Raw genomic sequence first — 57,671 nt, 5'->3', positions numbered from 1 at the left:
GCGCCCAATCCGGTGTTGACTCCGCAGAGGCTGTCGACAGTCTGCTGTCCTGTACTGATCGTGACCGGAAGCGCTGATGAACTGGCCTACCCCGTTGATGCTCTGGCGAAAGCCTTGCCCTTTTGCCAAGTCAACATCCTGGACGGTGTCGATCATATCGGCCTGCCAGCGGCCCCCGAGTTTCTTCGCGCGGCATTGGCATTCCTGGGCCGCCATGAAATGGGTGCCAGCCAGGAGCAAAACAGCGCTAACGTCCTATCGATGAGGAGATGAAAATGGTCAAAACATCGCGTTACAACCTCAGGCAGCGCCTGTTGGCCGAGGACGCCCCCTTGTTTGGCACCTTTATCAAAAGCACTGCCGTGCACTCAGTCGAAATAATGGGTGGACTGGGTTACGACTTCGTCATCATTGATGCCGAGCATGCGCCACTCGACCGAGGGGTGACTGAGTTGCTGATACTTGCCGCGCGCGCTAGTGCGACCCCGGCGCTGGTCAGAGTCAGTGAGATTCAGGGACATTCCATTCTGTCTGCACTGGATGATGGCGCCGCTGGAGTGCTTGGGCCACATATCGATTGTGCTGACCGGGCACAAAAGTTGGTGGCTGCCAGTCGCTACGGCGGTAAACGGGGGTTCTCCAACTCACCGCGTGCGGGGGGGTACGGTGAGCGATCACTGTGGGATCACGTCGATCGAGCCGATGACGAAGTGGCGGTTGTTGCCATGATTGAAGATCCAGAGGCCATCGAACATCTCGACGAGATACTGGCAGTGGAGGGGGTGGACGCAATCTTCATTGGCAGGGGCGACCTCACGGTTGCCATGAATGACCGAGCGCCTGGGGCGCCCAGGGTCACAGAGGCCACCGAAAATATCCTGGACGCTGCTAACCGTGAAGGCATCCCGGTTTTGCTACTTGTCACGGACGCCGCGGAAGCCAGCTATTACCGCAGCCGCAATGTCCGCGGCTTCGTGATTGCGTCGGACTACGGATTCATGAGAACGGCCGCCAAACAAGCGCTCAACACTTTTGCCAGCGCTTGTAGCAGTGACGTGTAACGACACTTCAGGACAATGAGATAGTAACCATGAGCACTTCCGATCCTCGTGCCTCTTTGGCGGCGTATGCCGCAAGTCCCTCAGCTCAGACTTTCGACGCCGCCGAATATGCACGATTCTACGAACAGCCACCGACCGTGCAGGCATCTGCATTGGATATCTGGTATGCGCGTGGCCAGAACTTTGTAGTGGGTTATGCCGATGCGCAGTCAGGAGCGTGCTTTTCGCGGCTGGCGCAACCGGATGAATACGTCGTGCTGCTTCCTGACGCAACAATGACTGTCTCGATCAAGTGCAATGGTGACTCTCGAACTGTGGAGGGAGAGTCAATTGTTTTCGTTCCTGCCGGTGACAGTGAGCTCCGAGTATCCGGCGTCGGGCGGCTGATCCTGATGTTCACTGCGCGAAGCGAGGATCTGTGCGCGCTTTGCTCTAACAACGCATCCTACAGACTACCCCATGGGAACATCCCACCTTTTGCCCCTTGGCCTGAGCCCGTGGGAGGGCCGGCTATACGCGCCTACAGTCTTGATGTACCTGACGAGGAAGGGCGGTTCGGCAGAATCTGGCGGTGTTCGACCTTCATGGTGAATGTGTTGCCCGCTCAGCAAGGGCCACGGGACGTGACAAAGCTGTCCCCCCATCACCATGACTCATTCGAGCAGGGCTCCTTCGCCCTGGATGGGGCATTTACTCACCATATCCGGTGGCCGTGGACGGCCAATCTCAATGCGTGGCGCAAAGATGATCACGAATACTGCGGATCGCCATCGCTGGCGGTGATCCCGCCCCCGGCAATTCATACCTCGCGCGCGATGGCGTCTGGCTTGAACCAACTGATCGATATTTTCTCGCCGCCGCGAAAGGACTTTTCCGAGAAGCAGGGGTGGGTACTCAATGCCGGGGATTATCCTGTGCCGGCATAGAAGAGAGTGTCTTGCGCAATGATTGGGTGGAGCAGGTTCAAGCCTGCTCTGCCTTTCCCGTATGTTGAGCGCGATAGCGGCTAGGTGTACTGCCATAGGCCACTTTGAACAACCGGGCAAAGTGACTTTGGTCGACAAACCCGCACAGCCAGGCCACTTCTCCAATGGGCAAGTGCGATTGGCCTGAGCTGGCAAGAATCTGGGCGGCGCGTCTTAACCGGCTGGAGGTCAGCAACGTACTGAAGCTTGTTCCTGCGTTCGACAGAACACGGTGCAGATGCCTGGAGCTGATCTCCAGGTCCCGGGCAATTGTGCGTGGTGTTAGGGAGTGAGCTTGTTGCTGCTCGCAGATACTCTCCTTGATGCGTCGGACCAGTTCCGAATCATGCTTGTCTTCCAATCGCTGATTGAACACCAAGGCACTCAGTGCTCCGAATTGGTCGGCCAATACTGCGCGTGGCAGCGCAACGGTATCGAGGCCGGAATCAGCGACTGCAGTGAGGAGTCCGGTCAGCGGGCGGGTCCAGGCGTGATCGGTGCTCAGCTGTTTACCCAGGTGTTGATGTGGGTCACTGACCCAGGTGCTGAGCCAATCTTCAGGTATGTGCGCTGTCAGGCAGTCGCTGCCATCCGGATGTTCGATCTGATAAGGGTATTGATCCGACAACAAGATGAACGAGCCAGGCTTGACCAGCGTTCGTTCGCCATGATGGCTAACGAGGATACGCCCGGCGCGGGCGTGCAGAAATTCAAAGTAGGGTCTCGGGTCTCTCACGATCATTTCGATGGATCGAGAGGTTTTCTGCGCCGTGCATCGTAGAAAGTTCAGATCGATCGGTCCCAAGCCATAACGAACCCAGGACGCTTGAAACTCGATGTCAGGTTGGCTTCTGACAGACATCTCAGCGATTTCGGTGGACACCATCGCTTTATAAGCGTCCACAGGGGACGTAGAAGATGCTTCTCGTGTCGACCATTTTCGATCTCGCCGCGGGCTGAGCGTGATGAGCATGAAAAATCTCCGGTCGACGGGTGTGGCTGACAGCGCCTGCCAGGTGTCGACATTTCTTATTTTTATTGAGCATGCACTCTCGATTTCGAGTTCGGCATGTCGTCCAACATAAATGAGCCCGCAACAACTCACAATGCTATGCCGGCCTCCCTTCCGTTTGTGTCCCTCTGCTCCTAATCGCTGGCGCTATCAGACGCGCCAGGCGTCCGTCCGGGTGTCAGCCTAAAGCTGGTAGTGAATCTGACCGCTTCATGCCTGGCCTGTGAGTCTTTGGCTTTTGCCTGGCTTGCGCCTCCGTTCGATCGCCCGGAGGCCGTAGACCCAAGCCGATGAATCAACAATAAAAACAAGAGAGATTGCCTTGAAAAAACTAGTGACGATGGCAGGCACAGCCCTGCTGTTAGCGTCTGCAGCGGATTTGTGTTTTGGTGCCAATGGATCTCAGCTCACAGCCTATGGGGCCAAAGCTGCCGGCATGGGAGGGGCTAGCGTGGCATTTCCGCAGGATGCAATTGCGGCCGCGAGTAACCCCGCAGGGATGGCTGAGGTCGGATCGCGTCTCGACGGCGACCTGCAGTTTCTTTACGTCAAGAGTCGTACGCAATTCATGAGCGAGGACAATGAGCATCACGGCCAGCGCTACGCTCCGGTTGTCGAGTTCGGTATCAACTATCAGGTCGACGAAAAACTGTCCCTGGGCTTTTCAACAGCCGCTTCAGGCGTTCTGTTTCGCTACAACGATGCTTTGCTTCCCAACCCGAACCTGGACCGGGCAAAGGGAGCATTACTCCAGGTTGTTGGTCTCCCTACTTTGGCTTACAAGGTTTCCGACCGGTTATCGCTAGGGATATCACTGGCCCTTGCCGCCCAGCGCTTCGAAGCACAGGGCATCCCGATACCCGGGACGGACGAAGGATTTCCCGCGCACGGAGCCAAGTATTCCTTCGGTACAGGATGGCGGGCCGGCGCCCTATGGAAGGCCAATGACTGGGTATCGTTCGGCGCGATGTACGCGCCAAAGATCAAGATGAGCAAACTTGATGAGTACAAGCAAGATCTTCTGTCCACTGTCGCAGGCTCTATCGATATGCCCGAGCAGTACGCGTTCGGTGTGGCAGTGAGGCCAACCGATCGTTTGACACTTGCATTGGACTGGCAACATATCTCCTGGCAGAACGTCGATGCCTACCATGAGCTATTTGGATGGCGCTCCCAGGACGTCTTCCGCCTCGGCGGCGCCTACGCATTGACACCGCAATGGACCGTCCGAACCGGCTACAGCACTACACGGCGCCAATACGGGTCCGACTTTGCCACTCAGAACGCCCTGCTGGTGGGGATCAATCCCAACGCGGTGACGTTAGGGGCTACACGATCATTTCAAAACGGCAGCGAGCTGACCTTCGGCTATGAGTACGACCTCGATGCAGATGTCAAAGGTACAGGACCGAGCACCGGCACGAAAATCAGCACAAACATGGGTTTCGTCACCGTCGGCTTTGGCTGGAAATTCTAGCGGTTCGGGTAATGCAAAACCCAATGCTTGATAGGTACTCACATCCCTGACTGGTGAGTAAACCTCTCAGGTGTTTTCTGGATCATCCATGCCACTAAGGGGGAGGAGATCCGCACCGCGGCGTAATAAGTTTTTTCCTGCCGGATAAGTACCTGTTTTCATGGCTCGGTGTTCAGCTTTTCAAGCGCGAAACCATAAAAAGCCCCGACCATTGTGTCGGGCTTTTTGTGGGCGAACCCCCATCTCTGAAACGGCTGCCGATTATTACCGTTTTTCCAATAATGCATTTCAGTCTTTGGTCTTTATCAAAAACACCACCGGAATAAAATGGGCCCAGCTTCCAAACAAAGCCACGAAGCGCAAGCTCATAGGGGTCCAAGCAAACCACCCTGCCGCGCATCGTAGAGCCTTCGGCCTTATTTATTCCGACTGAAGACGTGAATCGTTTGCATCGTTGGGACACTTGAAATGAAATTGTTTAAGACATTGATTGCTGCTTCTTTTGTAATGCTGGGTAGCCAAATGGCTTTTGCCGATCAGTCTGCGGTAGAGCAATACACCTACGGCTCTCACCTCGACATCGCCAAAGTGATTCACATGGACGCCGTTCCCGATGACGTCTGCGCCGTGGTCCCTCTGCAGATGACTTACCTGGACCACCAGGGTCAGCAACACGTCATGCAATACAGCGCAATGGGTAACGGTTGCTCAGGCAACTAACCGAGTCCCGACAAAGCCTGCCCGTGGCAGGTTTGTTCAAACGCCCCAATGGGGCAGGCCGGGGGAAGATCCCGGCATCGTTGAAACGCCTGTGTCCATGATGCAGACCGACCCCGCCCAGTGCGGGGTTTTTCATGTCTGGAAGATGGCGTCCGGTGGCGGGCTATCCGGTGTGAACCCGGCGCTACTGGAAACGGTCAGGGTTCGACGCCCTGAAGACAACCGGTTACTACCACGCCTGCGATGCCCCACGCATCGGCGGTGACAACGCAGTAGCCGGTAGATACGTCATTCCCCTCCCTCACGGACATCAAATCCTCAACGCCCCCCACTGTGCAATTTTCGTGCGCTGACGGGATAGCGCGGTGTTTCAGTGGACTGTTGGTTTTTTAGCGCGGACTTATGCTCAGGGTCCAATCAATCACGAACATTCCAGTGATTCCCGTGGATCAGTTGGTCGTGACAGTGAGAGTGAAATGAGCGCCTATCTACATTGCCTATCGCATACACCATTGATGGGGCATGTGGACCCTGCTGCAGCCGTTCTGGATGAGGTCGCCAGCGTCGTCGAGGCGGCCCGGCAGCGCATCGCGGCCTTCAACCCTGAACTGGTCATTTTGTTCAGTGCGGACCACTACAATGGTTTTTTCTACGACGTGATGCCGTCGTTCTGCATTGGCATGGCCGCCCATGCCATCGGTGATTTCGACACGCTGGCCGGACCGCTTTCCGTTCCCCAGGCGTTGGCGGAGCGTTGTGCTGAATCCGTTCTGTGTGACGGAGTCGACGTCGCTGTGTCGTATCGGATGCGGCTCGATCATGGTTTTGCTCAGCCGCTGGAGATGTTGTTCGGTGGCTTGCAGGAAGTGCCGGTGATCCCGGTCTTCATCAACTCGGTGGCAACCCCGTTGCCGAGTTTTCAGCGTGCTCGGCTGTTGGGCGAAGCCTTGGGGCGGTGGGCGCGATCACTCGATAAACGCGTGCTGTTCCTGGGCTCGGGCGGGCTGTCTCATCAGCCCCCGGTTCCGGAGTTGGCGAAGGTTGAGGGGTTAATGGCCGATCGGCTCAAAGGCAGTGGCCGTTATCTGCCGGCCGATGAGCGCGCTGCCCGTACGCAGCGAGTGATCGTTGCGGCGCAGCGTTTCGTAGAGGATCCGGCTTCGCTGTACCCACTCAATCCCGAGTGGGATCAGGGCTTCCTTACGCTGCTTGAGCAAGGTCGGCTGAGTGAGTTGGACGCCATGGCCAACTCCCAACTGTCGGCCTTGGCCGGCAAGTCCTCCCATGAAATCAAAACCTGGGTTGCCGCCTTTGCGGCCCTGGCGTGCTTCGGCCCGTATCAGGCGAGCGACCGTTATTATCGTCCTGTTCCAGAGTGGATCGCCGGGTTTGGCTCGTTGAGTGCCAAGCCCGTTATCCACGTCTGAGTACCATTCAGAGAATGCCCAATGAGTCAGTACAGCGAAGGTGCAACCAGTCGTTTTGCCGTGATCGACGACGAAGGTCTGAACTTGAATATTCATTATCACAACTGTGGCGACGGGCAGCAGGTGGTCGTCATGCTGCATGGTTCCGGGCCTGGAGCCAGCGGCTGGTCGAATTTCAGTCGTAACGTCGAGCCTCTGGTGCAGGCTGGCTACCGTGTATTGCTGATGGACTGCCCCGGCTGGAGCAAGAGTGACAGTGTTGTCTGCACCGGGTCGCGTTCGGCGCTCAATGCGCGGGTGCTCAGAGGGCTGCTGGATAAGTTGGGCGTGTCGCGTGCTCATTTGATCGGCAACTCCATGGGTGGGCACAGCGTGGTGGCTTTCACACTGGCCTATCCCGAGCGGGTCGGCCGTCTGGTGCTGATGGGCGGTGGCACGGGAGGGGTCAGCCCATTCGTGCCGATGCCCACCGAGGGCATCAAGTTGTTGCAGAAGGTCTACCGTGAACCAACCGTGGCCAACTTGCGGCAGATGATGGACGTCTTTGTCCATGACACTGGCGATCTGACGTCCGAACTGGTGGCGGGTCGCCTGGAAAATATCCTGCGGCACCGCCACCACCTGGAGAACTTTACCAAGAGTCTGGACCTGAACCCGCGTCAGTTCCCCGATGTGTCCATGCATCTGGGTGAGATCTGCGCGCCAACCCTGGTTATCTGGGGACGTAACGATCGCTTCGTGCCGATGGACACTGGACTGCGCCTGGTCGCCGGTATCCCCAACAGCGAATTGCACCTGTTCAACAATTGCGGTCACTGGGTGCAGTGGGAGCACGCCGGGCGTTTCAATCGTCTGGTGCTGGACTTCCTCTCCAGCTGAGACCGCGCCACGTCTGCCAAGGTGAAAAAGTTCCTGTTGCGTGAGCAGGCGCGGCAACTGGCCGTCGATCAAAAATTTCAGCGCTGATGGGATAGCCGCGTAACTCACGGGATCGCTGACCCGCTGGCGTATTCCTAACATCACCCGACAACTAAGCGCGAGGTGAATATGAGCGTGACCCAACAAACCCTTGAGCAACTGGCTGGTGCCTTGCGTGATGCCGAACGCACGGGGGAGGCGATTGCCCCGTTGCGTGAGCGGATCGGTGAAGACTCTGGTGAGGCGGCCTACGCCATTCAGCGCCTGAACGTCGCCCATGCAGTGGCCGCAGGTCGGCGCGTGGTGGGGCGCAAGATAGGCCTGACCAACCCCAAGGTACAGGTTCAGCTTGGGGTCAATCAGCCGGACTTCGGCACCTTGTTCGCCGACATGTGCCATGGCGACAACGAAACCGTATCGATTGGCGCTGTACTGCAGCCGAAGATCGAGGCGGAAATCGCTTTGATTCTGGACAAGGCTCTGCCACGTATCGATACCACTTTTGCCGATGTGCTCGATGCCGCCGCCTGGGTTCTGCCCGCGTTGGAGATCGTAGGTTCACGAGTGCAGGACTGGAACATTCGCTTCGTCGACACCGTTGCCGACAACGCCTCCAGCGGTTGCTTCGTATTAGGCGGTCCGGCCGTGCGCCTGGCAGGAGTCGATCTGCGCAAATCCGTCATGAGCATGACCCGCAACGGTGAGCCGGTCTCCAGTGGCAGCGGTGCCGAATGCCTGGGGCATCCGCTCAATGCCGCCGTGTGGCTGGCCCGCACCATGGCGAGTCTGGGCGAGCCATTGCAAGCCGGCGACATCATCCTCACTGGCGCTCTCGGGCCGATGGTGGGGGTCAGCGCGGGCGATCGTTTCGAGGCCGTGATCGAAGGCATAGGCCAGGTCGCAGTCAATTTTTCGGCCGAGTGATCGGCAGGCTCAACGTTAAGAGCACATCACCATGAAGAAACTCAAGGTTGCCATTATCGGCTCGGGAAACATTGGTACCGACTTGATGATCAAGATCATGCGCCACGGCAAGCGCCTGGAAATGGCTGCGATGGTCGGCATCGATCCCAACTCCGACGGTCTGGCGCGTGCTGCGCGCCTGGGGATCGCGACCACCCACCAAGGGGTGGTCGGGTTGACCCAAATGGACGAGTTCCAGGACATCGACTTTGTCTTCGATGCCACCTCCGCCTCGGCCCATGTGAAGAACGACGCATTCTTGCGCTCGATCAAGCCGGGTATTCGCCTGATCGACCTGACGCCGGCGGCCATTGGTCCGTATTGCGTGCCAGTGGTCAACGGCGCGGAGCATGTCGACAAGCTCAACGTGAACATGGTCACCTGTGGTGGCCAAGCGACCATTCCGATGGTGGCGGCCGTCTCCCGCGTGGCCAAGGTGCATTACGCCGAGATTATCGCCTCCATTTCCTCGAAATCCGCTGGCCCGGGAACCCGTGCCAATATCGACGAGTTCACCGAAACCACCAGCAAGGCTATCGAAGTGATCGGCGGTGCCGCCAAGGGTAAGGCGATCATCATCATGAATCCGGCCGAGCCGCCGCTGATCATGCGCGACACGGTGTTCGTGCTGTCCGAGGCCGCTGATCAGGCGGCCGTGCAAGCCTCCATCCTGGCGATGGAACAGGCAGTCAACGCTTACGTACCGGGCTACCGTCTCAAGCAGCAGGTGCAGTTCGACGTGATCCCCGAAGACGCGCCGCTGAACATTCCGGGTCTGGGGCGGTTCTCGGGTCTGAAGACTTCCATCTTCCTGGAAGTCGAAGGGGCTGCCCACTATCTGCCGGCGTATGCGGGCAACCTCGACATCATGACCTCCGCCGGCATGGCGACAGCCGAGCGCATGGCTGAAGGAATGCTGAGCGGTGAGGCCTGAGGACATGAGCATGACTGACAAGAAACTTTATATTTCCGATGTGACCCTGCGCGATGGCAGTCACGCCATTCGTCATCAGTACTCGATCCAGAACGTGCAGGACATTGCCCGCGCACTGGATCAAGCCAATGTCGATGCCATTGAAGTCACTCATGGCGACGGGTTGCAGGGTTCGAGCTTCAACTACGGCTTCGGCGCCCACAGCGACCTGGAATGGATCGAAGCGGCGGCGGACGTGATCGAAAACGCCAGGATCACCGTGCTGTTGATTCCCGGCATCGGCACCGTGCACGACCTCAAGGAAGCCTACAAGGCCGGCGCTCGCTCGGTACGTGTAGCCACGCATTGCACCGAGGCGGATGTCTCCAGGCAACACATCGAATTTGCCCGGGAACTGGGCATGGATACGGTGGGCTTTCTGATGATGAGCCACATGATCGAGCCTGAGCAGTTGGCCGCTCAAGGCAAGCTGATGGAGTCCTACGGCGCGCAATGCATCTATATGGCTGACTCCGGTGGCGCGATGAACATGCAGGATATTCGTGCCCGCATGCGTGCCTTCAAGGCGGTGTTAAACCCCGAGACTCAAACCGGCATGCACGCCCACCACAACCTCAGCCTCGGTGTAGCCAACTCCCTCACGGCGGTGGAGGAGGGTTGCGACCGCATTGACGCAAGCCTGGCGGGCATGGGCGCTGGTGCTGGCAATGCACCGCTGGAAGTGTTCATCGCCGCTGCCGAGCGTCTGGGCTGGAATCACGGCACCGATCTGTACCGCCTGATGGATGCCGCTGATGATTTGGTACGTCCGCTACAGGACCGCCCTGTGCGGGTTGATCGTGAAACCCTGGCACTGGGTTATGCCGGTGTGTATTCCAGCTTCCTGCGCCATGCCGAAGTGGTCGCCGCGAAATATGGCCTGAAAACCCTCGACATCCTTGTCGAGTTGGGACAACGACGCATGGTCGGCGGTCAGGAAGACATGATCGTTGATGTTGCTCTGGATCTTCTCAAGCGGCGTGCTTGATCTTCCGCTCCTTTTTGCCGTGCTTGTCACGGCTTTTTTTTTTGAAAAAATTTTAAAGACACTCGCAGTGGTTCCGTCCCGGCCGAGAGGAGGTGTCCTGATGCTGTCCAACTTGACGATGACGAAAAAGCTTTTACTAACGGTCCTGCCCATCACGCTGGTGATCTACGTGGCCACCGTGTTTCTGGTCTATCAGTCGAGCAAAGGTTCCACCGAAATGCTTGCCGAAGTTGCTGTGGACGCGATTGCCAAGCGCCAGGCGACGGAGATCAGCGACTACTTCAACGCGTCGCTGTACTCGGTGCGTAACACTGCCCAACTGTTGGGTGCCGAGTTGATCGACGGCCACCTGCAAGATCGGCGCATCGCTGATCAAATGATCGAATCCTTGCTGCGCAGCACGCCTCAGGCCACTGCCATTTGGTGGGTGCCGAGTGGTTCGCCGCAAGATCAGGCGGTGCTCTGGCTGAGAGACGGCCAAACGCTCAGCCCTGCCTTGGATGATCAGCGCCAGACCCTGCTCAATGCTCTCGGGCAGAACGCCGGCGAACGGGAAAGTGTGATCCCGCTGCTGCACCTGGGCAGCGCCGGTCATGACAAAGTGGTGACTGCGGTGCTGGTTCCGGTACGTGACAATGGCCGGGTGGTTGGCAGCTTTGGTATTGGCCTGGATGCGGCGCAGTTGCAGAAGCGGGTTTCCGAACTGCACCCACTTGAGGTCGGACTGGCGGTGTTGATTGCCAATGATACGACCCTGGTTGCCCACCCGGACCCGAGCAGGGTAGGGCGCACGCAAGCTGAAAGCGAGGGAGATTTCCTGGGCGATCATCTTAAAGTCGTCAACGACGCGGTACGTGGCGGCATCGCAGTGACACTGCGTTTTATCTCGCCGGCGATGGCTGAAGAGGTTTTCATGCTGGTGACGCCGGTGACGGTCGGGGATACCGGCACGCCTTGGTCGCTGGGACTCGCTTTTCCCAGCTCGGCACTGCTCGGAGGGGTCAAGACCCTGGCCTTGCAGCTTGTTCTGCTCGGCGGATTCGCTGCATTGGTGTTGGGCGCTACCGTGTTTTTTCTCGGGCGTGCCTTGTCGCGGCCGCTGGAAACCGTGGTGCAGGCCATCCAGCAACTGGCATCCGGTGAGGCTGACCTGTGCTTGCGTTTGCCGGCCAGGGGCGATGATGAACTGGCGACGCTGGCACGTGAGTTCAATCACTTTCTCAGTGCAATGGCTGATCTGGTGTTTGAGATCAAGGGCACCAGTCTCGCGCTGCAGAAAACCTCCTCCGAGTTGCAGAGCGAGAGCTGCGCGTCTGGACTGACGGTGGATGCACAGCGCGATGAAGTGGGGCAGTTGGCGACCGCCATGCAGCAAATGGCGGCGACTATCGAGGAAGTTGCCGGCAACGCCGGGCAGGCGGCTCAGGCCAGTGGCGAGGGCGATCAGGCCATTGCGCGCGGGCAGGCCACGGTGTCCAGCCTGGTGGAGGCGATCAACCTGGAAGCGCAAACGCTTGAGCACGTATGCGGCTTGGCCACGCAACTGGATGAAGCCAGCCAGTCGATTGGCACCATCGTTGCGGTGATCAGCAATATTGCCGATCAGACCAACTTGCTGGCGCTCAACGCGGCCATCGAGTCTGCGCGAGCTGGCGAGCAAGGACGCGGATTTGCCGTGGTGGCTGGCGAAGTGCGGGCCCTGGCGCAGCGTACTCACGTCTCAACCGAGCAAGTGAACCGCAGTGTCAATTTGATTCAGGCGCGCACCCGTACGGTGGTCGACATCATCGTTCAGAGCCGCAGCGCCTCCCAGACCAACGTTGTCAGCGCGCGAGAGGCCAGTGAGGCCTTGCAGACGCTGTCGCAGGTGATCGGCCAGATGCGTCATATGAGCCAACAGATCGCCACTGCCACTGACGAGCAAGCGACCACCAGTGAGCTCCTGTCGCGCAGTCTGGTGAATATCGCCGACTCCGCGGAAAGTGCTTCGCAGAGCGCTCGCCTGGTTAATCAGCGCAGTGAGGATCTGGATCAAAGCGCCACGCGGCTCAACGCCTTGGTCAGTCGTTTCAAACTCTGAAGCCGCCCGGTGGTGCGACGTTTCGTGCCGCCGTGGCTTCTCTCTGGTTTATCTATAAATCATTGATTTAAAACAAAAAATAAATGAATACGGGCCTCTCTTAATGGCGCTCGTACGCCTGCGTGCGGCGATGAAAATTGACCCGGATCATTAACTTGCACTGGGCGGATAAGCCAAGCAGTAGACGGATAGTTCGTGGGGGCGTGGGCACCTAATGTGACCGCTAGCTTCGCTATCAGCTTCCGGATAGCGATTTACGAATGGATCAGTCTGATGTCGAACCTTTCTACCAGTGAACACATCCTCACGCAGGTTCCCGCACCAAGCAGGGGCGCGCGTCCGTTGAAGCTCATCGTGATGCTGCTTCCCTGGACCATCATCGCCGCGTTGCTGTGGGCCGGGCTCTTCATTCATCCACAGCCGGTGGGCGGTACCGTCGCAGCGTCCGCCCTCGAGCGTCGCGATCAGTTCTATGGGCTGGCAGAGCAGCCTGGGGGAGCCATGCTGGCCAGTGGTTCCTACGGCAAGATCCTGTCGATCAGTCGGGATGGCCAAATCCGCCACTTGAGCACTCCAACCCGCAATACCCTGCAGGACATCGCCGTCTGGGATGCCGAACATGCCGTGGCGGTCGGCAATGATGGGGTGATCCTGTTCAGTCTTGACGGTGGGCTGCACTGGAATCAGGCGACCGATGTGCCGCGCTCGGGAACGGCTAACAAGCTCAACCGTGTTCGCATCGGTGCCCAGGGGCTGGCCATTGCCACCGGCGAGATGGGGGCGGTGTTGATCAGCCGCGATTTTGGCCGCCACTGGCAGCGTCTGCGCGACGAGGAAGATGTGGCGTGGAACGACGTGGCCATTCTCGATAACGGTCAACTGGTGTTGGTGGGCGAGTTTGGACGCGTGTTGCTCGGCAACCTGGAGACCGGGCAATGGCGAGAGGTTGAGTCGCCCCTGTCCAGCTCGCTGATGGCGTTGACGTTCCGCGATGCGCAGCACGGCATGGCGGTCGGCCTGGAGGGGGCCGTCATGGAAACCCGCGACGGCGGGCAGCACTGGGACGTTATCGACGTCGGTCTGCGCGATCACCTGTTTGATGTGGCCTGGCTGCAAGAGCAAGGCGTTTGGTTTGTCACCGGAGCGCTGGGGCGCTGGGCCAGTGGCGATGCCAAGAGTTGGCAATCCGGGACCCTCGATGCACAGAACCTGTCCTGGCATGTGCGGGCGCTGCCCGTGGCCGGCGGCATTTGGTTGGCGGGTGCCGACATCGGTCGCTGGGACGGCAAGGTCTGGTCCCTGCTGAAGCCCTGAACCCCTAGTTGCGTAGTCTAAACGAGAGCTTTCCATGATCGAACGTATAGCCGAGTTCTGCATCCGGCGCGGTGCCTGGGTTGCCGGTGGCCTGTTATGTATGACTTTGGTGCTGGGTTGGTTCGCCCTGCACATTGAGGTTCGCACCGTATTCGAAGACATGCTGCCGTCACGGCACGAATACGTGCAGACGCACGAGAAGTTCAAAGACACCTTCGGTGGCTCGAACATCGTCACCATCATGTTTGAGGTCGATGAGGGCGATATTTTCCAGACCTCGGTACTGGAAAAAGTCCGTGAAGTGACAATGGAGCTGCGTGAAGTCTCGGCGGTCAACCCGTACCAGATCACCTCACTGGCCTCGAAGAAACTCAAGGAAGTACGGGCGTCCACGGCGGGTATCGAAAGCCTGCCGCTGATGTGGCCGGATCTGCCGGCCAACGCCGAGGCCATGGCCGCGCTCAAGCAGGCCGTGCTGCGCAACCCATTGGTCTATGGGCCTTATGTGTCCAAGGATATGCAGGCGACGTTGATCACGGTCGACTTCATCGACAATCAGGTCAACTACAGCAAAGTGTTCCAGGAAATTCGCAGCCTGATTGCCCGCGTCGATGATGGCAAGGTGCATATCCGTGTGGTGGGCGACCCAATACTTTATGGCTGGGTAGGCCACTATCTCTCGGAAACTTTCCTGCTGGTCGGCATCGCCCTGCTGGTCACTCTGGTGATGCTGTTCGTCCTTCTGCGCACGTGGCGCGGGGTGCTGTTGCCGCTGCTCGCCGGTGCCGTCAGTGCATCCTGGGCATTGGGCATCTGCCACCTGTTGAACATCAGTTTCGAGCCACTGGTGATCGTGGTGGCGATGTTGATCACTTCGCGTGCCGTGTCGCACTCGGTGCAGATCGTCAACCGTTTCGATGATGAGTTGCAGCTTTTGCCTGCTCACGCGGACACGGCAAAAATCGCGGCTCGCGTAGCGCTGGCCGACTTGTTCAGGCCCGGCATGCTGGGGGTCATTGCTGATGCGGCGTGCATGGCGGTCGTCGCCCTGAGCCCGATTCCGATGCTGCAGAAACTCACTGTGCTTGCGGTGGTGTGGGTGCTGACCCTGACCGTCAGCGCAGTGATCCTGACCCCGGTGATGCTCTCGTTCATCCGCAGGCCGCACGGGGTGGTGCATCCGCTCAACTGTATTCCAGTGCTGAATAAGGTGCTTGACCTGGCGACCCGCGTGACCTTGTCGCGCGCTCGTTACGGGGTGCTGGCCAGCACCTTCGTGGTGGTGGTGTGTGCTGGCCTTTATTCGCTGAACCTGAAAATCGGTGACGCCAATCCTGGTTCACCAATCCTCTGGCCGACGTCGGAATATAACGTCGATTCGGCGGCGATCAACGCGCGCTTCGAGGGCGTGGACCGCATGTTTGTGGTGCTGGGTGAAGACGGTCACCCAGGGCTGATGAAGAGCAACGAAGCCCTGCACGCGATGAACAGCTTTCAGCGTTTTATCGAGGCGCAGCCTGAGATCGGCGGCTCGCTTTCACTGGCTGATGTGCTGCCGCAAGTCAACGTGAGCCTGCGCGAAGGTAACCCGCGTTATCTGGAGTTGGGCGATACCAGCGCGATCAACGGCAGCCTGGTGGCCATGCTCGACTCGGTATCCGAGCCGGGAGATATCTCGCGCTATGCCGACGAGCAGTATGCCAATGGTGCCGTAACCCTGATGTTCCGGGATCGCCAGGGCGAGACCATCCGTACCGCCATGGCACGGATCAAGGCGTTCATCGCGCAGAACCCGCTAGCCGAGGGCCAGTGGCACCTGGCCGGTGGCCTGATCGGGGTCATGGCGGCGGTCAACGAGATCATCCTCTCCAGCCAGATCGAAGCCATTGCGCTGGCCCTGATGGTGCTGGCCCTGATCTGCACTTTTGTGTACCGCTCCTCGATGGCCGGCATGGTGTTCATGGTGCCGGTGATCATTTCCAACATGTTGACCTTCGCCTTCATGACCTGGAAGGGGATCGGCATGAGCATCAATACCGTACCGGTCGCGGCCTTGGGGATTGGGCTTGGCGTGGATTACGCCTTCTACATCGCCGATCGCATCAAGGAAGAAATTGCCATTGGGAAAAGCGCGGAGGAGGCCGTGCGTATTTCTCTGCATTCGTCCGGTATGGGCGTGATCGTGACCGCCAGCGTACTGATCCTGGCCACCCTGTTGTGGTGGGCTTCGTCGCTGCGCTTCCAGGCCGAGATGGGCCTGCTGATGGCGATCTGGCTAAGCGCTTCAGCGTTCTGCGCGCTGTTCGTCATGCCTTCGCTGATCTACGTGTTCCGTCCTCACTTCATATTTGGTGAGCGCGAACAGTCACTAGTCGCCAGTCAGCCGAACACAAGGATTGAGCTGGGTTGAGGCGAAAAACAATAACAAAAGCACTCATTCAACCGCTGCCATCATTTATTGGGGAGTAGATCCATGAGCAATCTGATCCGGGGCATGCAACCGCTTACCTCGTTCAACGGCATAGCGACGGCTATCGCATTGGGCGTGGTTGCCACGCCCGTGCTCGCTGACGATACCTTCACGTACGACGGTTACCTGCGCCAGGAAATGTCGTGGAACATGAAGAACTGGGAAGACACCCCCGGTTATAACGATCGCGGCAAGCTGTCGATGATGCGCAGCACCGCGCGGTTGAACTTGCAGTGGAAACCCGGCGACGACGTCTCTTTCGTTGCGAAGTTGCGCGGGGTGCGGGAGGTAGAGACCGACTTCCTCAGGCACCTGGAGAAAATGGGCGCCAATAACTATCACGAGGCTGACGGTACCGGCGATATCACCGACCTCTACGACAAAACCGACATCCGTGAGCTGTACGTGGATTTGCCGCTGGGCGAGCGCACCAAGCTGCGTTTCGGTAAACAGCAGATCGCCTGGGGCGAGACTGATTTCTTTGCTGCCAACGACCTGGTGCACGGCTTCGACGACACCTGGCGTTCGTTTTTGGAGCCTGCCAACGAAGAGTTGCGCAAGACCAACATCATGGCCAAGTTCAACGTCGATGTGCCGGAGTACAACGGCGGCATTGAAATGTTCGTGCGTCCGGGGTGGGACCGCAAGAATGACATCGGTACCGAAATCGACATCTACGGTGGTCGCTGGTCGAGTCAGCCCTATGCGGGCGTGGATTTTCGCAATATCGACCCGTACAACTACAAAAGCGATGAAGGCAGTGTAAATGACGTGACCGGCGGCATTCGTTGGAGCGGACTTTACGGGGATACAAACTACTCGTTGTCGTACCTGAAAACGTACTACAACGCGCCGATTCTGAACCCTTCGAACAACCTGGCGTTGTTCGGCATGCCTGATGTCGCTTCAGGTGCGACCTCCAAAGGCACTGACCAGACACGTGGCCTGGCGGGTGAAATCATCTACCCGCTCGTCGACATCTTCGGCTTCACCGCCAGCCGTTACTCCGATCTGGCCGACGCGGTGTTCAGTACCGAGGTGGCCTATATCAAGGACGCGCCGTACCAGTTTCAAGCCAAGACGCCGACCATGCTCAGCCAGTACATCGCACCGGGTTTCGATGGCTATACCAAGAAAGATGTCGTGGCGATGATGCTGCGCATGGACAAGAACATTGCCGCCACGCAAACCTGGCTGGGCACCGAAAAACCGATGTTTTTCTCCGTGCAACTGTTCGACAAGTGGGTGCAGAACTTCGATAAGGACGACCAACTGCTGTACAGCGTGGGCTGGGGTGGCAAGGTCAGGGAACACTCGGCCATGGGGACCACGATCTTTGATCTGAGCTACGCAAACGGGCGTGTTCGACCACAACTGGTGCTCGGTGCCGACCTGAGCAACGGTGGTGGTTTTGCGGTGCCGTCGGTGACCTTCGAGCTGTCCAGCAAAGTTCGCTGGAAAGTTGAATACGATGCTTTCTGGGATAGCGGGTCTCACGATTCCAAGAACTGTCAGCCGGGCAATCTGGCGACGTGTGACACCACCACTTTGTTTGGCTACTTCCATAACCGCGATCAGCTGTACACCAGCCTGACCTACCTCTTTTAAGTCCAATCGGAGACTCCATGATGGCTATGTTTTGTCATGCGCTACGCACCCCGTTCCTGGCGGGCCTGATCACTGCCTTCGGCAGCCTGGCCAGCCTGGCAATGGCTGCCGAAGTACCGGTGGGTACGGTTATCTCGGCTGCCAACCTCGATCAGATCAAGGGCAGTACCTTCGAAGGTCACACCATCGCCAGTCTGTTGACCGAGAAGATGGAGTGGCGCATCCGCAACGATGGCTGGAAACTGCCGCTGGCCGCTTCCAGGGAAGTGCCGCTGGACCCCCGCTGGGTCAAAGCGTCCAATGCCAATGCTGGCAAGACTTCTATCAACCGGCAGGAATGCCGTATCGATGGTTGGGGGGCGGGCGCACCGTTCCCGAACATAGACGTGAAGGACCCTGAAGCGGCCGAGAAGATCGTCTGGAACTGGCACCTGGGTCAACTGGTGGGCGATGTCTCACAAGTACCGGGTTACACCCAAGTACTGATCGATGGCAAGAAAGGCGTACACGCCGAGCCGGTGGCTGAGTTCACCCGTTACGCCATGAAGGGGCGTCTGACGGGGGGCAGCACCGTTGAAGGTGATGGCAGTGAGCGCGGTCGTCAGTTGCTGTACTTCAAGTCTCCGTCCGATATGAAGGGGCTGGGCACTTACACGGTTATGTATGACTCGGCGAAAGTGAACAGCGTGTGGGCCTATATCCCGGCTGTTCGCCGCGTGCGTCAGCTGTCTGGGGGGGCCTGGATGGACCCGGTAGGCTCATCCGACCAGTTGCAGGATGATCTGGAAATCTTCAACGCCCGTCCATGCTGGTACCCGGAATACAAGCTACTGGGTAAGCGCAGCATTCTGGCGGTGACCGCGAGCAAGACCGGGACCGATATCTGGAACAAGGAGGGTAAAACGTTTGCCGAACGTTATCCGGTTCTGCAGAACGAGCCACCTTATTGGAACATGAGCGGCAACAACTACGAAGTGCGTGAAGTCTACGTCATCGAAGCCATTACTCCATCGATCCACCCTTACAGCAAAAAGGTGCTGTACATCGATGTGAAATACCCGCGCATTCACTACGGTGAGGCTTACAACCGCAAGGGCGAGTTCTGGAAATTCATGGAGTTTCAGTCCTATGCCAACGTCACTGATGGCGATATCCGTACCACCGCAGGGGAAGTCATTGATTACCAGCGTAACCACGCGACTGTCTCGCTGATCGACACCTCCAGTTGGCGTACCAACTTCGTCGCCAAGCCTACCGACTTCTCGTTACAGGCATTGCAGGGCGCGGGTCATTAACGCCTGACCCTCCATCCTAATGTGCGTCAGTTGCCCGAACCCGTAGGGGTTCGGGTCATTGATGAGACCTCGATTCATTACTACCAGAATAAGGACGCGGTCGCCCCGGCCTTGCGCCGTTTTTGCGACCCGAGGAGTATTGCGTGTCTTTGATGCAAGCAGCCCGTCTTCACGAAATAGGCGGTCGGTTTATCGTCGACGATATCCCGGTCCCCACTCCCGGCCCTCACGATGTGCTGATCAAGGTCGCGGCCAGTGGGATCATTCCTAACCTGAAAAACGTCACCACCCATTTCCCTGAGTGGTATCCCTTTTTGCCATTACCCGAGCTGCCCGCCATTTTTGGCCTGGACTCGGCAGGTACGGTGGCGGCGGTCGGCTCCGCAGTCACGGCGTTCAAACCCGGAGATCGGGTTTACGTCAATCCGGGCATCGGTTGTGGTGAGTGTCGCTGGTGCCGTGAAGGTGACGCGCCGCGTTGCCAGGCCTATACCTTCATGGGCTACTTCGGTTTTGGGCCAGGCTCGCAGCAAGTATTCAAGCGTTATCCCTACGCCGGTTATGGCCAATACATGACGGCCCATGGCAACAACCTGGTGCGTCTGCCCGAGTGCCTGAGCTTTGCCCACGCTACCCGATTCGGCTATCTGGGTACTGCTTATTCGGCAATCCGCAAGGCGGCCCTGCGTCCTTCGCAGAGCGTTCTTGTTCTTGGCGCAAGCGGAACTCTCGGCGTCGGTGCGACCCTTCTTGCCCTGGCATTCGGAGCTGCGAAGGTCGTGGTAGTCGCCCGCGATGCCGACGCCCTGAAACGGCTCAAGGCCCTTGATCCTCGGCGTGTCATTCCCGTGCCGATAGAGGGCGGCGTGATTCATGAACACGTGTTGGCGCAGGTGCCGGGCGGCGTTGATGTGATGCTCGATACCCTGGGTGCCAAGGCTCCCGCGCACTTGTCGGTGGATGCCATGCAGGCTGTCGGCCGTGGCGGTCGGATCGTACAGATTGGTGGCGTGGCCGGTCCTGTCCCGATTGATCCGCACCCCTTTATGTGCGCGCAACTGCAATACATTGGCTCACTGTGGTTCACCACCGCAGAGGCAGAGGAAATGGCCCGCATGGTCGAGTCCGGAATCCTCGATCTGTCGCTGCTCGAGTCGCACGCTTATCCGCTGGAGCGCCTCAACGATGCGCTGGATGATATCCAGACTCAGGGCAATGGCTTCAGCAATTTCCACATCGCTTACCAATAATCGAGCGCTTGCGGCACTGCGGTGCACGTCGCCCAACCACAGTAGAGAACCCCATGATGCGAGCACAACGTGTAGTGACCGGGCATGACGCCCAAGGTCGTTCCTGCGTAGTCAGTTTCGGTCCGGTTGCGGGCGATGAATCCTTCACTCATATCCCGGGCTTCAGTGCCGCCCTGGTCTGGAAGACCGATGCGCAGCCGCAAGTCGGTGGCCAGGTGACAGATCCTCTAAACCCTGTGACCTCGGTGTTGCCCGCCGTGGCGGGCACCAGCGTCATGCTGGTGAGCTTCCCGCCGGAATCGGCCGAGGTGCCGGTGGATGCCGATCCACTGGCCGCGGATGAGATGAATGTCCGCGTTCCGGGTCTGGCGCAGACCTTCGAAGCGGATGCGCCGGGCTTTCACCGCACCGATACCATTGATTACGGCGTCATTGTCGACGGCGAGCTGACCTTGCTACTTGATGACGGGGAAAGCGCCTTGCTCAAAGCCGGTGATGTGGTCGTGCAGATGGGTACCCGACACGCCTGGCGTAACACCGGTAACAGTCCGGCGCGGGTGATGTTCGTCATGGTCGGGGCCACTCGTCGTTGAGGTTGTCTGCGGTCGTTTGCAAGGGAGGGCCGTGAGGGTTGGTCAGTTGTCAGGATGGCCAGTAAGTGCTTGATTATATGGGGTTATTCTCAGGGCTCCGGCAGATGGCGTGAAGTCCTGAAATGGGTGTCTCATCAGCCATTTCAATACTGATATTTGGGCATTCAGGCACGTTAAATGCTTGGTTCAGGGGGTAGTTGTCCATCCCCGAGCCGAGTGACACCAAATGGAGTGGCGCGCAGGGTTCTTGCGAGGTGAATTGCCTCGCTCCTTGCAGTGATTGCACCTCGATATGCACTGAAATTGTGCGTATCTGCTCTGGGAATGGTGGCAAAAGGTTCAGCCAGCGACTGCGATAACAAGAATGATCTGCGGCACGTACTGTGGATCTTATAAATCGTGTGATAGTGCGATCTGGATGCCTGGCCAGGTCGCAGAGGGTTATACATGGAACAGCTTAGTTTCCGTCCGGTCACTGCTCCTGAGGCTGTACTGGCGCGTTACGAAATTTGTCGAACCCGTGACCTTGAAGAGGCCCGCCAATGTGGCGAAAAAATATTCTGCGAAAACCACCTCTCTAACCTGGACGCCAAAAGCTCGCTGAACACCAGCATTTTTTACCGTCGGGCGGGTGGTATCGGTATTGGCCGAATGAGTTACGGTGGTGCGTTGACCATCAAGCCGGGGGTACTCGATACCTTTGCCTTGATCCAGATGCCGATTCGCGGCGAGGAGCAGATTCAGTTAGGCGATCAGAAAGTGGTGTGCAATCCAAGCATGGGCACGGTGATCAACCCCCACACGAAATCACTGATCAACCACCTTCCCGATACCGAAAAACTGATCATCCGTATTGAACGCAGTCTGATCGAGCAGCATTGCCAGCAGTTGCTGGGTCGCACCCTGGCGAAAAACATTGAATTCGAATCCGCCATCCCGATCGCTACCGAATCGGGCGCACGCTGGTTGCGTATGGTGAGCTGGGTGTATGACTGCCTTTCGCGGGATGACGAGCTGTCGCCCTTGATGTCTGCCCAATTGGAAAGTGGCCTGGTTCACGTGCTGCTGACCAATCAACCCCATAACTATTCGGCGGAGCTTCTGGCCGACGCTCCCTCGCTTGCGCCTTCGTTCGTCAAGCGTGTCGAACGCTACATCGAGGACCACGCGCACGAACCGATTACCATCGTCGACATGGCTGAGCACGCTGGCGTCAGCAGTCGTTCGTTGTTCACGGGCTTTCGGCGTTACCGCGATACATCACCCATGCTGTACCTCAAGGAAGTGCGTCTGCGTCGCGTCAATGAAGAGTTGCAGCGGCTGAGTTCGGGCAGCGAAACGGTAACGGCGGTCGCCTTCCGCTGGGGGTTCAATCACCTGGGGCACTTCACGACCGATTACAAACGTCGCTTTGGCGAAAGCCCTTCTGCAACCCTGGCGCGTTGAGCGCGCCGTCATCCCGGCAGGTCCTGCATCTTTTTGCGCTGCAAGGATAGGCGAAACGGTATCGGGATCGTCAGCCCTCATGGAGGTTCTTAGGATGACTGCAACAGCGCCGCACAGGGCGGCGCCGATACTGTTAGCAAGGGAATCCGTATGTCCGAGCAACCTATCATTCGTCGGCGCATCGTCAAAACGGGTATCAGCGATGCCCGCGTCAACAACTCCAAAACGCAAAGCCAATACCAGCCTTACAAAGATGCGGCCTGGGGCTTTATCAATCACTGGTATCCAGCCCTGTTCACCCATGAACTGGCCGAGGATCAGGTTGAAGGTATCCAGATTTGCGGTGTGCCCATTGTCCTGCGTCGCGTCAACGGCAAGGTCTATGCGCTCAAGGACCAGTGCTTGCACCGTGGCGTGCGTCTTTCCGAAAAACCGATGTGCTTCACCAAGAGCACCATTTCCTGCTGGTACCACGGTTTTACCTTCGATCTGGAGAGTGGCACCCTGGCGACCATCGTCGCCAACCCGGACGACAAACTGATTGGCACCACCGGTCTGACTACTTACCCGGTGCATGAAATCAACGGCATGATTTTCGTTTTCGTGCGCGAAGACAGCTTCCCCGATGAGGATGTGCCGCCGCTGGCCGACGACTTGCCGTTCCGCTTTCCGGAAAACAGCGAAGTCTTCCCGCACCCGCTGTGGCCTGCGTCGCCGAGCGTACTGGATGAAAATGCCGTGGCCCTGGGCATGCACCGCACCGGTTACGGTAACTGGCGTATTGCTTGTGAAAACGGCTTCGACAACGCACACATCCTGGTGCACAAGGACAACACCATCGTTCATGCCATGGATTGGGTGCTGCCGCTGGGCCTGTTGCCGGCCGCCGACGACTGCATCGCCGTGGTCGAGAACGAAACCGGACCCAAAGGACTGATGCAATGGATGTTCACCGACAAGTGGACGCCGGTGCTGGAGAACGACCTTCTGGGGCTGAAAGTGGATGGCCTCAAAGGCCGTTACTACCGGACTTCCGTGGTCCTGCCGGGCGTGCTGATGGTGGAGAACTGGCCAAGCGAACACATGACGCAGTACGAGTGGTACGTGCCGATTACCGACGACACCCACGAGTATTGGGAAATCCTCGTGCGAGTGTGTAACACCGATGAAGAGCGTGAGAAAAACCAGTATCGCTACGACCGCGTGTACAAGCCGCTGTGCCTGCACGGCTTCAACGATTGTGATCTGTACGCCCGCGAAGCCATGCAGAATTTCTACACCGATGGGACCGGTTGGGACGATGAGCAACTGGTGTCGACCGATATCTCCCCGATCACCTGGCGTAAGCTGGCTTCGCGCTGGAATCGCGGTATCGCTAAACCGGGACGAGGTGTTGCCGGTTCGGTGAAGGATTCCAGCCTGATCTTCAAGGACACCGCCGACGGTCATCGCCCAGGCTACAAAGTCCGTCAGATCGAGGACTGAGGTGACCGAGCCAGCGCTTTTCACGAAGCGCTGGCTCACTTTTCGGTGGAGTCCCCTATGTCCAAGTTAACCCCTCCAGTCAGTCAGTTTGTGTCGGTCGATGGCGTTCGTCTGCATTATCAGGTCGTCGGCCAAGACACCCCTCGATTGCCGATCATATTTACCCATGGTGGTGGTCCGGGCAGCACAGCCTGGAGCAATTTTCGTCTGAGTGCCGAGACGTTCGCGGCTCAACACCGTTGCTATTTCCTCGATTTTGCCCAGTTCGGCCGCTCGGATATGGTTCCGGTTCACGGCCCTCTGTTGGGTTGGCATGCACGCAAATTGTTGGGCTTCATGGACGCTCTTGGCCTGGAGCGTGTGCATCTGATCAACCAGTCTCTCGGTGGCGCGGTGGCTTTGCGCCTGGCCGTGGACGCTCCGCAGCGCGTTGGCCGGTTGATCAGTATCGGCGCGCAGCCCGTCGATCGCGGTGTACTGCAGCCGCTGCCGCTGTTCAGCAAACACGCTGCGACGTTGATGAGTGACTACTACCTTGCGGATGATGGGCCGAGCATCGGCAAGATGCGTGTGTTGCTGGGACGTTATGAGTTACACAACGATGAGCTGTTGGACGACGAAAACCTGCGCCTGCGTTTCGAGGCCAGTGATAACGCCGGCTTTATCCAACTGCTGCAAACCCCTGGTGCATTTGGCGAGTGGGAAAGCCTGCTGCCAGTGCTTGATCAGGTTCAGGCTCCCACCTTGCTGTGCTGGGGGCTTCACGACTGGTTCGGTAGCGTCGATGTGCCGATGATGATGCTCAATCGCCTGCCCAACGCCCGCCTGCACGTATTCGGCAACGCTGCCCACCACTTGCAGAGCGAGTGCCCGGATGAGTTCAACCGCCTGGCCTCGAGCTTTATCGGAGCACATGAATGAACCTGCCAAGCGATCTGCATTACCTGGAGATGCATGAGCTGTCGCTGCTGATCCGCAGCCGCAAGCTGTCGCCTGTCGAGGTGACCGAGGCGCAACTGGCCCGCATCGCCGAATTGGACCCAGGTCTGCACAGCTACGCCCGGGTGACCCCGGAGCTGGCCTTGCAGCAAGCGCGAAAAGCCGAGCAAGAGTTGGCTGAGGGTACCTGCCGCAGCCCGCTGCATGGCATTCCGGTGGCGTACAAGGATTTGTTTGACACGGCCAATGTGGTGACCGCGGCAGGCATGCCCTTGCACGCTTCGCGTATCCCCGATCAGGATGCCACCGTCGTCTCCCGTTTACGTGAAGCCGGCGCGGTCATGCTGGGCAAGCTGCAAATGACCGAGGGTGCTTTTGCAATCCACCACCCCGACATCACCGCGCCGAACAACCCTTGGCACCCGGGGCATTGGACCGGCGCTTCGTCCAGCGGCTGCGGCGTGGCCACAGCGGCGGGACTGTGTTACGCCTCGATCGGTAGCGATACCGGCGGCTCGATTCGCTTCCCCTGTGCCGCCAACGGCCTGACCGGGTTGAAGCCGACCTGGGGGCGAGTCAGCCGTCATGGTGCTTTTGAACTGGCCGCCAGCCTCGACCACGTAGGGCCAATTACCCGTAGTGCGCGCGATGCGCTGTTCCTGCTGTCGACTATCGCCGGCCATGACGTGCTTGATCCCACCTCCCTGCCCAGCGTGTGCCTGGAGGTTCCCGGGATCGACGACAGCTTTCGCGGGTTGCGCGTAGGCATTGACGAACGTTGGCTCAGCGATGGCGTGGATCCGGTGATCCAGCAGGCGTTGCAGCAGATCATGGCGATGATCCATGCCGGTGGCGGTAAGTTGCTGAGCATCCGGATGCCCGACACCCGCGCCGTCAGCCAGAATTGGGAGGCACACTGCGGCGTACAGACCGCTGTGGCGCATGCCGATACCTACCCGCTGCACGCCAGCCAGTATGGTCCTGCGTTGGGGCGACTGATCGACGGCGGGCGCGGGCTGAGCGGCATGGATTATCAGCGAATTCTGTTGGAAGCGCAGCGATTCACCGGGCAGCTCGAGATGCTGTTGTATGAGCTGGACCTGCTGCTCGCCCCGGTTCAACCCTATGCCGCGCCGACTCACGAGCAACTGTCCAGCCTGGCTTTGGACCCCGAGGCCAATCGCCGCCTGATCCAGTTCACCGCACCCTTTAACGTCAGTGGTCATCCCTGTATCAGCCTGCCGATCGGCCTGACCGAAGGCGGTCTGCCGATTGGCGGGCAGTTCATCGGTCGCAAGGGGGGCGAAGCCACGCTGTGCCGCGCGGGTATGGCGGTGCAGCGGGTCAGCGATTGGCATCGTCTGCGGCCGCAGCGCTTGAAATGAGGGGGCGTCGATGGTCCAGCCCGTTCCCTCTGTCCACTCACTGAGTTTTCCGGATCGGCGCTACGCCATGGGCGTTCGCGAGGAGCGGGTATGAGTGAAGGGGTATCGATGTGACGTCTTCGACCGAGCTGCTCGAGTACCAGCACCTGCAGGCGCTGAGTTCGCATGATCTCGACGAGGTGCGCGATAGGGTGTCGTCGATGTTTTGCGAACATCAACTGTTTGCCAAAGGGGGGGAACGGCTCAACTACCGCCACGCGCACCTGCGCACCGGACGGCTGAGTTTCAGCCAGATGAGCTACGGTGCCCAAGTGAGTGTAACTCCCGGTAACCTGGAGGATTTCTACCTCGTGCAGTTGCCGCTGGCCGGTAGCGACCTGCAGTGTATTGGCGGCCGTGAGTTATACAGCAACCATCGCTACGGCTCCGTGCATGCGCCGCACGAAGCCCTGGAAATGAACTGGAGTCGCGACTGCCGCAAGTTGGTGGTGCGTTTCGATCGAGAAGCGCTGGAACAACACGCGGCCAGCATGTTCGGACGCAGCCTGCACAAGCCCTTGGAATTTTATCCCGCCATGAGTCTGGATCACCCGGCCTGTGCTGCCTGGAGCAGCAGTGCGCAACATATCTTTGCCCAGATGCAACGCTCGCCGCAGTTGTTTGACCTGCCTCTGATCCGTACCCAGTTCGAACAGACGTTGATGACGACGCTCCTGAGCTGGCAGCCGCACAGTATGCGTTGCGAGCAGGAGCAGGCCATGCCGCGCCTGTTGCCTCGCTATGTCAAAGTCGCTGTCGATTACATGCAGGCTTATCCGGAACAACCCATCACCATCGAGATCCTGTCGGCTGTCAGTGCAGTCAGTGGACGCACGCTATTTGCCGGGTTTGAAAAGTTTCTCGGTCTGAGCCCCATGCGCTATCTGCGTGACATTCGCCTGGAGCGCGTGCGCCAGGATCTACTCGTCCCCGGGCAGCCGCACAGCGTCACCGAAATCGCCACGCGCTGGGGTTTCTTCCAGCTCGGGCGACTGGCCGCCGAGTACCGTCGGCGTTACGCCGAGACACCCAGGGAAACGCTGGTTCGCTCGCGAGGGTAGGGGAGTCTGTCGGGCAGGAACCCTCTGCGTTAATTTCCGCACTTTATGCATACGCTCTGCGCAATGCGCATATTGCCCATGCCTGCGCTGCTCCACATTGGCTGTACGGACTGCATAGCGTCGTCCGGACAACCACAACGGAGCGAAACCTCATGAGAACGATCACAATCGTCGGTGCCGGGCAGGCAGGTCTACAACTGGGCATTGGTTTGCTGCAACAGGGCTACACCGTCAACCTTGTTTCCAACCGTACCGGTGAGCAAATCGCGGCGGGCAGGGTGCTGTCCAGTCAATCAATGTATGACATGGCGCTGGGTTTCGAGCGTGAGTTGGGCCTGGCGCTGTGGGACGACATCTGCCCACCCACCGTGGGTGTGCACTTGCGCGCGGGTAACGGCGAAGGTCTGGGTGTGGACTGGCGGGCCCGTATGAAGGCCCCTGGTCAGTCGGTCGATCAGCGCATCAAGATGCCGCGCTGGATGGAGGAATTTCAACGCCAGGGCGGCAACCTGGTGATCGAAGAAGCCGGCCTGGCCGAACTGGAACGTTATGCCGACAGCAGCGATCTGGTCATCGTCGCCAGTGGCAAAGGCGAGATCGGCAAGTTGTTCGAGCGCGACGCCGAACGCAGCGTATTTGATCGTCCGCAGCGCACCATTTCATTGACCTACGTGCACGGGATGCTTCCCCGCAGCGACTACAGCGCCCTCAATATCAGCATCAATCCGGGCATTGGCGAGTACGTCAATTTCCCCTGCATCACCCATACCGGCCCCGGCGATATCATCAATCTGGAATGCATCGAAGGTGGCCCGATGGATCGCTGGAGCGAGGTCAGTACCCCGGCCGAACACCTCGAATTGGCAGTGGAATTGATCCGCGAATTTTTCCCCTGGGAGGCTCCGCGCTGTGAAAACCTGCGCCTGACCGACGAGCTCGGCACGCTGGCAGGCCGCCTGACACCCACTGTACGCAAGCCGATCGGTGTACTGCCCTCTGGACGCACCGTACTGGGTATGGCCGATGTGCTGGTGCTCAACGACCCCATCACCGGGCAGGGTTCAAACAACGCCAGCAAGTGCGCCAATGTGTACATGAAGGCGATTCTCGAACACGGCGACCTGAACTTTGACGACAACTGGAAGCAGGCAACCTTCGAAAAGTACTGGGACTATGCCCAGTGGGTAGCGCGCTTCACCAACACCCATCTGTTACCTGCGCCGGAATCCGTCCTGCGGGTGTTCGCCGCCTGTGCGCAAAATCCGCAAATCGCCTCGACCGTGGCAAACGCATTCGACGACCCAAAGAGCCTTCGGCCCTGGTACTACGATCTGCAGGAAGCCGAGCGCTTCATCGACAGTTTTCCAGTGGCGGAGGGCGTCTGAGATGGGGGCTTTCATCTCTGGCAAACGGCGTTTCTCCGGCATCGCCACGACGCTGTTTTTAGCGGGTGTCCCCTATCACGTTGCTCAGGCCACCCAGGGCACGTTCCCTCATGGTTATGGGGTCAAATCCGAGGGCATGGGCGGTGTGGTGCTGGCCCTGCCTCAGGACGCACTGGCTGGCGCATCGAACCCGGCCGGCATGGCATGGGTCGGTGATCGATTGGATGTGGGGGCCGCCTTTCTGAAGGTCGACAACGGCGTGGAGTTCGCGGGCAAAAAAAACAGCGGTAGCGCAGACAATGATCTGTACATCATTCCCCAGCTGGGTGTGAACCACATGCTCGATGAGGTCAGCAGTGTCGGCCTTTCGGTGGTGGGTAATGGTGTCGGCACGGACTATAGCCGTGAAAGCAACGTGGGCGGCCTGAAGAGTCCCGGCTCAACACTCCAGCAGATGGTTGCGACCCTTAGCTATGCGCGCAAGATTACCGAGCGACACAGCCTGGGTTTGGGCCTGATGTTGATCCGGCAGCAGCTTGATATCGACGGCACCAGTAGCATCGGCCTGCCGGAAGGGCGCGACGAGTCCTACGGTGGCGGTTTGCGCGTGGGCTATCTGGGGCACCTTACCGACGAGCTGAGCCTCGGTGCGAGCTATGCGACGCGTGGCTACATGTCGAAAATGAAGCACTTTGACAAGCTGCTGGCCGAGGGGGGAGACCTCGATATGCCCTCCACCTATGGCGTTGGGCTGAGCTACAAACGCGGTGACTGGACGTGGGCTGCCGACGTGCAAAAAATTCTCTGGAGCGACGTGAAGGCCTATGGCAATCCCGGCGTAAGCCGTGCCACCGGGGCTCCGGGTGATAGCGATGGTCCAGGTTTCGGCTGGCGCGACCAGACGGTGTACCGCGTGGGTGTGGCGTACGACGCCACGCGTGATCTGACCCTGCGCTTGGGCTACAACGACGCCAACCAACTGCTCGATAGCCGCGACGGCTACCTCGGCACGCTGGCGCCCGCCGCCAACCATCGCCACGCCACGCTGGGTGCCACTTACCGCTTGGGTAGCGGCAACGAAGTGTCGTTCGCCTATGCGCGATCGTTCATGGACAAGGTTGAAGGCAATGGCCAGGGGCCGGATGCCGTGAGCTCGCCTTACATGGGCCAACACTGGTTCTCGCTCAGCTACGGCCTGACGTTCTAAAGGGGGTGTTTGAATGATTGATAGCACAGCTTTACGTCAGGCCCTCGGCCACTTCGCCACCGGCGTCACTGTCGTGACGACTCGGGATGTCGGGGGGGAGCCCATCGGTGTGACGGCCAGCAGTTTCAACACGGTCTCGCTGGATCCTCCGCTGGTGCTCTGGAGTATCGGCCGCAACGCTTTGAGTTATCCGGTGTTCTCGCAGGCCGAACACTTCGCCATCCATGTGCTGGGTGACGAGCAGGAGGCTTGGTCGAACCGTTTCGGTCGGGCATCAGAAGCCAAGTTCAGTGGCCTGGACTTCGGCGAAGGCGTTGGTGGTGTGCCGCTGCTCAATGGCTGTCCGGCGCGTTTCGAGTGCCGTATCGAGCACCGTTATGAAGGCGGCGATCACCAGATCCTGGTCGGGCGGGTGCTGCGAATGGAGCTGGGGGCGGAGGATGCCCGCCCGCTGTTGTTCCATCGTGGGCGGTACGCCGGGTTGGACTCACTGCCCAGGGGATGACGGTACTCAGCCGTTTTCACGGCAGCCAGCCATGGTTGCCTTTTTTTGCAAGAAGCTGCGCTTTTGGGATAACCGCGTAGCTCAACGGAGCGCAGTCAGCGGCTGCTACTTCCTAATATCGAAAGCATGACCAGCCCCCTCCGGAGCGCTGGTGGTTTGTTGCCACCACGCTCCAGCACGGCTTCGCCAGAACCACGCAATTCCCGTACTCCGGTGGAATCCTGTTTATGAATGAACCAGTGCATCAAGTCACCCTGAACTTTGCCGATGGCGTCACCCGCAGCTTCAGCGTCGCACCGAACAGCAATATTCTCGATGCCGCCATCGAAGCGCAAATGCCGGTGCTCTTCCAGTGCCGCTCCGGCAGTTGCTCAAGCTGCATCAGCACCCTGACAGAGGGCGAGGCGCTAACCCGGCCAGGTGCCAGCTCGACCTTGCTGGCCAGCGAGTTCGCTGCCGGCCAGCGCCTGCTGTGCGTCTGCCAGGCCGAATCCGATTGCACCTTCGATCTCGGTTACGGCAGTGAAGTCGGCTCCAGTGCGGCACATGAAGTACACGCTTTTATCGACTCGGTCGAACGCATCGCCAGCAATGTGATGCGCGTGACTCTGGAATTGGCCGAAGGCGACTGGATGGAGTTCCGCCCGGGCCAGTTCATGCAAATTGTTGTGCCGGGCCTGGGTGTCCTGCGCAGCTACTCGCCTTCGAGTACCCAGCAGAACTTGCCGAAGATGGAGTTCCTGATCCGTCTGATACCGGGTGGAGCGATGTCCGAGTATTTGGAGTCCATGGTCGAGTCTGATCAGGTCTTGAGCCTGAGCGGCCCTTACGGTGCGTTCTTCCTGCGTGATGAGCACAAACGTGCGCCGCATATTTTTGTCGCGGGTGGCACGGGCCTGGCACCGATCCTGTCGATGATCGACGCCCTGCGTCAGGGCGGCGGGCGCAAGCCACCGATGCTCCTGACCTTCGGCTGCGCGGTACCCGAAGCGCTGTTCTCGCTTGAGGACATCGAGTTGCGTCAGCAATGGTTGCCGTCCCTCGAGGCGCGCATCTGTGTCGACCGCGAAGCCACCGAAGGCCTGCATCAGGGCAGTCCGGTCAGTGCACTGCGCGAAGGCGACGTCAGCCATCCCGACACCGTGGCCTACCTGTGCGGTCCACAACCCATGATCGACGCCGCCACCCAGCGCCTGATCGAGCTGGGCATGAAGTCGCACAATATTTTTGCCGAACAGTTCGTCGCCAGTAACTGAGGAAGCGCGCATGAAACCTACGACTTCACTTCCATTTTCGGCGCAGCAGGATCAGTGGTACGAGCAGGCACGCGCCAGACTCAACCCCCAGCGTCTCAAGCAGCTTTTGTTTGATATCAGCAATATCCACAGCCCGACGGGTGCGACCCGCCAGGCCAGCGAGTTCATGAGTCGCCACTTGCAAGGCATCGGCATGAAGTCGCGCTACTACCCGATGAACGACATCACGGGCAACGTGGTCGGTGAGCACCGTGGCAGTGGCGGGGGTGCAACGGTGTTGTTGTATGCGCCCATCGACACCCACCTGGACCGTACGCCGGGTGAGGAAATGCTCACCGGCGAAGGTCAGGAAGCCGACCTGCAACCCTTCGCGCAGAGGGTCGATGACTGGGTGTTCGGTCTGGGCTCATCGAACCCCAAGGCGATGGTTGCGACCTTGACCGAGGTGGCCACCGCACTGATTGAAGCGCAGGTGCCGCTGCGCGGTGACTTGCTGCTGGGTATGGCCGACGGCGGTATGCCGGTAGACATCAGTGCGCGTCACGCGGGTATGTCCAATGGGGTGATCCATCTGCTCAACCGCGGCATGTACCCGGACTTCGCCATCATCATGAAGCCATGGAACTGGGTCTACCACGAGGAACCGGGCATGGCCTGGTTCAAGCTCAAGGTCTACGGCACCCTGGGCTATGCCGGCGTGCCGCATGACACGCCGGGATTCCGCAGCTCCGTGGTGCCTTCAGCCACGGTTATCCAGGAGTTGCAGCAGTGGATTCTGGCGTACACCCAACGCAACACCAGCGGTGTCATCGAGCCACACGGCTGGATCAGCGGTGTGCGTGGAGGCGACGTCGAACGCCCGGCGTTCCCGAGCGCGGTCACTGAAATCTTTTTCGACGTGCGTATTAATCCACGCGTCAGCCCCGGTGATGTGAGGGCGCAGTTCGCTGCATTCGTCGACGACCTGAGGGTGCGCTTTCCTGCGTTGGATCTGGGCTGGGAAATGTACGGCTCGGTACCGGGCGGGACCACTGATCCGCAGAACTGGATCATCCAGTCGTGCAAGCGGGGTTGGGAGTTCATCGAGCAACGCCCGCATGGCATGCCCGACATGCTCGCGGGGCAAACGGATGGTGCGGCGCTGCGCCGTTATGGCGTGCCGACCGCGCGTATCGGTTGGCCGTGGCCCGCGACCGGCGCACCGTTGCCGGTGGCCGAAGGTCTGGGCGGCATGGGTGCGACCTATGTCCCTGATCTGATGCCCTGCGCCGAGAAGATTCTCTATGCGTTGATCGACACCCTGACGCGCCCCCGCCACGAACTGGGCCTGTGAGTACGAGAAGTTAATGATGAAAAAGCGCATCAAGATGATTTTCCCGGTTCCGATGAGTGAGGCCACACGTCCGCTGGTGGAGTCGCAGTTGCCCGCTTCGCTGATGCGGCCCGACATCGACGTGAGCTTCGTGGGCGCGGGCCAGGTGATGACCCTGGCCGACAGCTATTACGACATGGCGCTGATGGAGCTGGCGGTGATCGAAGCCGGGATCAAGGCTGAGGAAGAAGGCTACGACGCGGTGTGCGTCAATACCGTCAGTGACTCGGGCCTGTCGGCGCTGCGTTCGCGCTTGTCGATCCCGGTTCTCGCACCCGGTATCGCCGCGTTCCATACCGCCTGCATGCTCGGACAGAAGTTCAGCATCCTGACCATGTGGCCGCGTTGGTACCCGCTGTATCGCAAGACCCTCAAGGAGTACGGCCTGGAATCGCGTCTGGCCTCGATCCGCTCGATCGATGTGCGCCCCGACACCGAGGCGTTGCTGGAAGGCAAGGAAGAGGTGGTCTTCGCCAAACTGCTGGAAGCGGGAAGGCTTGCCATTGAGCAAGACGGAGCCGATGTGATTGTGCTCGGCTCGACCACCATGCACCAGTCACACGCCTATCTCGCCCGGCATCTGCCGGTGCCAGTGCTCAACCCTGGGCTGATTGCTTACAAGATGTGCGAAGTACTGCTCGATCTGGGGCTGTGCCACAGCAAGATCGCCTACCCGAGCCCGGAACAGAACAAGGACGCAGCCTTCAGTCGCTGAAGCCTGTACCAAGGAGTGCTGACATGAAAGTGTTTGAATCTGCAAGCGTTCACGTTTTGGCCGATCTGACCATCGCCGAGGCGTCTGAGGCTTTTCGCAACGGTGTGCTGAGTAGCGTCGAGTTGGTCCAGGCGTGCCTGAAGCGTTCCGAGGAAGGCAAATCGCTCAATGTTTATGTGACCCTCGACACGCCGGGAGCCTTGCAGGCCGCCCAGGCCGCCGATGCTGCACGCCAGGCGGGCGAGCCGCTCAAGCCACTCAGTGGCATCCCGATTGTGATCAAGGACAACATCCATGTTGCAGGGCTGCCGTGCACCGCCGGCTCGCCGGCTTTCGCAGGCTTTGTGCCGAGTGAAGATTCACCCTGCGTGAAAAAACTGCGTGAAGCCGGGGCGATCATTCTTGGCAAGACCAACATGCATGAGCTGGCTTTCGGTGCCACTGGCTATAACGGTGCTTACAACACGGGTGCCGAGGTGGGCGTACGCAACCCGTACGACTGCACTCGTATCGCGGGTGGTTCGTCCTCTGGCAGCGCCGCAGCATTAGGCGCACGTATGGCCCTGGCGGCCTTGGGCACCGACACCGGTGGCTCGATGCGCATTCCGCCAGCGCTCAATGGCTGCGCTTCGTTGCGCCCAAGCGCAGGGCGCTACTGCGACCGAGGCGTTATCCCGATTGCCCGCAGCCGCGACACGGTCGGGCCGATGGCGCTGTGCATGGCCGACGTAGCGCTGCTCGATGGATTGATCACGGGCGAGTACGCCATGCCGTCGGTGGTGCTGGGAGCGTTGCGCCTGGGCGTACCGAGCGAGTTTTGGGAAAACCTCGATCAGGACACCTATGAGCAAGCGGTGGCCGCAGCAGAAACGCTGAGCAGCCACGGCGTGACCCTGGTGCCCATCGAAGAGGCCGGCCTGCATGCACTGAACGAGCCGGTCGGTTTCCCCGTGGTGATCCATGAGGCCTACGACTGCATGGTCGACTATCTGCGCGACTACGGTCATGCCCAGACCATCGAGCAGCTCGCCGAGAAAATTCACAGCCCCGATGTGCGTTGGATTTATGAGCATTGGGTCATGCCACGCAAAATGCCGGTCGGCGATCGGTTGGTGGATGTTGTACCGGCTTATCAGGCTGCGCAGAACGGTGGCCGTCAGGCGCTGCTCGAGCGTTACCTGACGCTGTTCGAACGGCACCAACTCGATGCGCTGCTGTTTCCCACAACGGCAATCGTGGCGCCAGTGGCCAACGACGAGGTCAACCAGCCAAGTGTCTTCGGGCGCCTGATCCAGAACACCGAACCGGCCGCCAGCGCGGGCTTGCCGTGCATTCAGTTGCCGGTCGGGCTGGGTAGCCGAAGCGGTTTGCCTGTGGGCATGGAGTTGGATGGTCCACCCGGTTGCGACCGCCGCCTGCTGGCGATCGGTCAACTGCTGGAAGGCCTGTTTGGCCGAGTGCCACGGGCTTGAACCGTATGGTCTGTGAGGAGGCGTCATGAGTCAGGGCAGTCTGTGGCGTGAAAAAGTGGTCATCGTGACCGGGGGCGGCAGTGGGATAGGTCGCGATGTTTGCCTGGCGCTGGCCCGTGAAGGCGCTCGCGTGGTGATTGGCAATCGCACCGCGCAGTCTGGTCAGGCGGTGGTCGAGGAAATCCTCGCTGAAGGTGGTCAGGCGTTGTTCCGTGCCACGGATGTGTCGTGCGCGGCGGATTGCCAGGCCTTGGTAGCGCTGGCCATGAACACCTACGGCCGCCTCGATGGCGCATTCAATAATGCGGGTCTGCAGCGTGACTTCAATGACGTGCATGAGACCCCGATGGAAGACCTGTCCGAGGTCATCGACATCAACCTCAAGGGCGTGCTGTACATGATGAAATATGAGGCCGCCGCGATGCTCCAGGGCAATGGCGGCGTCATCGTCAACAACGCCTCGATCTTCGGCCTCAAGGCCATGCCCAGGACCGCCTGTTACGTTGCCGCCAAGCACGGCGTTGTCGGGGCTACCCGCGCCGCAGCGCTGGATTATGCGACTCGCGGCATCCGCGTCAATGCGATCTGCCCCGGCCCGATCAAAACGCCCAGTTTCGACCGTGTCACCGGTGGCGACGAACACCTGTATGACGAAGGCGTTCCCATGCACCGCATTGGCCGTCCCGAGGAAGTCACCACGGCGGTGCTTTGGCTGCTGTCGGAACAATCTTCTTATGTAACGGGCGCGACGCTTTCGGTCGATGGCGGCATGTCGGCCGAATGAATCGTTCTGATCAGCAACGGTCAAAGGAGAACAATAAATGATCAATGCTTTGAGCTACGTGGTGGTGCAAACCCCGCACCTCGACGCCTGGATGGAGCAGGCCCGGCACCACATTGGCTTGCATGTCGATGTGGTCGAACCCGGTGTCTGTATACGCTTGCGCGCAGATGAGAAGGTCCAGCGCTTGCTGGTCAGCGCCTGCGAGGGGGAGGCGACCATGGGCATGGGGTTCGGCGTGCCCGATGCCGCCGCGCTGGAGAACACCCGGCAGGCCCTTGAGGATGCCGGTTACCCGACCACTGCTGGTACCGCTGAAGAGCTGCGCCTGCGGGGTGTGGCGGGCATGCTGCACTTCACCGATCCGGACGGCCTGCGCCTGGAAGTTGCCTACGGTCTCGCCGATGCCGCGACTCCGTTTGTACCGGGGCGTCCCCTTGGTGGTTTCCGTACCGGCGACATGGGCTTGGGGCATGTTGCATTGATTACCGAGCACTTCGATGAGCTCAGTCACCTGTACCGTAACGTATTGGGTTTCAGGGTGAGCGACCACACCCAGGCACCCTTTCGCGTCGAGTTCCTGCACTGCAATCCGCGCCATCACACCCTCGGTCTGGCACACACCGGCGGCCCGGCGAAGATCTACCACTTGATGCTCGAGTACAACGATTTTGACGACGTTGGGCGCGCCTACGACATGGCTCTGGTCAACCCCGAATGCATCGGGGTCACGCTGGGGCGCCATATCAATGACCACGTCACCTCCTTCTACTTGAAGAACCCGGATGGCTGGATGTTCGAGCTGGGTTGGGCCAGCCGTACCGTCGGCCCGGACTGGGAAGTCGAGGAGCTGCAAGGCATGAGTCTGTGGGGCCATGACCGCACATGGCTGCCGGACGACAAGCGCGCAGAAGCGCGACAAATCCTCAAGCGTCTGGCCGATCAGGGCGTACGTGCCCCGGTCGTGACCACTGCGCAAACCGCTAAGGCCAAACAATGACTGAACACGCTCAAGCCGCCTCGCCGGAAATTGCCAACCGCATTCAAATTGGCGAATGCACCCTCAACTATCACGATCAGGGCGAGGGAGACGTCATCCTGTTGATCCACGGCTCCGGACCGGGCGTGACCGGTTGGGCTAACTGGCGCGGGGTGATTCCAACCCTGTCGCAGCGGGCGCGGGTCATCGCTCCCGATATGCTCGGCTTCGGTTACACCCGTTGTCCGTCGCAGTGGAAACTGGAGCCTGCCATTTGGGTGCAGTCACTGATCGGCTTGCTCGATGCGCTGGACATCAAACAGGTATCCATTGTCGGCAACTCCTTCGGCGGCGCCATCGCCCTGGCACTGGCCAAGGCGTTTCCGCAGCGCGTCAAGCGCCTGGTGCTGATGGGCGCTGCCGGCCTGTCGTTCCCGATCACCGACGGGCTGGACAAGGTCTGGGGTTATCAGCCGTCGTTGCAGGCGATGCGCGGGCTGATGGAGGTGTTTGCCTACGACCACAGCCTGATCAACGACGACCTGGTCAGCATGCGCTATCAGGCGAGCATTCGCGACGACGTGCAAAGCCGCTTCGCCCAGCTGTTCCCCGCCCCGCGCCAGCAAGGCGTGGAAATGCTTGCTCTGGCCGAAGAGGATTTACGCGCCTTGCCACACCCGACGCTGCTGATTCACGGCCGCGACGACAAGGTCATTCCGCTGGAGTTGTCCGAGCGCATGTTGCGCCTTATTCCCCATTCCCAGATGCACGTGTTCGGCGAATGCGGGCACTGGGTTCAAATCGAAAAGGCCCAGGCCTTCAACCGCCTACTGGTCGATTTTCTGGTCGATCAACCGGCCAATGCAGGAGCATGACCATGAACCGAGACACTATTAAGGGCCGCTGGTCCATCCAATCCTGGGAGCAGTTGTACGACGATGGCCGGGTGGTGTGCCCAATGGGGACCGAGCTGGAAGGCTTTATCGAGTACAGCGACTTCGGCATGTTTTGCGTGGTGGCCAAGAAAGGCCGCGAGCCATTCCTGACGGGCGGACAGTGGTCGGCCGAGGACGCCGAGAAGGCGGCTGCCTACAGCAGCTACCTGACTTACGCGGGTGACTTCGACGTTGCAGGCAACACGATCACCCACAAGGTGCGCTACAGCATCTTTCCCAATTGGGTCGGTGGCAGCCAGCAGCGTATCGCTGAACTCGATGGCGATACTCTGGCGCTTACGGCGCGTCTTGAGGAGGGGACCAGCGAAGCCCGTACTGCGCGCTTGATATGGACGCGTGCCTCGGGGGCATGAAGTGGATTCAGGTTTGGCGCCGGGAGCGTGAAGCCGTATGGGAGGACATGCGGCTTCGGTTGAGCAACGTCCCGCAAATGATGCATCAGACTGGCTAAATCGTTCTGCGGGCTTGCGCGGGTTCCGCGCTTTCATTGCCCGATGGGGGGATTGTATCGATCCTGGATGCGCTTTAGCTCGCCCGAGCGGCGCATCTGCTCCAGGGCGTTGGCCCAGGACGCCACCTTTTCGTCTTCACAGTCGCGGCTGAAGGCGATGTACAGCGATGAGCGATAGAGCTCGATGGGAACCTGCCGCAGTGTGCCAGGGGCGATGTTCAACTGGCGGCTGTAGTAAGCCACCCCCGCAGCGGTGTCGCCTATGATGATGTCCGTGCGCCCGGCCAACAGCATGAGATAGAGCTGCAGGCTCTCGGTTGCACTTTTTTCGAGGCTGTTGAAGCCCCGCGACTGCAGAGTCTCGGGTATCAGGCCGGCATGTCTCGTCGTGATTTTTGGGGCGAGCAAAAGCTGATCCAAGGTATTGACCGGGTGTTGCGCATTGGCTAACTGATAGGGGTGAATGGACTCTTCCACGATCGGTCCGACCCACTTGTATAACGGCTCGCGCTCCGCCGTGCGGAACAGGGAATACATGATGGTCCTGGGCCGGGCATTTAATGCGTGGGTGCTTCGCATACTGGGCAGCAGCACCACCTCAAAGTCATCTCCGGTCAGCGCCATTATTCCCCGAACGATCTCCGTGGCCATGCCGGTGAGCTGATGGTTCTCAAGGTAATTGTATGGCGCCCACTCTTCAGTAACGATCCGATACGGCTCAGCCCAGACGCGAGTGCCAAGCAACAGGCAGAGCAGCGTGGCCATAAGTTTCGAATGTTTCACGTGTTCTGCCTGGTGGGCTGTTCGATGATCAAGGGTGGATCTGATTAAAAAGGGTGTAGTCAGTATAAACCCTGACACACCTCAAACACCTGATTCAGTCCCGTCAATACGGCGATTGATACATACGAACCGGCACGCATGGCACGCTCTTTACAAGCGCGTTTAGAGGATTGGCTCTTCGGTATCGGTTCGGAAAAGTAGTGACCGTCCGTTTGTGGCCGGCTCCGTTGAAAAAGTCGGACATCCAAAACGGTCTGATCATTGACTGGTGAAAACGCTTTTTTTTACGCGTTGCTGCGTGAAGTCTGCGTCTGCAAACCTCTGCCGATCGTGAAGGTTTCAATTTCGGACGCGTACCTTTTTACCCGCGGTTAACTCAAGTTTCAGCGTTCCAGAATCAATTCCACCCGGCGGTTGATGGCGCGCCCTTTGGCTGTTGTGTTGTCGCCCAGGGGACGGGTGTCTGCGTAGCCGACGGCTGTGAGGCGATCACTCTTGATACCGTTGCTTTGAAGGTAACGCACGACGCTGCCGGCGCGGGCGCCGGAGAGCTCCCAGTTGGAGGGGAAACGTGAGCTGCGAATGTCCTGTGTATCGGTGTGGCCAGCGACAATGACTTTGTGCGGGACGCTGTCGAGTACCGGTATCAGGTGTTGCAGGACTCTCAGGCCGCCCAGGTTGAGGTCGGATTGGCCGGAGGGGAAGAGGATTTCACTGCTGATCCGGAAGCTGATGGTGCTTTCGCTGGTGACGACTTCAATATCACTGCCCAGTTTGTCCAGCGGCAGTTCTTTGAGCAGCTCATCAACACTTGGTTTAGCGGGAGCGGGGGGTGTGGGTTGTTCTGCAATGGCGGGTTCGGGCGCTGGAGCCTCAGTCGTTGCGGCGACTGATGTGGCGGCTTCCAGTGATGCCATTTCAGTTGAGGTGATCGTCTCCGGTGTCGGTTCCGGTTCGATCGGTGTTTTGGCCTGCGGCACGAGCAATAAAGCTCCTGGGGGATCCAGTTGGGTCAGGTTTTTGCCACTGAAGATCGGGTTCAGGTTGAGGTCGGTCTTGCGGGTGTGGTCATGGCCCTTGCCAGCCATGGCCAGCATTGCCATGGTGACCACTAGCAACAGCGTCATCATGTCCAGATAGGTCATCATCCAAGCCTCGCCCCCGGCGTCGTCCACTGGGGGGATGCCGGCAACCGCGGCCGCCGTTGCGGTTTTGCGTTTCAGACCGCGATGATTCTGGCGCGCCTGCATGAGCTCGACTTCGAGGGCTCGCTGACGGGCCAGCCAGTGCTGATGGTCGGCCAGAACGTCCACTGAGGCGGCGCGGTGGGAAGGCCTCATGCTCGCGAGTTCCACTTGAGGGGTATCAGTTTACGGCTTGGGCGAACGGGTTCGTCACGCAATTCGTTCTGATGCTCGGCGACGAAGGATTTCAGCGTTTCACGCATCAGGCCCGGGCTGCGTTTGTTGGACATCATGGAAATGCCTTGCAGGATCATGTTCATCAACACCACCCGCTGTTCAGTACGGCGCTCCAGTTTGACCGCGACGGGTTTGAACACCAGGTTGGCGAACAGCACCCCGTAAAGGGTGGTCATGAGGCCTACGGCCATTTGCCTGCCAATGGTCACCATGTCGCCATCGCCGAGTACGAACATGAGGTTCACCAACCCCACCAGCGTACCCAGCATGCCGAAGGCCGGGGCATAGCTGGCCATGACCCGAAACAGCTGTGCTTCGGCGTGTTCTTTGGCGCGCAGCCGGGAAATTCGCCATTGCAGCAGCTCAAGGATGTCGTCTTCGGGTGTCTTGTCGATCACCAATTGCACACCGGAGCGCAGGAAGGGATTTTTGACTTGATCCAGTGCCTCCTCAACCGCTCGCAAGTCGCCGTCAACCCACAGACGCGACAGGCTGACCAGTTCATCGATGTCCTCCTGGGTGTACTCGCGCTCGTTGCAAATGACGGTCTTGATCAGGCTGAAGATGCGCAGCACTTCGCCCAGCGGATAGCTGATGAAGGTCGCGGCAAACGTGCCGACGACCACAATGCCCAGGCTCGGCATATCAATGAACAATCCGGGTTGTTGCGCGCAGACCACCAGTAGAACCGCCAGCAGTAAAAGGCTGGCGAGCATACCGATCAGGGTCGAGGGGTTCATGCAGCACTCCTTGAAACAGCACTCGGCACCCACGCCGAGGGCGTGGGTGCGATTGAGATAAAGGGAGGCTTTATAACTTGGCGCGGGGGGATTCAAATCCGTTAATACAGCCACATTCCCTGGCGAAATCAGCATTACGGGAAATGGCTGGCGGGGCGCAGGGCCGCAGAATGGCGTGTGTGAAAATTTTTTGAGGGCCGGCTAAAGGTGGGTGATCGGGTCGCCGATGTTCGCAATGTCTGTACGGTAACGGCGCTGAAAGTAACGGGTGCCGGACTCTGATTTTGTCATAAGCACTTCACCCACGAGAAGGAACTGCAAAAATGTCAGTTATCAATACCAACATCACCTCGATGATCGCTCAACAAAACCTGAACTCCTCGGAGGACAGCCTGAGCACCTCGATCGAACGCCTGTCGTCCGGCCTGAAAATCAACAGCGCCTCCGATGACGCCGCCGGCCAGGCGATCGCCAACCGCATGACCTCGCAGATCACCGGTCTGGAACAGGCGAGCAGCAACGCCAGCGACGGTATCTCCCTGGCGCAGACCACTGAAGGCGCGCTGGACCAGGTGAACGACAACCTGCAGCGTATCCGTGAGCTGTCGGTGCAAGCGTCCAACGGCACCAACTCCCAGTCCGACTTGCAATCGATCCAGGACGAGATCACCCAGCGTCTGGACGAGATCGACCGTATCTCCGAGCAAACCGCGTTCAACGGCGTGGACGTGCTGTCCAAAGACCAGACCATCACCATCCAGGTCGGCGCCAACGATGGCGAAACCATCGACATCAAACTCAGCGAAGTCAATGCCAAGACCCTGGGCCTGAGCAACTTCAACGTGAACGGCTACGACACCACCCTGACCGCCAGCACGCTGTCGGATTCCTCGGGCACCGCGATCACGTCGACCAATACCAGCTATGTCGACAAGTCCGGCACCACCGTCAGCGGCGGCACGCTGTCCACCGACGCCGACGGCGACTACTTCCTGACCGTAGGCGGCAAGACCTACGCAGCCGAAGTGACCCTGACCACCAGCGGCACCACCACCTCGGCGAGCATCAGCATCGACACCGACAACGCGGTGACCAAGAAGTCCACCGGCACCCTGACCACCCTCGACAACGCCCTGAATACGGTGGACTCGATGCGTTCGGACCTGGGTGCGGTGCAAAACCGGTTCGACTCGGCGATTACCAACATCTCGACCACCACCACCAACCTGACGTCCGCCCGTTCGGGTATCCAGGACGTGGACTACGCCACCGAAGTGTCGGCCATGACCAGTGCCCAGATCCTGCAACAGGCAGGTACATCGGTATTGGCCCAAGCCAACTCCATGCCGGAGCAAATGCTGTCGCTGCTGCAATAATCGCGACGGCGCGGTACGAAGGGGCCAGCTCACGCTGCGCCCCTTTTTTGCGTGTGTTCGCCGCACAATATTTGGTAATCGCTGCATTGCGAGGGCTTTATCCGGGCTTTGCCGTGGAGGGGCGCGCGATAGCATTTCGCGCAGACTCTTTTTCACAAGGCCACTCCTGAATGTCCAGATCCCCGCGTCCCGGCTCGCACAAACACGCCGCCCCGCCCACGCTGGCCCAGGCGCGACGGCTCAGCCAGCAGCGCCCCCACGACCCGCGCGTGTGGAAAGACCTGGGCGACTTGCAATTGCACAGCCATCCCGAACAGGCGCTGGCCAGTTTCGAGCAGGCCCTGCGCCTGTCGCCCGACGAGCCCCAGGCCCTGGAGCGGGTGGCCAAGGCCGCGCAAAAGCTCGGCCACGCGGATCGCGCCCTGGAACTTGTCCACAGGGCGCTGCGGATCAATCCGGATTTCGCCGTCGGCCATCACCGTCTGGCCACGCTGTATTTCGAGCAAGGCCAGTTCGCCAACGCTTTGCCGTCCATCGAACGCGCGTTGGCGTTAATGCCCCATGACTGCCGCATGCTGTCGCGCAAAGGCTTGATCCTCAATCGCCTGGAACGTCACGGCGAAGCCATTGCGGTGTTCGACAAGCTGATCGAACGAGAGCCGGGGGATTACAGTCACTGGAACAATGCGGCCAACCTTTACAAGGACATCGGTCAGTTGGCCAAGGCCGACAAGTACTATCAAAAGGCGGTGTCGCTGGCCAGGCGCAAGGATGTGCTGCCGTACTCCAATCGTCTGACGTCGCTGCACTATGATCCTGACCGCAGCCGCGACTATATCTTCGAGGTCTGCAAGGAGTGGCAGTCACGCTTCGGTCCGAAATCCGTTCCCGCACGACCCGACGTGCAGGACCGTGCGTTGAACCGCTGCCTGCGCATAGGTCTGGTGTCCGACGGTTTGCGCCAGCATCCGGTGGGCAACATGATCGTGGGTGTGCTGGAAAAATTGCCGCGTCATCAGTTTGAATTGTTCGCCTACAGCACCAGCCAGGCCAGTGATCATCTGACCCTGCGCATTCAGGCGACGGTTCATCAGTGGCTCGCGATCAAGCACATGGACGAGCACACGCTGGCCCAGCGCATTCGCGATGACCGGATCGATATCCTGATCGATCTGTGCGGCCATAACGCTGGTAATCGCATGGGCGCCATGGCGCTGCAACCGGCGCCGTTGCTGGTGAAGTGGGTGGGCGGGCTGATCAATACAACGGGGCTGGATGCGATCGATTATTTGCTCAGCGACAGTATTGAGTCGCCTGAAGGCGAGGATGCGTTCTACACCGAAAAACTCATCCGTCTGCCCGACGATTACATCTGTTACGACCCTCCGCCCTACACGCCCGACATCAAGCCATTGCCGGCGCTGGAGAGTGGCTTCATCACCTATGGGTGCTTCAATAACCCGACCAAGGTCAACGATGTCCTGCTGCTCCAGTGGGCCGAATTGATGCGGGCTACGCCGGATTCGCGCTTGCTGCTCAAGGGCGGGGCGTTCGGCAACAGTGAGCTGCGCGAGCATGTGCAGGCCGTAATGGCTGCCCAGGGAGTTGCGCCTGAACGTGTGCTGGTCGAAGGGCCGGTCGGCCACAAATCCCTGCTCGAGACCTACAACCGCGTCGATATCGCACTTGACACCTGGCCCTATTCCGGCGGACTGACGACCTGCGAGGCGTTGTTGATGGGGGTGCCGGTGGTTACGCTGCCCGGCCCGACATTCGCCGGGCGCCACTCGGCTACCCACTTGGTCAATGCCGGGCTGCCAGAGCTGGTGGTTGACAGTTGGGATGAATACCGTCAGCGCGTCATCGGCCTGACGAGGGACCTGAACAGTCTCTCCCGCATTCGCGGCCACCTGCGCGATGTGCTGATGCGTTCGCCGGTCTGTGACAGTCAGCGCTTTGCGAGCCATTTCAGCACGGCCATGCGGGCAATCTGGCAGCGCTATTGCGAGGGCAAACCTACTGCCGCGTTGACGCTGAGCAAGGATGGGGGCGCCCGGTTCCAGGGCGAAGCCGAGGCAGTGGACATCCAGCACCCGGTTGAGCCAGTCAGGGAGGAGGGCTTCAGTTTCAAGTTTCAGGGCAAGATCGTCACGCTCGATCATGGCGCGACACTGGTGGCTTCGGCGCAGTTTGTCGCGCTACAAAAGCTGGGCGCCTTTTCGACGATAGCGTTCGACCCGGCCAGTCGCATCGATAATGCCAAGCAATTGGCACTACTCGGCGAGTTGCATTATTACCCGCATGCGGCACTGGGCAATGGCCGGGCGACCACTCTCTACGCGTGCCTCGATCCGATGATGACAGCGACGTTGGAACCTCTGGCCGCGCAACGTCCGGGTGCCCGCGTATTGGCCCAACTTGCGCTGCCGACCCTGAAGCTGGACGCGATCAATGGCTTGTCGTCCGTTGACTGGCTGGTGCTGGACAATCTGAACGACAGCCTCGCCGTCATTGATCACGGGCAACGGACACTGAGCGATACGCTGCTGGTGCAGGCACGCGTCAACTTTGCGCCGACCCATCGCCAGCAGCCCGATGTGGGCCTGATCAGCCAAAGCCTTGCTCGCCTGGGGTTTAGCTTTTATCGGTTGAATAAACTTCAACACGACAGCCACCGGCTGCAGGGTGAGAGTCCTGATCAACTTCAGGCCTCACATCTGGTCTGTGCCGATGCCTTGTTTCTGCCCGACTCGGCGCGTTTGGCGGCACTGTCGGACAACCAGCGGCTGAAGCTGGCGTTCATCCTGCACACGGTTTACGGCGCTCACGACGTCGCGACACAGCTTCTCAGCGCGCTCGACAGCGGTTTGGCCGAGCGGTACCTCAAGCATTGTCAGAACACGTCATCGGCCTCGATGCCCACATCAAACCAGGTCGAAGCGCTTGCCGCTCGACAAGATGATGGCTTGCGGGCGCCGATGCAGGAACCCCAGGTGACATTCCCGGAAGAGGTCGCCGCTTACCTGAAAACGATCTATGCAGAGGCCTCGGTGATTCTGGAGTACGGCAGCGGTGGTTCGACAATCATGGCCGCCAGAATGCCGGACAAGTCAGTGATTTCGGTCGAGAACGACGCCCGTTGGGCCAAGGACATGCAAGCCTGGATTGCCAGCGCTTCGCTGCCATCGCCACCGGTGATTTACCCGATCGATGTCGGCGAGACCGGCCCGTGGGCGCGTCCGAAAAATGCCCGGGCCTGGAAAAAATTCCACACCTATCCGCTGAAGGTTTGGGATGAACCGTTCTTCGAGCAACCGGATGTGATCCTGATCGACGGGCGTTTTCGGATTGCCTGCTTCGTGACCGCCTACCTGCGGGCGACCAAACCGATGATCGTGCTGTTCGACGATTACCTCGATCGTCCTCACTATCACGTGGTCGAGCGGTTATTGGCACCGACCAGGTTCGTCGGTCGAATGGCGCGGTTCGACCTGCGTCCTCTCGCAGAAATTCCTCGGTCAGAGCTGACCTGGCTGGTGGCCAGCTACAACGAGGTGGCCTACGCCCAGTGATCGTCAGACGCTGATGAACTGAGCCGTGCGCGTTCGCGGGTTGGGACGCGCGGGGCTCAGGCCCGGCTCGTGAATCGGTATTTCACCGTCCTGCAGCCGTTCGATGCGTGCGGGCCGATGTCCATGCACATCACTTGATGGCCGACATCGGCAAGGCACGCGCTTGCCACAAGCCCCTCATACCCGGAACCGAACACAGTGATTTTCACGTGTCGTTATTCCGTCATGCTGGCGCGCAGCCGGGCAATGGCCTGGCTGTGCAACTGACAGGCGCGTGACTCGCTGACTTCCAGCACCAGGCCAATCTCGCGCAGGTTGAGTTTTTCATGATGACACAGCGCGAGCAGCAGTCTTTCCCGCGCTGGAAGGGCGTCAATGGCGCGCATGAGTTGGGCTCGGTTGCGATCATTGACCAGTTCGGCAAAGGGGGTGAGGTGCCGGGAACTGATCGCATCGATATGCTCTTCGCCCACATCGTCGATGGGCAACATTTGACTACCATTAGTGTCGCTGAGCACTTGATGGTATTCAGCGAGCGTCAATCCCATCGCTGAAGCGACTTCGCGCTCTTTGGCAGGTCGGCCCAGGCTTTGCTCCACGCGATGCATGGCATCCTCCAGCGCACGTGCGTTGCGCCGCACGCTGCGGGGTACCCAGTCGCGGGTGCGCAGTTCGTCGATCATTGCGCCGCGAATACGTTGCGAGGCGAAGGTTCCGAACGTGGCCCCCACGCTAAAGTCATAGCGAGACATGGCGTCGAGCAAGCCGATGCTGCCGGCCTGAATCAAATCGTCCAGCTCGATATTGGCTGGCAGCCGGGTTTTCAGACCCAGTGCTTGCCGCCGGACCAAGGGTAGGTACTGCTGGAGCACTTCCTGCTGGTTTATCTTGCCCTGTGCCGTATACATCGTGCGCGCCTGCGAAAGACAGAAAATGGCGATGAGGCATCCGCACAGTTGGAAGCCGCGTGACGCCTGGAGTCGTATGGCGAGGATTATTACTGCACCCCCGAGCCCCTTAAGCGCGGAACAGCCATGCGCTACACGACATGTTCCCCGCTTAGATGCAGTAGCCAATGACGAAGGCCTCAGTCACTGATTTCATCAATGAGCAACAACCGAACGCCCAGATAACGGTGGGCCGCCTCTCGCAGGTTGTTGAGCAGGCCCTGCCGGGGAAAACCGGCGTGCAGCGCCAGCACGTGGTCGGGACCGCCTTGTTCGCTGAGCTGGCACAAGGTCTGGAAGGCTCGGCGGAAGGCGTCAAGGTCGCTGTCGATCCATAGCCCCCAGCGCGGTTGTTGGCGAGTCAGGGCTTGCAGATTCCGGTGCTTGTTATCCACGAGCAGCAGGCGCCAGCGGGCGGGGTGGCCGATCCATTGATGGCCTTGCCGATGCCAGCGCTCCAGGGTCTCATGCGCCGGGCCTGCCGCCTGCGTTGGGCCGAACAGGATCAGTGTGCGATCCGGCGCGGGCGACGATAACGGGGCGGCTTGGTGGGCGGTGGCGTTGGGATTCGCCTTGTTTTTTTCGGCCCAACGGCGCAGGCCGGCGGCCTGATCCAGTGTGTCCACCGCCGGTCGGGTGTCCGGATCGTTCATGGGAAGGCGCTGTGCCGAGCGCTGCCCATGCGTGTAAAGGCATCGCTGACGGTCAGCAGGTGCAGCAACCCTTCAAGAATCCCCGATGCATTGCCGGCTCTCTTTTCAGGCGACAGCCCTAGCAGTTGCGCGCGAGCCTGGAAGGCCCAGTCATCGCTGGCATTGGTCAGTCGTACGGCGGTCGCGGCCAGTCCGCTCGCCAGGTATAAGCGCAGTTCGGCATGCAGGTGCGGCTGAATGTCCGACAATAGCGCCCAGCCATGCCCGGTGAGCTTTGCCAGTTCATCGTGTTTCAACTGCAGGATGAGATCGGCCACCTGATCCTTCAAGACGCCTTGTGTGTTTTCCCCTGCCAGCCATCTGCGTTGCCCCAGGCACTGGCCGCTGTGGCTGTCTTGCAGCGTACCGAACCAGGCACGCAGGGGGGCTTGAGTCGACCCCTTGAGCGTGACCGACAGATGACTCAGGTTCAGACGCACGTTGCGGTTGCGATATCGCAGTTCACGAACGCCGAAGTCTTCGCTGTGTGTGTTCAGTGTGCCGAGGCGCCGATGTTCGCCCTGGTACATGACGCGCTGGCTGCCCTTGACTGCACTCTGCCACGGCTGTCCGTTGTCATGCAGCGCATCGAGGGTGGCGCCGCTCGGACAGGTTGCCCACACATGACGGTGTGCCGGCCAGCGTGGCTGGCACCAACTCAGTCGTGGCTGGGGGCCAATCGGCATGCGATGCGTCAGCCAGGGGCGGGCCTTCAATTGACCGGCGCTGTCCACCGTCAACAAGGGCATGTTCCATGAGGCTCCGGACGCCGGGCGCGGCGCTCCCCACAACAGCAGACCGTTCGGACTGGCCGGCGTCCAGCGCTCTTGCACATTCAGGAACGCTGACCAAAGCCGGTGTTGCTCCGCTTGGGGCATGCCCACCAATGGCCAGGCATCGAGCAACTGCTCAAAGCCCTCGATCCGATGGATCAGACTGTCGCGCAGGGTCGAAATCGTCCGGTTCTGACCCAGTAAACTGCGCACCAGCGCATCCAGTCGCTGGGCCGTCGAGGTCCTCGGTTTTGCGGCAAACAGGGAAGGGCGGGAGATATCCAGTGCCTGCTGCAGGAAGGTCGAGGCTGCGGGGAGCTGCAAGTCTTCAGGGACTTGCTGACCGACGGACAGGTAGTTCAGCCGAAGCCCGTGACGAATCACGGTATCCAGTGCCGGGCCCAGCCGTGCGGCTTCATCGCATTTGCTGATGATGCAGTCATCCAGTGGGCAGCCGGCCGCCTGCGCGGCGTCACGATAGGTCTGCGCCACTTCTTCCAGGGTGTCGCCGTGGCTGGCCGCGTTGATTACCAGCATCAGGCGCAACGCTCGGTCGCTGGAGCCCAGTTGGTTGATTTGCGTCAGCAGGCGTTGGTCACGCTGGCTCATGCCCACGGTGTCGATGATCACCAGTCGCTTGTCCGCCAGTTTGGCCAGCAACGGGCTGAGCGCCGCCGCAGGCCCCAGGGTGTGCAGGTCGACACCCAGCAGTTGGGCATAGATTTTCAGCTGTTCATGGGCGCCGATACGGAAACTGTCGGTGGTGATCAGGGCGACCTGACTGGCGCCATGACGCATGACATAACGCGCCGCCAGTTTGGCGGTGGTGGTGGTTTTGCCTACCCCGGTCGGCCCCACCAGGGCAATGATGCTTGCGTGGTCGAACAGCTCGGCATCGTCACCAAGCTGGTTCAATTGGCTGTCCAGTTTTTGCGCCAGCCAGGCTTGCAACCTTGCAGGTGTGGCATCAGGCCCTTGGAGTTGGGGTGGGATCGTGCCGAGCAATTCCTCGCTCAGACGTGCGCTGAAACCTGCATCGAGCAGCCATCGGATCAGTTGAGGTCGACCACTCTGGTCGCTGACTGCCCGTTCTGCCTGGCGATCGATTAGCTGGCGCATGTCCTGAATTTCGCTCAGCAGACGTTCACTCAACGCGGTGAAATCCAGGGTGGTTGCGGGCGTCGGGTGCGCCGCAACCGGCGTATCGATGGGCTCGAGGTGTGTTGAAAATGGGCTGGTCTGGTGGGCGTAAGCGGCCGCGGCATGGTGAAGGCTGATTGGCACCGGGTCGTCGTCTGACTCCGTCGGGGTGGCAATACGCAGTGGCGTAAAAGCGTGCGCGGGTGTTTCTTCAGCCAGCGCCATGATCTCGACGCCTTCGTCAGTCATGCGACTCGACAGGATCAACGCCTCCTCACCCAGGGCCAGACGCACCTGATTCATGGCCTCGCGACTGTTGGCACCGATAAATCGTTGAGCACTCACTTGGGTGTTCCTCCGATCACGTTAATCATTCGAAGTGTGCGGTCATCCGGTACTTCGCTGAGGGAAATCACCGTCAACTGACGCAGACGTCGTCGCAAGAACCGTGACAGCACCGGACGCAGCTTGTTCGGCACCACCAACACGGGCGGCTCGGTGCTGACTTCCTGGCGTTTAAGGGCCAGTGAGGTTTGTTGCATCAGGTTGTCCGCCAGGCTGGGCTCCAGCGAGCCGCCATTGCCGACCGCCTGCATCAGCACCTGTTCAAGGTTGAAGTCCAGCCCGATGACTTTCAGTTCGGGCTTGTTGGCAAACAACTGATTGACGATCGAACGCCCCAGGGCGATGCGCACCACGGCCGTCAGTTCCTGAACATCGGGTGGCTGTTGCGCGCCGCCGTGTTCGGCCAGGGCATCGAGAATGGTGCGCATGTCGCGGATCGAGACGTTTTCTTCCAGCAAGTTCTGCAGCACACGTTGCAATACCGTCAGCGACACCATCTTGGGCACGACTTCGTCGATCAGCCCCTTACTGTCGGGACCGAGCTTGTCCAGAAGCTTCTGGACTTCACCGCGGCCCAGCATGTCTTTGGCGTGCTGATGCAATAGATGGTTGAGGTGGGTGGCTGTCACGGTGCTGGCGTCGACCACGGTGTAGCCATAAATCTGTCCGTGCTCACGCAGGCTCGGCTCGATCCAGATGGCCGGTAAACCAAACGCCGGATCCACCGCTTCTGTGCCCTCAAGCACATTGGTGACCTTGCCGGGATTGATGGCCAGCCACTTGCCGGGAAAGACTTCGCCACGTCCGATCTCGACGCCTTTGAGGCTGATGATGTAGGTGTTGGGAGATAATTCCAGCTTGTCACGCACATGCACCACGGGCGGTAGAAAGCCCACGTCCTGGGCGAACTTTTTGCGCAGGCTTTTGATGCGGGTGATCAGTTCGCCTTGCTGGCGCGCATCCACCAGTTGAATCAGTCGGTGGCCGACGCGCAAGCTCAGCGTATCCACCAGGTGCACATCGTCCCAGGAGGCTTCGGAGCTTTGTGACGCCGATTTGGGCAGCAAGGTCTGGGTGGAGCTTTCTTGCGGCAGCTCCTCCTGTTTTGTGAACCACCAGCCCAGCCCGCCCAGCAGTCCGGTGAGAATCAGAAACACCAGGTTCGGCATGCCCGGTACCAGCCCGAGCAAACCCATCACGCCCGCCGTCATCATCAGCACCTTGGGCCGACTGAACAGCTGGCCCATCATCTGTTGGCCGACGTCTTGTTCGGTATTGACCCTCGACACCGTGACACCGGCGGCAATCGAGATCACCAGGCCAGGAATCTGCGCCACCAGACCGTCGCCGATGGTCAGCATGGTGTACGTGTGGGCGGCGTCGGCGAAGGCCATGTCGTGTTGCAGGATGCCGATGGCCAGGCCGCCAATGATGCAGACGCCCATGATGACCAACCCGGCCACGGCGTCGCCTCGCACGAACTTGCTCGCACCGTCCATGGAGCCGAAGAAATCGGCTTCCTGGGCGACTTCCTTGCGGCGCTGGCGGGCTTGCGGTTCGCCGATCAGGCCCGCGTTCAGGTCGGCATCGATCGCCATCTGCTTGCCAGGCATCGAGTCCAGCGTAAAGCGCGCGCCGACTTCGGCGATTCGTCCGGCACCCTTGGTGATCACCATGAAGTTGATGGTCACCAGAATCAGGAACAGCGCCAGACCCACGGCAAAGTTACCGCCCACCAGAAACTCGCCGAAGGCCTCGATGACCTTCCCGGCGGCGTCGGGGCCGGTGTGGCCCTCCATCAGAATCACCCGCGTCGAGGCCACGTTGAGTGACAGACGCAGCAAGGTGGTAAACAGCAGCACCGAGGGAAACGCCGAGAAGTCCAGTGGCTTTTCCGTGAGCATGCTGACCATCAACACCATGATCGCCAGCGCGATGTTGAAGGTGAACAGCAAGTCCAGAATAAACGTCGGCAGCGGCAGGATCATCATCGAGAGGATGAGAACGATCAGCGCAGGCCCGGTCATGATCTTCAGGTCGGTTCTGGCCAGCCAGGAGTCAGGGCCGAGTAAATCGGTCATTCCTTTCATTCGTTCTGTTCATCCTCAGGTTTAGCGTTACGCGGGCCACGCTGGTCCATGCCTGGCGGCACGGACAGGTTCACCGGGGTCGGTGGCACGTCACCGCCATGCTCACTCACGCGCTTGAGACGTATGGCCCAGGCCACGACTTCGGCGACAACGGTGTACAGCTCAACGGGAATTTCACGGTCGAGATCGACGTGGAAGTAAAGGGCACGGGCCAGCGGCGGAGCTTCCAGCACGGGCAAGTGATGTTCCCGTGCAATGTCGCGAATACGCAGAGCTACATCATCGGCCCCTTTGGCGACCACTCGTGGTGCGCCGTTCCGATCCTTCTGATAAGACAGGGCAACGGCAAAATGGCTCGGGTTGGTGACGATGACGTCGGCCTTGGGCACCTTGCTCATCATGCGTCGCCGGGCGCGTGCCTGTTGCAGTTGACGAATCCGCGCCTTGATACGCGGGTCGCCATCAGCGTTTTTGTGTTCCTGGCGCTGCTCTTCCTTGGACATGCGAAGGTTCTTCGCGTAGGTCCACAACTGATAAGGCGCGTCCATGCCGACCACGATAATCAGGGCGGCCACGCACATTGCGCAGGACTTGGCGGTCAACCCCATGACCGTTGTCAGGGCTTGCTGCGCCGGCATTTGCGGCAAGACCAGCAACTGGCCGATGTGTGCTTTGAGAAAGAAATAGACCACCGTACCGATCAGCGTTGCCTTGGCGATGGCTTTCGCCAGCTCAACCAGCACCTGCACGGAAAAGAGCCGTGCCAGCCCATTGATGGGGTTAACCCTTGAAAACTGCGGACGCACGGCCGACAGGGTAATCACCAATCCGCCCAGTAACGTCGGGGCGGCCAGGGCCGCGAGCGTCATCAGGGCGAAGAATGGGATCAAGGCGAACAGCGCGATCTGGCTCAATGACCAGAGCCCACTGAGCATGCGTGCCGTGTCGAACAGTTGTGCCCGGTCGAACAGCAACGCCTGCTCCATGACTTGTCCCAGGCTGTCATACAGCTTGCCACGCATGATCCACAGCCCTCCGATGCCGGCCAGCAACATGACGAAGGTGTTCATTTCACGAGAACGGGCGACCTGACCCTGTTCACGGGCCTTCTCTATTCGTCGCGGCGTCGCCGCTTCGGTCTTGTCCTCTCTGCTGGTCTCGGCCATGGCTCTCCGGGCGCCTGCGGCGACCCGCGCGACATGTCAAAGGTCGTCATTGTGCGCAGCAGCCAAGAGCACTGATCGTGGAAACACCACGCACAATCGAGCGTTAATGTCGGGTTTGTTCCGCCGGTTTGCTTGTGGAGGGCTCGGGAGTCGTCGGCTCCGGCACTTCCAATGGGCCGTATTCGTCCTGAGACAGAATTTTCTGCGCGACGCGGCTGTCCAGAACAATGATTTCGATCCTCCGGTTGGCGGCGTCATAGGGGCCGGCGCCATGGAAGCGAATGCGATCGGACATGCCTGAGACACGCAATAGCTTGTCCGGGTCCAGGCCGCCGGCGACCAGTTCCTGGCGAGAGGCTTTGGCACGATCGGCGGACAAGTCCCAGTTGTTGTAGCCCGTCTCGCCGCCTGGGTACGGGTGGCTGTCGGTATGCCCGCTGATTTGAATGCGATTGGGCAGTTCGTTGAGCACCGGCGCGAGGGTCCTGAGCAGTTTTCGTAAATACGGCGCGACATTGGCGCTGCCCAGTTCGAACATCGGGCGTTTGTCGGTGTCGAGCAATTGCACGCGCAAACCTTCCGGGCTCAGCTCAATGGAGATCTGTTGCTTGAGCTCCCTCAGTTGTGGATCGCGCTCCACCGCGCTTTCCAGCCGGTGCTTGAGCGACTCCAGATGACGACGCTCCTCGCTGGACAGGCGTTGTGGGCGTTGATCCCTTCGGGCTCGCTCACCTTCAGAGAAGCGTTGGTCCGGGCCTCCGCCGGGAATGGCGCTGGTGCTTGCCGAGTTGCGATCCCCTTTGCTCATGGCGACCAGCAATGGCGTACTGAAGTATTCGGCAATCGCGTCCTTATCGCTTTTGCTGGCGTTGGACAGTACCCACAACACCAGAAACAGCGCCATGAGCGCGGTCATGAAGTCGGCGAAGGCAATTTTCCATGCGCCGCCATGGTGCCCGTGAGCGGCCTTTTTCTTGCGCCGTATGATGATCGGTTGATCATTCATGCTCATTCGAGCCCGGGTTGGCTGCTACCGCCACGCACATGGCTTTCCAGCTCCAGCGCGCCGGGTCTCTCGCTGGTGTGCAGGGCCTTGCGACCGAACTCCACCGCTAATTGTGGAGGCATGCCTTGCACGCTCGCCAGCAACGTGACGCGGATACACTGCAGCATCTTGGCCGATTCGGCGGCCTGTCGATCGATACGACTGGCCAATGGCGCAACCAGGCCGTAGGCCAGGTAGATCCCGAGAAAGGTCCCGACAAGGGCATGGGCAATCATCTGGCCCATCAAATCCGGACCGACATCAACCGCACTCAGGGCTTTGACCACCCCCATGACGGCCGCGACGATACCGAAGGCCGGCAAGGCATCACTGACTTTGTACAGGGCGTCGGCGGGCAAATGGGCTTCGTGTTCGAACTCTTCGATTTCGTGCAGCATCAGCTCGTCGAGTTCATGGGCCTGCATCGCACTACTGACCAGCAAGCGCAGGTAATCGGTAATGAAATGGATGATCATCGGGTCGGACACCAGCCGTGGATGCTGGGCAAAAATCGGGCTTTGGTCGGGCTTGTCAATATCCCGTTCCAGGGACAGCATGCCTTCACGTCGTGCTTTGCTCAGCAAGGCGTACATCATTGCCATCAGTTCCAGGTACAACGTTTTGTCGTACTTGGCGCTGCGCTTGAATCGCGAGATCGCGTTGAGCGTGGCCCTGATCGTCTTGCCATTATTCGCGGCGATGAACGCACCGATGCCAGCCCCTCCAATCATCAGCAGTTCGGTCGGTTGATACAGTGGGCCGAGGCTGCCACCGGACAGGACGAAGCCACCGAACACCGACAAAAGTACAACGATAAGCCCTAATGCGATGAGCACGTGGTCGTTCCTTAAATTTAAGAAATAGATGACCTGCTGGATATCGGCAGGCCTATCGAAAACTTGAAGTTATTTTTTTGGGGGGGGGCGGCTGGGGTGAAAAGAGGCAAGCCCGATCCGTCGGGCTTACCTGCTCTTTTTGCGTGGGGTGAGGGGGGCGCGACGCTGTGATCGTTTCAAGCCTTGCGTACGTGCGGCAGACTGTCGAGTAGCAGGGCGTCGAAGTCTCGGCGTTTCAGGGTTTTGCCGGCGCGCGAAGGTGGCTGGCAAATGCCGCATACATAGTGCTGCGTTGGTGCATGAGAATGGGCGACGAACTCGCCGGAGCAGCACTCGCAACGGATCAGCTCAAGCATGTCGCTTTCAAAAAAGCGTACGAGGGTCCAGGCTCGGGTAAGGCCGAGTACCAATTCCCCTTCTTGATCGGCCACCTGCTCCAGGTACAGGCGATAGGCTTTGACGAAAGCATCGATCCGGTGTCCGCCGATTTCGATCATGCTGCGATACATGCCGTAAAACAGGGATGAGTGAATGTTCGGTAGCCATGTCACGAACCAGTCGGTGGAGAAGGGCAGCATGCCCTTGGGTGGGGAGGCTCCTCTAACTTCTTTATACAGACGGATCAGTCGGCCCCGGCTGAGCGAGGTCTCGGTTTCCAGTACCTGCAGTCGCGCACCCAGTTCAATCAGTTCGATCGCCAGTTGCACCTGCTGCATTTCGGTAACCAGGCTTTTTTCTGACATGGATCAGCCTTCCCCGGTTCGCATGTCGCCTGAACGATCGGCGGCGGCCATCAGCAGTGCAGAATGAATTTCCACCATGCCCAGTTCGCGAGAGTTGCCCAGGACCTTGGACAGACGGTCTGTCTCTTCGAAAACGGGGCGGCAAATCAATTGATTGACCCGGGCTAGCTGGGTCATTTGCTTGCTGCTCAGTTTGGTTAGCAGGTCCGCCATTTTTTCGCTGAGTTTCAGGCGAAAAATGGCGATCTCCCGATCTTTGCGCAGCAGGTTTTGGGCCAGTAATAAATAGGAAAGATTCAGATCCTGGATGTCTTCTAGTTCAGCGTTGGTATTTGGCAACTTCTACCCTCCCGATGGGTACTACAGTTCGGTGCGCCTTGGCGGCGTGACCTCTGGCAGACAGGTGCTGCAAATCGACAAGTACAAAAAATGGGTGCTGTTGCTTTGCAGGCAGGCACCCTGTCGTATCTTTTTTATTCGGTTATTCACACGCTCGACCGTCCACTCGCAGGTCGTGAATACCGACTTTTTAATTTTTTCTAAAGTATCAATTGAAACGTACGATAACCGACTGAGGCAGACTATTTGTTGTCTGTTGTCAGGCGTCTTTTTGCACCTCAAAGATAATTTCACATCAATGTGTCGTGACTTGGTACGGCTTGTACAAGGCTGTTATTTTTTTCGATACAAATAGCGGTCGATGGGTATCACGCTGTTGGTCGATGCGCGGTAAGCCGTATTCAGATCGCTCTTTCGACGATTGATTTGCATGAGCTCACCCAAGTCATTCTGACGGGCATGCAAGAACGAATTGACCTGTTCTTCCAGCATCAGGATTTGGCTGATGAGTTCAAACTTGTGTTGCCGGCCGGCATCGTCAAGTTCGACTTGATCTTCGGCGCGGCGCAAGTAGTTGGCATCGATCAGCCCTTGGGACTTTAAGGTGAAGATGCCGTTCCAGTCGGATTTTTCTGCACATTCGAGTAGGCGTTGTGATTGTTTGAGTAGTTGTTCATAAGCGGCGATCAATTGTGCTTGCATCATGTCTACCGCTCTTCCTCAATGTGCGAACCAATGGCTAGCCAGGCTGCGGCGACAGGTTCCAGCAGGTCGGCGGCAGTCGTGAGCGCAGTCTCGTCATTGTTGAGATTTGCCCTTAGCAGCACACGAACAACGTAGTCGTAGAGCTGGTCAAGTTGCACGGCAACGTCGCCCCCTCGTTCGAGATCCAGCGAAGCGCGCAACCCCTTACTGACAATATTGATTGCCTTGGTAATGGCTTTGCCTTTTTCGGCGATGTTGCCGGTCTGCAGGTGCAGGCGAGCGATACGAATCGATGCCTGGTAACTGTCGAACAGCATCACGATCCTTTGGTGAGGAGAGGCCGCCCAAATGCCGCTTTCTACGCCCACCCTGGCATAAGCATTCGCGTCTCGAATGGAACTCATCTAATT

Annotated in this window: 50 protein-coding genes and 1 pseudogene (1 of these 51 running past the window's edge); 35 read left to right on the top strand and 16 right to left on the bottom strand. The window is 59.4% G+C overall.

The annotated features are described in order from the left end of the window. The 3 genes in view from ACX3YF_RS03660 to ACX3YF_RS03650 are tightly spaced (at most 29 nt apart) and all read left to right on the top strand, a layout consistent with a single transcriptional unit that may run on beyond the window. A protein-coding gene (locus ACX3YF_RS03660) for an alpha/beta fold hydrolase (protein WP_458973423.1) crosses the window boundary here: on the top strand, positions 1 to 273 show its 3' portion. It extends 483 nt beyond the left edge of the window; the window shows 273 of its 756 coding nt (coding positions 484–756); the start codon falls outside the window, past its left edge; its stop codon occupies positions 271 to 273. A 2-nt stretch (positions 274 to 275) separates the two neighbouring features. Continuing rightward, entirely contained in the window at positions 276 to 1,061 is a 786-nt protein-coding gene (locus ACX3YF_RS03655) for an HpcH/HpaI aldolase family protein (protein WP_458946195.1), read from the top strand. 29 nt (positions 1,062 to 1,090) lie between these two features. Next, entirely contained in the window at positions 1,091 to 1,987 is an 897-nt protein-coding gene (locus ACX3YF_RS03650; protein ID WP_458973422.1) for a cupin domain-containing protein, read from the top strand. Positions 1,988 to 2,024: 37 nt separating this feature from the next. Here the strand turns inward: ACX3YF_RS03650 and ACX3YF_RS03645 are convergent, their stop codons facing one another. Beyond that, complete coding sequence (locus ACX3YF_RS03645; RefSeq protein WP_458946193.1) at positions 2,025 to 2,999, bottom strand: helix-turn-helix transcriptional regulator; 975 nt, start codon at positions 2,997 to 2,999, stop codon at positions 2,025 to 2,027. A 361-nt stretch (positions 3,000 to 3,360) separates the two neighbouring features. Here ACX3YF_RS03645 and ACX3YF_RS03640 point away from each other — a divergent pair, with 361 nt between their 5' ends. From ACX3YF_RS03640 to ACX3YF_RS03495, 30 genes are all read left to right on the top strand, one after another. After that, positions 3,361 to 4,515 carry an OmpP1/FadL family transporter gene (locus ACX3YF_RS03640; protein WP_458973421.1) on the top strand — a complete coding sequence of 385 codons (1,155 nt, stop codon included), beginning with the start codon at positions 3,361 to 3,363 and terminating at the stop codon, positions 4,513 to 4,515. 507 nt (positions 4,516 to 5,022) lie between these two features. Beyond that, positions 5,023 to 5,235 carry a DUF2790 domain-containing protein gene (locus tag ACX3YF_RS03635; protein ID WP_223272615.1) on the top strand — a complete coding sequence of 71 codons (213 nt, stop codon included), beginning with the start codon at positions 5,023 to 5,025 and terminating at the stop codon, positions 5,233 to 5,235. Between the two features lie 476 nt (positions 5,236 to 5,711). Then, positions 5,712 to 6,662 carry a 3-carboxyethylcatechol 2,3-dioxygenase gene (locus tag ACX3YF_RS03630; RefSeq protein WP_458946191.1) on the top strand — a complete coding sequence of 317 codons (951 nt, stop codon included), beginning with the start codon at positions 5,712 to 5,714 and terminating at the stop codon, positions 6,660 to 6,662. A gap of 21 nt (positions 6,663 to 6,683) precedes the next feature. Next, on the top strand, positions 6,684 to 7,541 hold the full coding sequence (locus ACX3YF_RS03625) for an alpha/beta fold hydrolase (protein WP_458973420.1): 858 nt from the start codon (positions 6,684 to 6,686) through the stop codon (positions 7,539 to 7,541). Positions 7,542 to 7,709: 168 nt separating this feature from the next. Then, entirely contained in the window at positions 7,710 to 8,504 is a 795-nt protein-coding gene (gene mhpD, locus ACX3YF_RS03620) for a 2-keto-4-pentenoate hydratase (RefSeq protein ID WP_288101155.1), read from the top strand. Positions 8,505 to 8,535: 31 nt separating this feature from the next. Next, positions 8,536 to 9,477: an acetaldehyde dehydrogenase (acetylating) gene (locus tag ACX3YF_RS03615; protein WP_288101154.1), complete on the top strand. Its 942-nt coding sequence runs from the start codon at positions 8,536 to 8,538 to the stop codon at positions 9,475 to 9,477. A gap of 10 nt (positions 9,478 to 9,487) precedes the next feature. Further along, positions 9,488 to 10,504 (top strand): 4-hydroxy-2-oxovalerate aldolase, encoded by a 1,017-nt coding sequence (gene dmpG, locus ACX3YF_RS03610; RefSeq protein ID WP_288101153.1) that lies wholly within the window; start codon positions 9,488 to 9,490, stop codon positions 10,502 to 10,504. A gap of 100 nt (positions 10,505 to 10,604) precedes the next feature. After that, complete coding sequence (locus ACX3YF_RS03605; protein WP_458973419.1) at positions 10,605 to 12,584, top strand: methyl-accepting chemotaxis protein; 1,980 nt, start codon at positions 10,605 to 10,607, stop codon at positions 12,582 to 12,584. A gap of 273 nt (positions 12,585 to 12,857) precedes the next feature. After that, on the top strand, positions 12,858 to 13,898 hold the full coding sequence (locus ACX3YF_RS03600; protein ID WP_458973418.1) for a WD40/YVTN/BNR-like repeat-containing protein: 1,041 nt from the start codon (positions 12,858 to 12,860) through the stop codon (positions 13,896 to 13,898). Positions 13,899 to 13,932: 34 nt separating this feature from the next. Next, the gene (locus ACX3YF_RS03595; RefSeq protein ID WP_458973417.1) at positions 13,933 to 16,308 is read left to right on the top strand and encodes an efflux RND transporter permease subunit; all 2,376 of its coding nucleotides are present in this window, start codon (positions 13,933 to 13,935) and stop codon (positions 16,306 to 16,308) included. A gap of 63 nt (positions 16,309 to 16,371) precedes the next feature. Continuing rightward, positions 16,372 to 17,976 (top strand): DUF1302 family protein, encoded by a 1,605-nt coding sequence (locus tag ACX3YF_RS03590; RefSeq protein ID WP_458946186.1) that lies wholly within the window; start codon positions 16,372 to 16,374, stop codon positions 17,974 to 17,976. Between the two features lie 17 nt (positions 17,977 to 17,993). Continuing rightward, the gene (locus ACX3YF_RS03585; RefSeq protein ID WP_288101148.1) at positions 17,994 to 19,271 is read left to right on the top strand and encodes a DUF1329 domain-containing protein; all 1,278 of its coding nucleotides are present in this window, start codon (positions 17,994 to 17,996) and stop codon (positions 19,269 to 19,271) included. Positions 19,272 to 19,423: 152 nt separating this feature from the next. Then, the gene (locus ACX3YF_RS03580) at positions 19,424 to 20,521 is read left to right on the top strand and encodes an alcohol dehydrogenase catalytic domain-containing protein (RefSeq protein WP_458946373.1); all 1,098 of its coding nucleotides are present in this window, start codon (positions 19,424 to 19,426) and stop codon (positions 20,519 to 20,521) included. Between the two features lie 53 nt (positions 20,522 to 20,574). Further along, positions 20,575 to 21,114 (top strand): cupin domain-containing protein, encoded by a 540-nt coding sequence (locus ACX3YF_RS03575; RefSeq protein ID WP_288101147.1) that lies wholly within the window; start codon positions 20,575 to 20,577, stop codon positions 21,112 to 21,114. 447 nt (positions 21,115 to 21,561) lie between these two features. After that, positions 21,562 to 22,560 carry an AraC family transcriptional regulator gene (locus ACX3YF_RS03570; RefSeq protein ID WP_288101146.1) on the top strand — a complete coding sequence of 333 codons (999 nt, stop codon included), beginning with the start codon at positions 21,562 to 21,564 and terminating at the stop codon, positions 22,558 to 22,560. Between the two features lie 150 nt (positions 22,561 to 22,710). Continuing rightward, positions 22,711 to 24,045 (top strand): Rieske 2Fe-2S domain-containing protein, encoded by a 1,335-nt coding sequence (locus tag ACX3YF_RS03565; RefSeq protein WP_288101145.1) that lies wholly within the window; start codon positions 22,711 to 22,713, stop codon positions 24,043 to 24,045. Between the two features lie 57 nt (positions 24,046 to 24,102). Then, entirely contained in the window at positions 24,103 to 24,966 is an 864-nt protein-coding gene (locus ACX3YF_RS03560) for an alpha/beta fold hydrolase (RefSeq protein WP_288101144.1), read from the top strand. Then, entirely contained in the window at positions 24,963 to 26,369 is a 1,407-nt protein-coding gene (locus tag ACX3YF_RS03555; RefSeq protein ID WP_458946185.1) for an amidase, read from the top strand. The genes ACX3YF_RS03560 and ACX3YF_RS03555 overlap by 4 nt, the downstream gene beginning before the upstream one ends. Before the next feature lie 110 nt (positions 26,370 to 26,479). After that, the gene (locus ACX3YF_RS03550) at positions 26,480 to 27,469 is read left to right on the top strand and encodes an AraC family transcriptional regulator (protein WP_458973416.1); all 990 of its coding nucleotides are present in this window, start codon (positions 26,480 to 26,482) and stop codon (positions 27,467 to 27,469) included. Between the two features lie 152 nt (positions 27,470 to 27,621). Next, positions 27,622 to 28,854 (top strand): styrene monooxygenase/indole monooxygenase family protein, encoded by a 1,233-nt coding sequence (locus ACX3YF_RS03545; RefSeq protein WP_458973415.1) that lies wholly within the window; start codon positions 27,622 to 27,624, stop codon positions 28,852 to 28,854. A 1-nt stretch (position 28,855) separates the two neighbouring features. Continuing rightward, positions 28,856 to 30,061: an OmpP1/FadL family transporter gene (locus ACX3YF_RS03540; RefSeq protein WP_458946182.1), complete on the top strand. Its 1,206-nt coding sequence runs from the start codon at positions 28,856 to 28,858 to the stop codon at positions 30,059 to 30,061. A 13-nt stretch (positions 30,062 to 30,074) separates the two neighbouring features. Beyond that, positions 30,075 to 30,566 carry a flavin reductase family protein gene (locus ACX3YF_RS03535; protein ID WP_288101139.1) on the top strand — a complete coding sequence of 164 codons (492 nt, stop codon included), beginning with the start codon at positions 30,075 to 30,077 and terminating at the stop codon, positions 30,564 to 30,566. 227 nt (positions 30,567 to 30,793) lie between these two features. Then, the gene (locus tag ACX3YF_RS03530) at positions 30,794 to 31,822 is read left to right on the top strand and encodes an FAD-binding oxidoreductase (RefSeq protein ID WP_288101138.1); all 1,029 of its coding nucleotides are present in this window, start codon (positions 30,794 to 30,796) and stop codon (positions 31,820 to 31,822) included. A gap of 10 nt (positions 31,823 to 31,832) precedes the next feature. Beyond that, positions 31,833 to 33,155 (top strand): zinc-binding metallopeptidase family protein, encoded by a 1,323-nt coding sequence (locus ACX3YF_RS03525; RefSeq protein ID WP_288101137.1) that lies wholly within the window; start codon positions 31,833 to 31,835, stop codon positions 33,153 to 33,155. A gap of 16 nt (positions 33,156 to 33,171) precedes the next feature. Continuing rightward, complete coding sequence (locus ACX3YF_RS03520) at positions 33,172 to 33,909, top strand: aspartate/glutamate racemase family protein (protein WP_458946179.1); 738 nt, start codon at positions 33,172 to 33,174, stop codon at positions 33,907 to 33,909. A 23-nt stretch (positions 33,910 to 33,932) separates the two neighbouring features. After that, complete coding sequence (gene iaaH / locus ACX3YF_RS03515) at positions 33,933 to 35,381, top strand: indoleacetamide hydrolase (protein WP_288101134.1); 1,449 nt, start codon at positions 33,933 to 33,935, stop codon at positions 35,379 to 35,381. A gap of 25 nt (positions 35,382 to 35,406) precedes the next feature. Continuing rightward, entirely contained in the window at positions 35,407 to 36,165 is a 759-nt protein-coding gene (locus ACX3YF_RS03510) for an SDR family NAD(P)-dependent oxidoreductase (RefSeq protein WP_288101132.1), read from the top strand. Between the two features lie 37 nt (positions 36,166 to 36,202). Next, the gene (locus ACX3YF_RS03505) at positions 36,203 to 37,162 is read left to right on the top strand and encodes a VOC family protein (RefSeq protein WP_458946177.1); all 960 of its coding nucleotides are present in this window, start codon (positions 36,203 to 36,205) and stop codon (positions 37,160 to 37,162) included. Beyond that, on the top strand, positions 37,159 to 38,016 hold the full coding sequence (locus ACX3YF_RS03500; protein ID WP_458946176.1) for an alpha/beta fold hydrolase: 858 nt from the start codon (positions 37,159 to 37,161) through the stop codon (positions 38,014 to 38,016). Before ACX3YF_RS03505 ends, ACX3YF_RS03500 begins: the two co-directional genes overlap by 4 nt. A gap of 2 nt (positions 38,017 to 38,018) precedes the next feature. Next, positions 38,019 to 38,450: a lipocalin-like domain-containing protein gene (locus ACX3YF_RS03495; RefSeq protein ID WP_458946175.1), complete on the top strand. Its 432-nt coding sequence runs from the start codon at positions 38,019 to 38,021 to the stop codon at positions 38,448 to 38,450. Between the two features lie 131 nt (positions 38,451 to 38,581). Here ACX3YF_RS03495 and ACX3YF_RS03490 read toward each other — a convergent pair whose 3' ends face one another. From ACX3YF_RS03490 to ACX3YF_RS03480, 3 genes are all read right to left on the bottom strand, one after another. Continuing rightward, complete coding sequence (locus ACX3YF_RS03490) at positions 38,582 to 39,313, bottom strand: substrate-binding periplasmic protein (protein ID WP_458946371.1); 732 nt, start codon at positions 39,311 to 39,313, stop codon at positions 38,582 to 38,584. 401 nt (positions 39,314 to 39,714) lie between these two features. Next, entirely contained in the window at positions 39,715 to 40,644 is a 930-nt protein-coding gene (locus tag ACX3YF_RS03485) for an OmpA/MotB family protein (RefSeq protein WP_223272607.1), read from the bottom strand. A 23-nt stretch (positions 40,645 to 40,667) separates the two neighbouring features. Further along, a complete protein-coding gene (locus ACX3YF_RS03480; protein WP_130203847.1) occupies positions 40,668 to 41,492 on the bottom strand; it encodes a motility protein A in 825 nt (274 codons plus the stop codon). Positions 41,493 to 41,815: 323 nt separating this feature from the next. Between ACX3YF_RS03480 and ACX3YF_RS03475 the strand changes: the two genes are divergently transcribed. Both ACX3YF_RS03475 and ACX3YF_RS03470 read left to right on the top strand, forming a co-directional pair. Next, a complete protein-coding gene (locus ACX3YF_RS03475) occupies positions 41,816 to 42,868 on the top strand; it encodes a flagellin N-terminal helical domain-containing protein (protein ID WP_130203848.1) in 1,053 nt (350 codons plus the stop codon). A 170-nt stretch (positions 42,869 to 43,038) separates the two neighbouring features. Beyond that, positions 43,039 to 46,440: an O-linked N-acetylglucosamine transferase, SPINDLY family protein gene (locus ACX3YF_RS03470; RefSeq protein ID WP_448645775.1), complete on the top strand. Its 3,402-nt coding sequence runs from the start codon at positions 43,039 to 43,041 to the stop codon at positions 46,438 to 46,440. Between the two features lie 57 nt (positions 46,441 to 46,497). Here the strand turns inward: ACX3YF_RS03470 and ACX3YF_RS03465 are convergent. The 12 genes and pseudogenes from ACX3YF_RS03465 to fliS all read right to left on the bottom strand — a co-directional run. Then, positions 46,498 to 46,649 (bottom strand): annotated as a pseudogene (locus tag ACX3YF_RS03465) (UDP-glucose 6-dehydrogenase); the annotation flags it as partial. Between the two features lie 6 nt (positions 46,650 to 46,655). Beyond that, positions 46,656 to 47,348, bottom strand: coding sequence for an RNA polymerase sigma factor FliA (locus ACX3YF_RS03460; RefSeq protein ID WP_130203850.1), 693 nt, complete (start codon positions 47,346 to 47,348; stop codon positions 46,656 to 46,658). 179 nt (positions 47,349 to 47,527) lie between these two features. Continuing rightward, a complete protein-coding gene (locus ACX3YF_RS03455; protein ID WP_206770291.1) occupies positions 47,528 to 48,040 on the bottom strand; it encodes a hypothetical protein in 513 nt (170 codons plus the stop codon). Next, entirely contained in the window at positions 48,037 to 50,337 is a 2,301-nt protein-coding gene (gene flhF / locus ACX3YF_RS03450; RefSeq protein WP_458973414.1) for a flagellar biosynthesis protein FlhF, read from the bottom strand. The genes ACX3YF_RS03455 and flhF overlap by 4 nt, the downstream gene beginning before the upstream one ends. Further along, the gene (gene flhA / locus ACX3YF_RS03445) at positions 50,334 to 52,427 is read right to left on the bottom strand and encodes a flagellar biosynthesis protein FlhA (protein WP_130203852.1); all 2,094 of its coding nucleotides are present in this window, start codon (positions 52,425 to 52,427) and stop codon (positions 50,334 to 50,336) included. Before flhA ends, flhF begins: the two co-directional genes overlap by 4 nt. Then, a complete protein-coding gene (gene flhB / locus ACX3YF_RS03440; RefSeq protein ID WP_454837831.1) occupies positions 52,424 to 53,593 on the bottom strand; it encodes a flagellar biosynthesis protein FlhB in 1,170 nt (389 codons plus the stop codon). Before flhB ends, flhA begins: the two co-directional genes overlap by 4 nt. A gap of 103 nt (positions 53,594 to 53,696) precedes the next feature. Then, the gene (gene motB, locus ACX3YF_RS03435; protein ID WP_458946172.1) at positions 53,697 to 54,599 is read right to left on the bottom strand and encodes a flagellar motor protein MotB; all 903 of its coding nucleotides are present in this window, start codon (positions 54,597 to 54,599) and stop codon (positions 53,697 to 53,699) included. Between the two features lie 2 nt (positions 54,600 to 54,601). Next, entirely contained in the window at positions 54,602 to 55,474 is an 873-nt protein-coding gene (gene motA, locus ACX3YF_RS03430) for a flagellar motor stator protein MotA (RefSeq protein ID WP_130203855.1), read from the bottom strand. A 176-nt stretch (positions 55,475 to 55,650) separates the two neighbouring features. Further along, positions 55,651 to 56,217 carry a flagellar transcriptional regulator FlhC gene (gene flhC / locus ACX3YF_RS03425; protein ID WP_130203856.1) on the bottom strand — a complete coding sequence of 189 codons (567 nt, stop codon included), beginning with the start codon at positions 56,215 to 56,217 and terminating at the stop codon, positions 55,651 to 55,653. 3 nt (positions 56,218 to 56,220) lie between these two features. Then, the gene (flhD, locus tag ACX3YF_RS03420; protein ID WP_130203857.1) at positions 56,221 to 56,556 is read right to left on the bottom strand and encodes a flagellar transcriptional regulator FlhD; all 336 of its coding nucleotides are present in this window, start codon (positions 56,554 to 56,556) and stop codon (positions 56,221 to 56,223) included. Between the two features lie 333 nt (positions 56,557 to 56,889). Next, positions 56,890 to 57,261, bottom strand: a complete 372-nt coding sequence (locus ACX3YF_RS03415; RefSeq protein ID WP_130203858.1) for a flagellar protein FliT — start codon at positions 57,259 to 57,261, stop codon at positions 56,890 to 56,892. Positions 57,262 to 57,263: 2 nt separating this feature from the next. Next, positions 57,264 to 57,665: a flagellar export chaperone FliS gene (fliS, locus tag ACX3YF_RS03410; RefSeq protein WP_130203859.1), complete on the bottom strand. Its 402-nt coding sequence runs from the start codon at positions 57,663 to 57,665 to the stop codon at positions 57,264 to 57,266. Positions 57,666 to 57,671: the final 6 nt, after the last annotated feature.

Source organism: Pseudomonas fluorescens group sp. PF-69 (genome assembly GCF_054481235.1).
This window is presented reverse-complemented; position numbering and strand designations above follow the sequence as displayed.

Excerpts from the sequence above, each read along its gene's own strand:
- ACX3YF_RS03540 (WP_458946182.1), top strand. The coding sequence starts at position 28,856 with ATGGGGGCTTTCATCTCTGGCAAACGGCGTTTCTCCGGCATCGCCACG.
- ACX3YF_RS03600 (WP_458973418.1), top strand. The coding sequence starts at position 12,858 with ATGTCGAACCTTTCTACCAGTGAACACATCCTCACGCAGGTTCCCGCA.
- ACX3YF_RS03455 (WP_206770291.1), bottom strand. The coding sequence starts at position 48,040 with ATGAACGATCCGGACACCCGACCGGCGGTGGACACACTGGATCAGGCC.
- ACX3YF_RS03650 (WP_458973422.1), top strand. The coding sequence starts at position 1,091 with ATGAGCACTTCCGATCCTCGTGCCTCTTTGGCGGCGTATGCCGCAAGT.
- ACX3YF_RS03500 (WP_458946176.1), top strand. The coding sequence starts at position 37,159 with ATGACTGAACACGCTCAAGCCGCCTCGCCGGAAATTGCCAACCGCATT.
- ACX3YF_RS03635 (WP_223272615.1), top strand. The coding sequence starts at position 5,023 with ATGCTGGGTAGCCAAATGGCTTTTGCCGATCAGTCTGCGGTAGAGCAA.
- ACX3YF_RS03645 (WP_458946193.1), bottom strand. The coding sequence starts at position 2,999 with ATGCTCATCACGCTCAGCCCGCGGCGAGATCGAAAATGGTCGACACGA.
- dmpG (WP_288101153.1), top strand. The coding sequence starts at position 9,488 with ATGACTGACAAGAAACTTTATATTTCCGATGTGACCCTGCGCGATGGC.
- mhpD (WP_288101155.1), top strand. The coding sequence starts at position 7,710 with ATGAGCGTGACCCAACAAACCCTTGAGCAACTGGCTGGTGCCTTGCGT.
- ACX3YF_RS03555 (WP_458946185.1), top strand. The coding sequence starts at position 24,963 with ATGAACCTGCCAAGCGATCTGCATTACCTGGAGATGCATGAGCTGTCG.
- ACX3YF_RS03495 (WP_458946175.1), top strand. The coding sequence starts at position 38,019 with ATGAACCGAGACACTATTAAGGGCCGCTGGTCCATCCAATCCTGGGAG.
- ACX3YF_RS03545 (WP_458973415.1), top strand. The coding sequence starts at position 27,622 with ATGAGAACGATCACAATCGTCGGTGCCGGGCAGGCAGGTCTACAACTG.
- ACX3YF_RS03480 (WP_130203847.1), bottom strand. The coding sequence starts at position 41,492 with ATGAACCCCTCGACCCTGATCGGTATGCTCGCCAGCCTTTTACTGCTG.
- ACX3YF_RS03585 (WP_288101148.1), top strand. The coding sequence starts at position 17,994 with ATGATGGCTATGTTTTGTCATGCGCTACGCACCCCGTTCCTGGCGGGC.
- iaaH (WP_288101134.1), top strand. The coding sequence starts at position 33,933 with ATGAAAGTGTTTGAATCTGCAAGCGTTCACGTTTTGGCCGATCTGACC.
- ACX3YF_RS03510 (WP_288101132.1), top strand. The coding sequence starts at position 35,407 with ATGAGTCAGGGCAGTCTGTGGCGTGAAAAAGTGGTCATCGTGACCGGG.
- ACX3YF_RS03575 (WP_288101147.1), top strand. The coding sequence starts at position 20,575 with ATGATGCGAGCACAACGTGTAGTGACCGGGCATGACGCCCAAGGTCGT.
- ACX3YF_RS03625 (WP_458973420.1), top strand. The coding sequence starts at position 6,684 with ATGAGTCAGTACAGCGAAGGTGCAACCAGTCGTTTTGCCGTGATCGAC.
- flhA (WP_130203852.1), bottom strand. The coding sequence starts at position 52,427 with ATGAAAGGAATGACCGATTTACTCGGCCCTGACTCCTGGCTGGCCAGA.
- ACX3YF_RS03580 (WP_458946373.1), top strand. The coding sequence starts at position 19,424 with ATGCAAGCAGCCCGTCTTCACGAAATAGGCGGTCGGTTTATCGTCGAC.
- flhC (WP_130203856.1), bottom strand. The coding sequence starts at position 56,217 with ATGTCAGAAAAAAGCCTGGTTACCGAAATGCAGCAGGTGCAACTGGCG.
- ACX3YF_RS03525 (WP_288101137.1), top strand. The coding sequence starts at position 31,833 with ATGAAACCTACGACTTCACTTCCATTTTCGGCGCAGCAGGATCAGTGG.
- ACX3YF_RS03415 (WP_130203858.1), bottom strand. The coding sequence starts at position 57,261 with ATGATGCAAGCACAATTGATCGCCGCTTATGAACAACTACTCAAACAA.
- ACX3YF_RS03595 (WP_458973417.1), top strand. The coding sequence starts at position 13,933 with ATGATCGAACGTATAGCCGAGTTCTGCATCCGGCGCGGTGCCTGGGTT.
- ACX3YF_RS03520 (WP_458946179.1), top strand. The coding sequence starts at position 33,172 with ATGAAAAAGCGCATCAAGATGATTTTCCCGGTTCCGATGAGTGAGGCC.
- ACX3YF_RS03605 (WP_458973419.1), top strand. The coding sequence starts at position 10,605 with ATGCTGTCCAACTTGACGATGACGAAAAAGCTTTTACTAACGGTCCTG.
- ACX3YF_RS03505 (WP_458946177.1), top strand. The coding sequence starts at position 36,203 with ATGATCAATGCTTTGAGCTACGTGGTGGTGCAAACCCCGCACCTCGAC.
- ACX3YF_RS03460 (WP_130203850.1), bottom strand. The coding sequence starts at position 47,348 with ATGTATACGGCACAGGGCAAGATAAACCAGCAGGAAGTGCTCCAGCAG.
- motB (WP_458946172.1), bottom strand. The coding sequence starts at position 54,599 with ATGAATGATCAACCGATCATCATACGGCGCAAGAAAAAGGCCGCTCAC.
- fliS (WP_130203859.1), bottom strand. The coding sequence starts at position 57,665 with ATGAGTTCCATTCGAGACGCGAATGCTTATGCCAGGGTGGGCGTAGAA.
- ACX3YF_RS03630 (WP_458946191.1), top strand. The coding sequence starts at position 5,712 with ATGAGCGCCTATCTACATTGCCTATCGCATACACCATTGATGGGGCAT.
- ACX3YF_RS03535 (WP_288101139.1), top strand. The coding sequence starts at position 30,075 with ATGATTGATAGCACAGCTTTACGTCAGGCCCTCGGCCACTTCGCCACC.
- ACX3YF_RS03475 (WP_130203848.1), top strand. The coding sequence starts at position 41,816 with ATGTCAGTTATCAATACCAACATCACCTCGATGATCGCTCAACAAAAC.
- ACX3YF_RS03490 (WP_458946371.1), bottom strand. The coding sequence starts at position 39,313 with ATGGCCACGCTGCTCTGCCTGTTGCTTGGCACTCGCGTCTGGGCTGAG.
- ACX3YF_RS03530 (WP_288101138.1), top strand. The coding sequence starts at position 30,794 with ATGAATGAACCAGTGCATCAAGTCACCCTGAACTTTGCCGATGGCGTC.
- ACX3YF_RS03570 (WP_288101146.1), top strand. The coding sequence starts at position 21,562 with ATGGAACAGCTTAGTTTCCGTCCGGTCACTGCTCCTGAGGCTGTACTG.
- ACX3YF_RS03560 (WP_288101144.1), top strand. The coding sequence starts at position 24,103 with ATGTCCAAGTTAACCCCTCCAGTCAGTCAGTTTGTGTCGGTCGATGGC.
- flhB (WP_454837831.1), bottom strand. The coding sequence starts at position 53,593 with ATGGCCGAGACCAGCAGAGAGGACAAGACCGAAGCGGCGACGCCGCGA.
- ACX3YF_RS03590 (WP_458946186.1), top strand. The coding sequence starts at position 16,372 with ATGAGCAATCTGATCCGGGGCATGCAACCGCTTACCTCGTTCAACGGC.
- ACX3YF_RS03565 (WP_288101145.1), top strand. The coding sequence starts at position 22,711 with ATGTCCGAGCAACCTATCATTCGTCGGCGCATCGTCAAAACGGGTATC.
- ACX3YF_RS03615 (WP_288101154.1), top strand. The coding sequence starts at position 8,536 with ATGAAGAAACTCAAGGTTGCCATTATCGGCTCGGGAAACATTGGTACC.
- ACX3YF_RS03655 (WP_458946195.1), top strand. The coding sequence starts at position 276 with ATGGTCAAAACATCGCGTTACAACCTCAGGCAGCGCCTGTTGGCCGAG.
- ACX3YF_RS03470 (WP_448645775.1), top strand. The coding sequence starts at position 43,039 with ATGTCCAGATCCCCGCGTCCCGGCTCGCACAAACACGCCGCCCCGCCC.